Below are 57,275 nucleotides of genomic sequence, written 5' to 3' on the forward strand. Positions count from 1 at the left end.
CAGATGCGGTTCGATGATCTCCCATTCCTGGTCGCTCAGTTCGTGACGGCGCATGGCAATCTCCTTTCAAAGGAGATTGAATCAAATCAACCACCGAACGTGAACCCGGTTATGGGGATGCGACCTAGGCTGCCGTCGACAATATCCCGCAGCGGTAGTTACAGAGGAACCGGCCAGCATGACAGCCATCAGCCGCCGTTCGGCACTTTTCGCCATTGCGGCGTCGGCGCTCGGGCCGATCGGTTCGGCCGCCGCCAGGGCGGGCGACATCGACGATCCCGCAACCGACGTCCTCTCGGTGAGCGACGCTTCCGGCCGCAGCGCGCATTACAGCCGGCAGGACCTCGCCGCGCTGAAGCAGACCCGCTTCGAGACCAAAGCCCCCTGGATCGAGGAGCCGGCGGTCGTCGAAGGGCCGTCGGTCGCCGAGCTGCTGCGCGCCTTCGCCCCCCGCGCCTCCTACGAGGCGATCGCCATCACGGCGCTCGACGACTATCTCGTCAAGGCCGACGTCGCGCAGATCGTCGCCGACGACGCCGTCCTCGCCATCCGCCAGGGCGGGGCCTTCCTGCCGGTGTCGAAGAAGGGTCCGGCCTTTCTGATCTTCCCCTTCGACGACCGGCCCGATCTCGCCGACAAGCCGCATTTCGGCCTGTGCATCTGGCAGATCGCGCGGATCACCCTCTCATGATCCGGCGATGGTGGTCGGCGATCAGAGGCCTCGATCGCTTCACCCGGATCCTTTTGTTCGCCACCTGCGCCCTCGCCGGGATCGCGATCGTCACGAGCATCGAGATCCAGAGCACGCAGAGGGAGATCGCCGACATCTCCAACTACAATCTCTCCTATGTCTATGCGCGCAACCAGGTCGAGATCCTGAGGCTTCGGGCGGCGATCGGCGACGCGATGCTGGAGGGAGGCAACCCTGCCGCGGCAAGGCTGAGATGGGCCATCGTCAAGGGCCGGGTCTCGACGATCCCGGCCGCCTACGGCCCGGTCGCGGTTCCCGAGGCGGCGGCGGCCCGCCGCCATCTGGAAGAGACCCTCGACTCCATCGCGCCGCTGCTCGCCTCGCTCCAGGATCCGGGGACCGGCGCCAGGGCGCTTCGCCGGCTCGACGCGCTGGCCGACGAATTCACCCGCCTGACCGCCCTCACCAACGTCCGCCAGTCGAGCCTCACCGAGCGGGAGCAGGCGCTCCTCGCCGCGACGATGACCTGGCTGAGCGCCAGCATCCTCGCCTTGTGCTGCATCGGGCTGGCGCTTCTCGCCCTGGTGTTTCGCCAGAAGCGGCACCTGAAGGAGATGGCGGCGACCGACGTCCTGACCGGCCTGCCGAACCGGGTGGCGATCAACGCCTGGAGACCGGTGAACGCACGGTCGGTGGCGGTCGCCCTGGCGGTGATCGACGTCGACCGGTTCAAGGAGGTCAACGACACGCTCGGTCATGCGAGCGGCGACGATCTCCTGCGCCGACTGGGAAGCGTCCTGCGCGAAGAGGCGGGCGGAGACGCGCTGGCGGTCCGCCTCGGCGGCGACGAGTTCGTGGTGATCTTCACCGGCGCCGACGCCTGGAAAAGGGTCGAAGGCCGCACCGCAGCGATCGAGGCCGGCTTCCGTACGGCATGCAAAGATACCGAATTCGCCTGGGCGACGCTCAGCATCGGCATGGCCCTCGGCCAGGCGGCGACGCCCGCCGACCTCGAAGCCCTGATAACCCAGGCCGACGGCGCGATGTATGCCGCCAAACGCGGCGGCCGGCAGTCACGCGGCGCCGTGGCCGCGCGAGAGGCGGACGCGGCGAAGGCGCCGCTGGCGCCGGAGATCGATCCGTCCCTCAACGGCGGCGCGCTGGTGCGGCGCACCGGCTGAGGCGCGCCGGGGCCGCGTGTGACGCCCGCTGCTGCCGCGCGGCACGGCGAGTGACGCCTTCCGGCCGGGCGGCGCGCTTCAGGATCAGAACAAAAAGTAGCGCTGGGCCATCGGCAGCACCGTCGCCGGGTCGCAGGTGAGCAGCACGCCGTCGGCGCGCACCTCGTAGGTCTCCGGATGCACCTCGATCGTCGGGGTCGCGGCATTGTGGATCATCGAGGCCTTGGTGATGCCGCCGCGCGTGTTTCTCACCGGCAGGAACGCCTTGTCGCAGCCGAGGGCGCTCCGCAGCCCCTTCGCCATCGCCGCCTCGGAGACGAAGGTGACGCCCGAAACGCCGATCGCCTTGCCGAAGGCGCCGAACATCGGCCGGTAGTGCACCGGCTGCGGCGTCGGAATCGAGGCGTTGGGATCGCCCATGGGCGCGGCGACGATCATGCCGCCGAGGAGCACCATCATCGGCTTGACGCCGAAGAAGGCCGGATCCCACAGGACGAGATCGGCCCGCTTGCCGACCTCGATCGAGCCGATCTCCCGCGACATGCCGTGGGCGATGGCGGGATTGATCGTGTATTTCGCGACGTAGCGCCTCGCCCGGAAGTTGTCGTTGTCGCCCGTCTCTTCCGACAGCCGGCCGCGCTGGCGCTTCATCTTGTCGGCGGTCTGCCAGGTGCGGACGATCACCTCGCCCACCCGGCCCATCGCCTGCGAATCCGAGGCGATGATCGAGAAGGCGCCCATGTCGTGCAGGATGTCCTCCGCCGCGATCGTCTCCTTGCGGATGCGCGATTCGGCGAAGGCGATGTCCTCGGGGATCGAGGCGTCGAGATGGTGGCACACCATGAGCATGTCGAGATGCTCTTCGAGTGTGTTGACCGTGTAGGGCCTTGTCGGGTTGGTCGAGGACGGCAGGACGTTGGAAAGCCCGCAGACCTTGATGATGTCGGGCGCATGGCCGCCGCCGGCGCCTTCCGTGTGGAAGGCATGGATCGTCCGCCCCTTGAAGGCGTCGACGGTGTTCTCGACGAAGCCGCTCTCGTTCAGCGTGTCGGTGTGGATCATCACTTGGACGTCGTGGTCGTCGGCGACCGACAGGCAGTTGTCGATCGCCGCCGGCGTGGTGCCCCAGTCCTCGTGCAGCTTCATCGCACAGGCGCCGCCCTCGACCATCTCGATCAGCGGCGCGGGGAGCGAGGCGTTGCCCTTGCAGGAAAAGCCGAGATTTATCGGAAAGGCGTCTGCGGCCTGGATCATCCGGCCGAGATGCCACGCGCCGGGGGTGCAGGTGGTGGCGAGCGTGCCGTGCGCCGGGCCGGTGCCGCCGCCGAGCATGGTGGTGACGCCGGAATAGAGCGCCTCCTCGATCTGCTGCGGGCAGATGAAATGGATGTGGCTGTCGAAGCCGCCGGCCGTGACGATCTTGCCCTCGCCGGCGATGGCCTCGGTGCCCGGGCCGACGACGATGGTGACGTTCGGCTGGGTATCGGGATTGCCGGCCTTGCCGATCGCCGCGATGCGCCCGTCCCGAAGGCCGATGTCGGCCTTGTAGATGCCGGTATGGTCGAGGATCGTCGCGTTGGTGATCACCGTGTCGACCGCGCCGTCGGCTCTGGAATGCTGCGACTGGCCCATGCCGTCGCGGATCACCTTGCCGCCGCCGAATTTCACCTCCTCGCCATAGGTCGTCAGGTCCTTCTCGACCTCGATGAAGATCTCGGTGTCCGCGAGCCGGACCCTGTCTCCGGTCGTCGGGCCGAACATGGCGGCGTAGGAAGCGCGCGTGATCCTGGCGGGCATGGGCATCTCTCTGGTTCGGGCGGAAAGCCGGCAGGGCGATCATGACGCAGTGCGATGACACGCCGCAAGAGCCGCACCATATGTCGACGTGGAAGAGCCGCTGTCTTCAGGCCGCCGAATGGCCGCTTGAGGCGTGCGGCCGGCGAAAGCGGCGGCTACGGGCGATCAGGAGGACGACGACATGCGGGCTCTCGCCATCCAGGCCGCCATCGCCGCCGCAGCGCTCGGCGCCGTGCCGGCGGTGTCCCAGCCCTTCGACCCGGGCCCGCAGGTCTTCGTGCCCGGCCAGTCGATGGCGGGCGCGCGGATCGGCGGGGCGCCGCCGCGGCCGAACGTCGGCATTCCGAACGCCAAAATTCATGGCGACACCGTCGAGGAGCGGGCCTATGGCCGTCCCTATGACGACAGCTATCTCAGGCCGAAGATCCCAAAGGGAACGCCGGGCATCGAGGAGACCGAAAGGCGGGCGACCGAGGGCAGCGGCCGGCTCGACGACGTCAATGCGGGCAGCTTCGCCCGGGAGGGACCGGCTGCAATCGGATCGAGCGCGGTGACGCGCGGCCGGTCGAAGAAGTCGCACCGGGCGATCATCCGCCGCTGACTCCCAGGGCGCCCTCCCCGCGGCAGACGCAACGGCGCAGCCGTTCCCGCGACAGGCAAAACGCGGTCTGCACTCCGGAAGCCGACGGCCATCCGGGCGCCGATACCCCCTGTGGAAAATCCGGCGTGACGACCCAGATCAATCAGGCGGACCTTTTGTGTCCCACGGCGCCACGGCGCCTTCCGCCATGGAGAATCCTCATGCGTGTTCTTTCCGCCGCGTTGCTCTGCGCCGCCTCGCTCGCCGCCGCGATGCCGGCTGCGGCACAACAGGCCGGGGCGATCGGTGGCGGCGTTCAGACCGGCAACACCGCCTCGCCCAGCGCGACGCAGATGCAGGCGACCGAGGGTGCCTCGACGATCAACAGCACCAATGTCGACGCGCTGGCGAGGTCCGGCAATGTCGGAACGAGCGCGGCGGATTCGCTGGGCGGTTCCAGCGATCCGCTAAACGCGAACTATTCGGCGCAGCTTTCGCCGGGCCCGGTGGCAGCGCCGCGGCTGCCCACCCCGAAGGTCGGCATCGATCTCGATGCGATCCGCCACGGCCTCGCGGCGGCGCCGAGCGCGACGCCGAATTCCGCCGGCGACTGATACCGACTGACATCGGCGGGCGGCGCGCGCGATCAGAGCGCGCCCATCACCTTCGCATTGAAGCCGAAGACCTTGCGGTCGCCGCGCAGCGGCACCAGCGACACTTCGCGGGTCTGTCCCGGCTCGAAGCGGACGGCGGTTCCGGCCGCGATGTCGAGGCGCATGCCCCGCGCCGTCTCGCGGTCGAAGGCGAGAGCCGGATTGGTCTCGGCGAAATGATAGTGGCTGCCCACCTGTATCGGCCGATCACCGGTGTTGCTGACGGTGAGCGTCACGGCGGTCTGCCCCTCGTTCAGGGTCAGTTCGCCGTCTCTGGTGACGATTTCGCCCGGGATCATGCGCGATGTTCCTTCGAGGGGACGGCCGAAGCCGCAGGCAGACGGTCAGTCGCGGTCCGGCGGCGCGATCGGCGCCACCGGAGCGCCGGGGCCGGAGCCGGAGCCGGAGCCGGAGCCGACAGGGCGGCCCCGCCCGGCCTTTCCGTCAGGAGACGAAGAGCGCCAGGCCGGTGGCGACGCCGACGAGCCCGGCGGCCCTGATCGCCACGGGCTGGGCATGGCGCACCGCCACCGAGCCGATCCAGACGCCGGCACCGTGCAGGACGGCCGTCGCCGCGGCGAAGCCGCAGGCATAGGAAAGCGCGCCGGCGGTGCCGAGCTCGGAGCCGTGGGCGTGACCGTGGAAGATGGCGAAGATGCCGACGATCGCCGCGGCACCCATGGCCGGGACCCGGACCGCGAGAGCGACGAGCAGCCCGATGGCGACCACCGAGGCGAGGACCGTCGGCTCGACGAAGGGCAGCGCGACGCCGGCCATGGCAAGGCCGAAGCCGACGAGCATCATCACCACGAAGGCGGCGGGGATGGCGAAACGGGCGGTCCTGCCGAAGGTCGCCGCCCAGACGCCGACGAGGACCATCACCGCGATGTGGTCGAGGCCGGTGAGCGGATGCGAGACGCCGGCGAGCAGCGAGCCGTGCTCGGCCGGATTGAGATGGGCGAAGGCCGGCAGCGGCGTCGCGAGAAGCGCTGCGGCGGCAAGAAGCGTGCGTTTCGGCATGTTGTCCCTCGGATTTCGGTCGACCGGCGCCCCGGATTGGGTCGCGCCCCAGCCGTCGATTGATGGTCGGGCGATCGGCGCTGCCGATCGTCGATGGCAGGACGCGCCGCTGCGGCGGCGCCCTGGCCGGGGATGATGTTGGCGCGGAAGCCGCCTGTCAAAGGCTTTTTCGCAGATGCACAGGCTTCGTTCACCCTCAGCGTCGAAAGCCGCCACGTCTCGGCCTTCCACTCGCCTTTCGGAAGTTTCGGGCATCGCCTCGGGCCGGTCCGGCAACCACTTCCTCACGAATTCGTTCTATTGAACGTGATCTGCCGAAACGGCAGAATTCAAGGGGAAAGCCAAGCGTCGGCGTCTAGGATCGAGGCAGCTTCCCACGACAGGTTGGAGCCATACCATGAGCCGTCGCACCATTCGCGGCCTCATAGCCGTTGCCGTCTTGGCCGTGATCGCCGTCGGTGCGCGCCCCGCCGGGGCGCCGCAACCCCTCATCGTTCGCGTCGTGACCATGGGAGACCATACGGGTCCGGCGTTCTATTCTCTCATCGAACAGGGTTACCGCTTCATCGACGGCAACGCCGCAGCGGATACCGACCGCTTCATGACAGGCGCCGTAAGGGAAGCGTCCGCCGCGACGGCGGCGGCGGCACTCGTGACGGCCGACGCCCGGGGCCGCCCGGCGCGCTGACCCCCCGCTGCCCCGTCGGCCCCTGCACACCTGTCAGAGCGTTGCCTGCAGCTGGTCGAGCCCCTTGCGCGTCGCCTCGACGATCGTGTCGACATGCTCCCGCTCGACGATCAGCGGCGGGCAGAAGGCGAGAGCGTCGCCGATGGCGCGCGAGATGACGCCGTTTTTCTGGATCAGGCCGAAGGCGGCCGCCGCCATCGATCCCGGCGGCTGCATCGCGACCTTGGCGGCCTTGTCGGTGACGAGCTCGACCGCCGCGATCAGGCCGACGCCCCGGACTTCGCCGACCAGCGGATGGTCCTGGAGCGAGCCAAGCGCTTCCTGGAAATAGGGAGCGATCTCGGCGGCATGCTCGACGAGGCGCTTTTCTTCGATGATCGCGAGATTTTCCAGCGCGACGGCCGCCGCGACCGGATGGCCGGAAGCCGTATAGCCGTGGCCGAAGGTGCCGATCTCCGACGACTGTTCGGCGACCGGTGCATAGACCCGCTCGTTGATCAGCAGGGCCGAGATCGGCAGATACGACGAGGACAGCGCCTTCGAGAGGGTCATGATGTCCGGCTCGATGCCGTAGGTCTCGCAGCCGAACATCCGCCCGGTGCGGCCGAAGCCGCAGATCACCTCGTCGGCGACGAGGAGGACGTCGTGCTTCTTCAGGACGGCCTGGATCTTCTGCCAGTAGCCGCGCGGCGGCACGATGACGCCGCCCGCCCCCATCACCGGCTCGCCGATGAAGGCGGCAACGGTGTCGGGGCCCTCGGCCTCGATCAGCGCGTCGAGATCCTCGGCGCAGCGGGTGGCGAAATCCTCCTCGCTCTCGCCCGGCCGGCCCTCGCGCCAGTGGTGCGGACAGGTGGTGTGGAGGACGCCCTCCATCGGCAGGTCGAAGGCGCGATGGTTGTTGGGCAGCCCCGTAAGGCTCGCCGAGGCCAGCGTCACGCCGTGATAGCCCTTGATGCGGCTGATGATCTTCTTCTTGCGCGGCTGGCCGAGCGCGTTCGAGCGATAGCGCACGAGCTTGACCATCGTGTCGTTGGCCTCGGAGCCGGAATTGGTGAAATAGGCCTTCGACATCGGCACCGGCGCCATGGCGACCAGCTTCTCGGCAAGCTCGATCGCCGGGGTGTGCGACTTGTGGGTGAAGGTGTGGTAGAAGTTCAGCTTCTGCATCTGGCGGGCCGCCGCTTCCGCGAGGCGCTTCTCGCCGAAGCCGACGGCCACCGACCAAAGCCCGGCCATCGCCTCGATGTAGCGGTTGCCGTCGGTGTCGGTGACGTGCATCCCCTCGCCGCTCTCGATGACGATCGGGCCGATCTCCTCGTGGCGGCGGGCATTGGTGTAGCTGTGGAGATGATAGGCGACGTCGCGCGCCTCGATCGAGTTCGGATTGAGGGTCATGGCGGACTCCAGGGGAAAACCACCTCCGACCTACAGCATCGGCCCGAAAATCGAAACGGGTTTCGGGCGGCCCCCTCGTCGAGCCCCGGGGTTTCGGTCCGACCGTGCAGCGCCCCTCGCCCTTCGAGGCTCGCTACGCTCGCACCTCAGGATGAGGGGCGACGGAGAGGCCGCTCTCCGTCCTGCCCATGGCAGTTGAGTCAGCCGGCAAAGACGAGCCGACCGTGCAGCGCCCCTCGTCCTCCGAGGCTCGCTGCGCTCGCACCTCAGGATGAGGGGTGTCGGAGAAGCCGCGTCGAATCCCGCCGATCGGTGTGCTTCGGCCGCGCGGGTCGGAGGCAGGTCGCGGCGTCCGGAGTCCCTCATCCTGAGCTGCGCGCCGAGCGCCGCGAGGCAAGTCTCGGACCGCGAGGGACTTCGAACGATCCAGTCCTGCCCGAACCCGAAACGCGGGCCGCCGAAGCGCCCGCCTCCAGAGCATGATCCCGAAAGGTGGGAACCGGTTTTCGGAAGAGATCATACGGAAACGGGACGATGGAGCGCGAGGATGAGCGAAGCTCATGTCATCCCACTCTAAAGACGCCGCAGCGGTCGCCTCACGGCGTCTTCAGCAGCCGCTCCAGATAGTCGCGCTCCTGCTGCGGCGAGAGCTGGTTGCCGAGGCGCTTGCGGATCTCGTCGAGGATGCGGCGGGCGCGCTGGGTGTCGATCTCGTCGGGAACGCCGACGTCCTGCCCGAAGTCCGGCCCCTGGGTGCTGCGCTGACGGCCGAGCGGATCGCGGTTCGACTGGTTCATCTGGCGGCCGCCGAAGCCCTGGCCCATCTGGCCCTGGCCGGGCTGCTGCCCCTGCTGCATCGCCTGTTGCATCTGCTGCATCATGTCCTTGGCGCCGCGGCGCATGGCGTCGAGCGCCTTGCCCTGATGGCCGAAGGCCTCGCCGTCGCGGCCCTTGCCGAGGGAGCCCTCGGCATTGCCCATCTCGCGGCCGGCCTCGCCGAACTCGCCCGACGGCTCCATGCCCATGCCCTCCAGCGCCTTGCGCATGGCGTCGAGTTCCTGCTGCAGCTGCCCCTGCTGCTTCTGCAGATCCTTCATCATCTGCTGCAGCTGTTCGGCGCTCATCTCGCCCGGCTGCTGGCCGCCGCCCTGCTGCGGCTCGCCCTGCTGCGGCTCGCCGTTCTGTCCCTGCTGCTGCTGCTGGTTCCGGCCACCCTGCTGCTGGCGATACATCTGGCGGCCGAGATCGTAGGTCTGGTCGCGCAGCTGCTGCTGGCGCTGCAGCAGCTCGCCGAGCTTGTTCATCTGCTGCTGCATCGGGTTCTGCTGGCCCTGCCCCATCTGCGGCTGGCCGGGACGCATGGCCTGGAGATTGTCCATCATCTGCTGCAGTTCGGACAAGAGCTGCTGGGCCGCGTCCTTGGAGCCGGACTTCGCCAGGTTCTCGATCTGGTCGAGCATCTTCTGCAGGTCCTGCGGCCGGATTTCCTGGAGGTTCTGCGCCTGCATCTGCTCCTGGCTCATCGGCGGCATGTTCTTCATCTGCTCGGCGAGCGCCTGCATGTATTCCTGCATGGCCTCGCGCAGCTCCTGCATGAGCTTGTCGATCTCCTCGTTCGAGGCGCCGTTTTCCAGCGCTTCCGAAAGGCGCTCACGGGCGTCGCGCAGCCGCCGCTCGGCGAGCGACAGGTCGCCGTCCTCGATGCCGAGGGCGATCTGCCACATGAAATCCACCGCCGAGCGCAGCGTGTCGTCGTTTGCGGCGGCGGCAATGCGGGTGCGCACCGCCTTCAGGGCGAGATAGTCCGTCGGGTTCGGGATGAACTCGTCGCCGCGCAGCGTCACCGCGTCGAGCAGTTCGACCACCCGCGGCGCTGCGTTGGCGTCGAGCGCCAGGATCCGGCGCTGCTCGACGACGGCCCTGGCCAGCGGATTGAGGAAACGCCGCTCGGGCAGCGTGATCACCTTGGTCCCGGAGCGGCCGGTCTGTCCGGCCTCGTCCTCGGCGACGAGGGTGAGCGCGACCTTCGCGCCGGCATAGGGGCTTTCGGTCAGGTCGACGCTGGTCTTCGCCTCGGCCTTGTCCTTGCCGCGGCGGGGCAGCGCGAGGCGCATCTCCGGCGCCGGATAGAGCGGCCGCGCCCCCGCCGCACGGTCGCCTTCCAGCACGATCTCGCCGCGGGCCTTGCGCACGCCATAGTCGTCGCCGACCTCGTAGGCGAGCTGCAGCGCGCCGTTCCTCGCCTCTGTGGGCTCGGCCTTGAAGGCGATGGTCGGATCGGCGTCCGGCGTCACGTCGAACCGCCACGCACCGAGGGAGGAAAAGCTCGTCCCGACCGCGAGCAGCCCGCCTTCGGCAAGGGTGTATTCGTAGTCGCGCGGGCCGCCGACGGCGACCTCGGACGCCGGCTTGCCCGGCTCGCCGGAAGCCGCGTTCCCTGAAGCCGGCGATCCGCCCTTCTCCTTGCCTCCGGAGGCTCCCTTGCCGGCCGCGGCCGCGGCAGCCTCGGCCGCCTTCGTCTCGGCGGTCGAGCGGACCGGCACGGCCGCCGCGCCCTCACGGGCCGGCCGGAAGCTGACGTCGACATTTTCGCCGTCGCTGACCCGCAGCGAGAATTTGCTGTTTTCCGGCACGGTGACGGTCTTGGTGTCGGCGGCGGTCAGAAAGATCGGCGCACGGCCGGTATAGGCCGGCGGCGTCACCCAGGCGTCGACCCGCCGCCCGGCCGCCATGGCCGGCTCGGGCCGCAGAAACGCATCGCCGATGCGCCCGCCGCCCGGGCCGAAGGAAAAGGCGAAGGCGGTGACGAGGAGAAGCGCCACGACGGCGCGCAGGCCGATCGGATCGACGCGTTCGCTGCGGGTGGCGGGGCCGCCGCCGGACAGATGCCGGAGCCTTGCCTCCATGCGCCGCTGGTGCTCGCGCCACAGCGCGGCGGCGAAGGGATCGGCGCTCGCCGGCCGCTCGCTCTGGGCGCGCAGCGGCTGATGCTCAAGCCGGCTGGTCGCCTCGATCCGGGCGTCGACTTCCGCCCGCGAGGGCAGCCGCGCGCGGAACTTTCCGACGAACAGCGAGCCGAGGGCCGCGAGCGCGGCAAGGCCGAAGACGGCGAGAATGACGAGGCGCAACACGTCCGGCATCAGCCTGAACAGGCCGAACCAGGCGAGCGTCAGAAAGAGAGCCGCCGTCGCGGCGAGGACGAGCACCGCCGGCCATGAGCGTTCGACGAGGATCGAGGCGTATGTCGCCCGGCGGGTGAGGCCGAGCACCCGGCCCGGCTGCCATGTCCCTGTCGCGTCTTTTTGCGCCATCGCCTCGTCCGCCTTGCCCGTCGATGACGACCCTAGCAGGATTTGAGGCGAAGTGGAGGCGCCTGACGGCACTGTGAAGAGGCTGCCCGGTCAGAGGCTTGGCCGCCCGTGGCAGGCGGCATGGGAGGGAGTGGGAGCGCAGCGAGACGAGGAGGGCTCAGCCCTCGCCGCCAAGCCACTCCGGCAGCCGGTCGAGACCGATCAGTTCGTCGATGGTCTGGCGGGGGCGCACCACGGCGAAGTCGGCGCCCCGGACCAGAACCTCCGCGACCAGCGGCCGGGTGTTGTAGGTCGAGGACTGCACCGCCCCGTAGGCGCCGGCGGAGGCGACCTGGACGAGGTCGCCGGCGGCAACGCGCGGCATCTCGCGTTCCTTGGCGAGGAAGTCGCCGCTCTCGCAGACCGGGCCGACGACGTCGACGGTGAAGCGCTCGTCGCCGACCTCCCCGCGCACCGGCAGGATGTCGTGCCAGGCGTCGTAGAGCGTCGGGCGGATCAGATCGTTCATCCCCGCATCGAGGACGACGAAGGTCTTGCCCTCGGTCTCCTTCACATAGACCACCCGCGAGACCAGGATGCCCGCATTGGCGGCGATCAGCCGGCCGGGCTCGAACACCACCTGGCAGCCGAGATCGCGCACGTGGCGCTTGACGATCTCGGCATAGGCCGGCGGCTCGGGCGGCGGCTGGTTGTCGCGGCGATAGGGCACGCCGAGGCCGCCGCCGACGTCGACATGGCTGATCTCGTGGCCGGTCTCGCGCAGCCGGCGCACCAGCGACGCGAGCCGGTCGAAGGCCCGGTCGAACGGCTCCAGCGCCTCGATCTGGCTGCCGATGTGCATGTCGATGCCGGTGACGGCGATGCCGGGAAGCGCCCGCGCCCGCGCATAGATCGTTTCGGCCTCGCCATAGGGGATGCCGAACTTGTCGGTCTTCTTGCCGGTGGAGATCTTGGCGTGGCCGCCGGCATCGACGTCGGGATTGATCCGGAAGGAGACCCGGGCCTTCGTCCCGGCCAGCGCCGCCCGCGCCGACAGCGCCTCGAGCTCCGGCGCCGATTCGACGTTGAAGCAGAAGATGCCGGCCGCCAGCGCGATGTCGATCTCGGCGACGGTCTTGCCGACGCCGGAGAACATGATCTTCTCGGCCGGAATGCCCGCCCGCAGCGCCCGCACCAGCTCACCGCCGGAGACGACGTCGGCGCCCGCCCCGAGCCGCGCCAGGGTGGCGATGACGCCCTGGTTGGAATTTGCCTTCAGCGCATAGCAGACGAGGGCGTCGATGTCGGAGAAGGCGTTGGCGAAGACCCGGTAATGCCGGGTCAGCGTCGCCGTCGAATAGCAGTAGAACGGCGTGCCGACTTCCGCCGCGATGGTCTCGATCGCCACGTCCTCGGCGAAGAGGCCGCCGTCCCGATAGCCGAAGTGGTTCATGGTTCTCGCAAATTCCGGTGCGCGTCGTCAGTTGAGGAGCGGATCGAGGATGAACGGCCGCGCCGGCACGTCGTTCTTCGACACCTCCGCCGCGCTGATCGAGACGTTGCGGCTCGCCGAGGTCAGCGATTCGGGCCTCAGCAGCTTGGCGGTGTCGCCGCTCCGGCTCTTGTCCTCGCTTCCCGAGACGACCGGCGGCACCGTCTTGGTCGTCGGTCCGACCGGCAGGTTCTTGACGCCGCAGCCGGACAGCAGAGCGGCCGCGAGGATGGCCGTCCAAACGAGCTTCACGGATCGCTGTGTCATTTCGGAATGCCCCCGGCTCCCCGCCAAACCCTGATCGTCGCGACGGTGATAGCGGGTTTGAGGGGCAAAAGCATCCGCCGAAGCGCACGATCTCACTCAGCGGCGAGGCGCTGTCGCCAGTAGGCCACTTGCCGGCGGACGTTTTCCGGCGCGGTGCCGCCGAAGCTGGTGCGGCTCGCGACCGAGGCATCGACGCCGAGGACGGCGTAGACCCCCTCGCCGATGCGCGCATCCAGCGATTTCAGGACGTCGAGCGGCAGGTCCTCGAGACCGAGGCCCGACTTTTCGGCGAGCGACACCGCCCGGCCGGTGACGTGATGGGCCTCGCGGAAGGGCAGGCCGAGCTCGCGCACCAGATAGTCGGCGAGATCGGTGGCGGTCGCATAGCCGTGGCCGGCCGCCTTGCGCATCGCCGTCTCGTTTACGGTCAGGTCGCGCACCATGCCGGTTGCGGCGGCCAGCGCCAGGGCGAGCGAGTCGACCGCGTCGAAGAGCTGCTCCTTGTCCTCCTGCATGTCCTTCGAATAGGTCAGCGGCAGGCCCTTCATCACCGTCAGCAGCGAGATCAGCGCGCCGTTGATTCGCCCTGGCTTCGCCCGGACGAGCTCGGCGGCGTCGGGATTGCGCTTCTGGGGCATGATCGAGGAGCCGGTGGAGAACGCGTCCGACAGCCTGACGAAGCCGAACTGCGGCGTCGACCAGATGACGATCTCCTCGGCGAGGCGGGAAAGATGCGTGGCGCAGATCGCCGCGACCGACAGGAACTCCAGGGCGAAGTCGCGATCCGAGACCGAATCCAGCGAATTGCGCGTCGGCGTCGAAAAGCCCAGCGCCGCCGCGGTCATGTGGCGGTCGATCGGAAAGCCGGTGCCGGCGAGCGCGGCGGCGCCGAGCGGGCACTCGTCGAGACGCGCGAGGGCGTCGCGGCAGCGCGAACGGTCGCGTGCCGCCATCTCGACATAGGCGAGGCAGTGGTGGCCGAAGGTCACCGGCTGAGCGACCTGGAGATGGGTGAAGCCCGGCATGACGGTCTCGGCATGGGCCTCGGCCTTGTCGAGAAGCGCGGCGATGAAGTCGCCGAGCTTCGCCTCGAGCGCGGTGAAGGCGCCCCGCACGTGCATGCGGAAGTCGACCGCCACCTGATCGTTGCGCGAGCGCGCCGTGTGCAGGCGCCCGGCGGCGGGGCCGATCAGTTCGGCGAGCCGCTGCTCGACGTTCATGTGGATGTCCTCGAGCCGTCGCGAGAACGTGAACGTGCCGGCCTCGATCTCGGCCTCGATCTCCGTCAGACCCGCGACGATCCTTTCGGCATCCTCGGCGGTGACGATGCCGCGATGCGCCAGCATCTCGGCATGGGCCTTGGAACCGGCGATGTCCTCGCGATAAAGCCTCTTGTCGAAATCGATCGAGGCGTTGATCTCCTCCATGATCGCGTCGGGGCCGGAGGCGAAGCGCCCGCCCCACATCTCGTTGCTGGTTTTCTGGCTCATCGGATCCGTTGGGCGAAGCTTTGGGAGTAATCGGATATGGCGGCAGACAAGCGCGAGCGTCTCGACAGGCGGGTTCTCGGCATGGCCGGGCTGGCGCTCGTGCTCGGCGTCGCGGCGGGCGTCGGCGTCGTATACGTGAGAGAAAGCGGGTCTGGCAACGCGCTCGCTTCCTCCTGCCCGCGAGACGACGCCTTCAACGCCGCCGTCGACGCCGGGGCGACCGGCGAGGTCGCGGCCGTGCGCGCGCTGGACGAGCCGTTCGACGCCAGGGCGATCAGCTTCGAGGACGGCGACGGGAAGAAGGTCTCGCTCGCGGCGCTGTCGGGCAAGACGCTGCTCGTCAACGTCTGGGCGACGTGGTGCGTGCCCTGCCGCGAGGAGATGCCGGCCCTCGACGCGCTCGAGAAAGAGCGCGGCGGCGACGACTTCGGTGTCGTTCCGATCAATGTCGACATCGGCGATGCGAAAAAGCCGAAGAAGTTCTATGCGGAGACGAAGCTCGCGACCCTGCCGCTCTATCACGACGGCTCGCTCGCGACCTTCAACGACCTGAAGACGAAGGGGCTGACCCTCGGCCTGCCGGTGTCGCTGCTGGTGACCCCGGACGGCTGTGCGCGCGGGGTGATCGCCGGCCCGGCGGAATGGGCAAGCCCGGACGCGGTCAGGTTGATCGACGCGGTGACGAAGGCCGGCGAGACCGGCGCCTGACTTGATGCCGCCGGGCCGTCGGTCGCCGCCGCGGGGCGGCGGATCCGCGGCGGCCGCGGCCCTTTCGTGCACCCCCAATGTTGCTGCTGTCCGGCAGACGGCCTATCTTCTCGCTACAGTCGGAGATTGCGCCATGACCACCACCTTGACGCTCGGCGAGCGGGGCGAAGTGATCCTCGCCAAGGACGTGCTCGATCACCTCGGCGTCAAGCCTGGGGCGACACTTGCGATCGACCTCGACCCCGCCGGGAGGATCAGCATCCGCGCAGCCGAGGGCTCGGCGCCCGGGAACGAAGCGCCGCGCTCCGGGCGCATCGAGGACACGTTCGGGATGTTGAAGCAATATTACGACGGCCCGCCATTGACGATCGACGAGATCAACGAAGCCATTGCCGACGGCTGGGCCGGCAAGCGTTGAACATCATCGCCGACACAAATCTACTCGTGCGGGCGATCATTGCCGACGATCCCGCAGCGGGCGACCGTCGCCCGGACGAAGCTGAATAACTCCCGGGCAACCGCGGTTCCTACTGTCACATTCTGCGAATTTGGCTGGGTGGCGACGAGAACCTACAAGTCGCCCCGTCCCGCTGTCGCCTCGGCGATCCGGTCGCTTCTTGCCGACCCCAAAGTCGTCTGCGACCGCAATGCCGTCGCGGCGGGGCTGGCGATCCTCGATCGCGGCGGCGACTTCGCCGACGGCGTCATCGCCTTCGAAGGCAGGCGGCTCGGCTGCCCGGTCTTCGCGACCTTCGACCGCAAGGCCGCCGCGCTGCTTGCGGCGGAAGGCCATGCGGTGGACCTGCTGACCGCCGCGCCGTGACGCGAAAGCGGGATGAAATGAGCTTCGCTCATCCTCCCGCTCCATCTTCCTGTTTCCGCATGATCTCTTCCGAAAACCGGTTCCCGCCTGTCGGGATCATGCTCTGATACGCGATCCGCTCGATCGGAGCGGGTCTCGTATCAAGCCCGCGCGACGAATGAGCGTCTTTGTTTCCGGCATCACGAAGTGATCTGCCGGAAACCGTATGAGACGCGCCTACCGCGTCGGCACCGGCTCGTCGCCGCGATAGTCGTAGAAGCCGCGCCCGGCCTTGCGGCCGAGCCAGCCGGCCTCGACGTATTTCACCAGGAGCGGGCACGGCCGGTACTTGGAGTCGGCGAGCCCGTCATAGAGCACCTGCATGATCGACAGGCAGGTGTCGAGGCCGATGAAGTCGGCGAGCTGCAGCGGTCCCATCGGATGGTTGGCGCCGAGCTTCATCGCCGTGTCGATGGAGGTCACCGAGCCGACGCCCTCGTAGAGCGTGTAGATCGCCTCGTTGATCATCGGCAGCAGGATGCGGTTGACGATGAAGGCCGGGAAATCCTCCGACACGGTGATCGTCTTGTCGAGCGCGGCGACGAAGGTCCGCGCCGCCTCGAAGGTCTCCTCCTCGGTGGCGATGCCGCGCACCAGCTCGACGAGCTTCATCACCGGCACCGGGTTCATGAAGTGGATGCCCATGAACCGCTCCGGCCGGTCGGTCGCCGCCGCAAGCCGGGTGATCGAGATCGACGAGGTGTTGGTGGCGAGCATCGCGTCCGGCTTCAGGACCGGGCAGATCTCGCGATAGATCTTGCGCTTGACGGTCTCGTCCTCCGTCGCCGCCTCGATGACGAGGTCGCGGTCGCCCATTCCGGCGACGTCCGTCGTCCCGGCGATCCGGGCAAAAGCCGCGGCCTTGTCCGCTTCGGTGATCTTCTCCGAGGCGAGCTGGCGGCCCATCGACTTGTCGATGCGCTGCATCCCCGCGGCGATCCGGTCCTCCGAGAGATCGTAGAGCTTGACGTCGAAGCCCGCGAGCGCCGCGACATGCGCGATCCCCGCCCCCATCTGGCCCGCACCGACGACGCCGACCGTCCTGATCTCAGAGGCCATTTCCGCTCACTCCCATCACTTTTGTTGCGCTGCAGCATAATCGCCGGAAGGGTAGCGATCAAGCGGCGGATGCGGTCAGAGCTTGTCCTTCATCTCCGGCAGGATCTGGAAGAGGTCGCCGACGAGGCCGTAGTCGGCGACCTGGAAGATCGGCGCCTCCTCGTCCTTGTTGATGGCGACGATGACCTTGGAATCCTTCATGCCGGCGAGATGCTGGATCGCGCCCGAGATCCCGGCGGCGATGTAGAGTTCGGGGGCGACGACCTTGCCGGTCTGGCCGACCTGCCAGTCGTTCGGCGCGTAGCCCGCATCGACGGCGGCGCGCGAGGCGCCGACCGCCGCACCCAGCTTGTCGGCGAGCGGCAGGACGTATTCGTCGAACTTCTCCTTGGAGCCGAGCGCCCGCCCCCCGGAGACGATGATCTTCGCGGCGGTCAGCTCCGGCCGGTCGCTTTCGGCGAGCCTCTCCTCGACGAAGCTCGACAGCCCCGGATCGCCCGCCGCCGCCACCTGTTCCGTCGCGGCCGAGCCGCCGCTCTCGGCTGCCTGGAAGGCCGAGGTGCGCACCGTGATGACCTTCTTGGCATCCTTCGACTTCACCGTCTGGACGGCGTTGCCGGCATAGATCGGCCGCTCGAATGTATCGGGCGCGACCACGGCGGTGACGTCGGAGACCTGCATGACGTCGAGCAGCGCGGCGACGCGGGGCGCGACGTTCTTGCCGGTGGTCGTCGCGGCGAAGACGATCGCGTCGTAGCCGCCGGCGAGCTTCACCACGAGATCGGCCAGCGGCTCGGCCAGCTGGTGGGCGTAGGCGGCATCGTCGGCGACGAGCACCTTGGCGACGCCGGAAAGCTTCGCCGCCGCTTCGGCGGCGGCGGAGGCGCCGGAGCCGGCGACGAGGACGTCGACGTCGCCTCCGAGCTTGCTGGCGGCCGACAGCGCCTTGGCGGTCTGCTCGGAAAGCGCCTGGTTGTCGTGTTCGGCGATCAAAAGTGTGGTCATCGGCAATGGTCCAATCGTGGTTCGCCGGCAGATCTTTCGTCAGACCGCGGCGGAAATGGTGACGGCGCGGGCACTCCAGACGGCGCCGATCGCATCCGGGCCTCCTCGCGTCGAAGCGTCGAAGCGTCGAAGCCTCAGAGCACCCCGGCTTCGTTCTTCAGCTTGTCGAGCAGCTCGTCGACGGAGGCCACCTTGACCCCGGCCTGACGGCCCTTCGGCTCCGCGGTCTTGAGGATTTCAAGGCGCGGCGCCACGTCGACGCCGAAATCTCCCGGGCTCTTCTCGTCGATCGGCTTCTTCTTGGCCTTCATGATGTTCGGCAGCGAGGCGTAGCGCGGCTCGTTCAGACGAAGATCGGTGGTGACGATCGCCGGCATCTTCAGATCGACCGTCTGCAGGCCGCCGTCGACCTCCCGCGTCACCTTGGCCCGGCCGTCGGAAAGCTCGACCTTGTTGGCGAAGGTGCCCTGGCTCCAGCCGAGCAGCGCCGCCAGCATCTGGCCGGTCTGGTTGGCGTCGTCGTCGATCGCCTGCTTGCCGAGGATGACGAGGTCCGGGCTCTCGGCCTCGACGACGCCCTTCAGGATCTTGGCGACGGCGAGCGGCTCGGTCGGCTGGTCGGTCTTCACCAGGATGCCGCGGTCGGCGCCCATGGCGAGCGCCGTGCGGAGCGTCTCCTGCGCTTGGCTCGGACCGACGGAGACGGCGACGACCTCGCTCGCCGTCCCGGCCTCCTTCAGGCGGATCGCCTCCTCGACGGCGATTTCGTCGAAGGGGTTCATCGACATCTTCACATTGGCGAGTTCGACGCCCGAACCGTCCGACTTCACGCGGATCTTGACGTTGTAGTCGACCACCCGCTTCACTGCGACGAGAATCTTCATGGGCGGCATGTCTCCTCAATATCGTATCGGCGGCGTTTCGATGCGGCTTCTTGGCGCAAAGAGCGCCGGTTTGGCAAGCGCCGGCGGCCCTTCGGCGCTTCGCAGCGGCTCAGCGGCTGCCGCCCGGCACCCAGAGGACGTCGCCCCTGCCCTCGTCATTGGCGATGCGGGCGGCGACGAAGAGATGGTCTGACAGGCGGTTGACGTAGCGGATCGCCGTCGCGGCGACGGGCTCGCCGGGCTTGGCCATGAGGGCGATCATCAGCCGCTCGGCGCGCCGCGCGACGGTGCGGGCGTGGTGGAGATGCGCCGCGGCCGGCGAACCGGCCGGCAGGACGAAGGACTTCAGCGGTTCGAGCCGGGCATTCATCGCGTCGATCTCGGCCTCGAGCCGTTCGACCTGCGTATCGACGACCTTCAGCGGCTCGAATTCCAGCTTTCTGCCGGTGTCAGGCGTCGCGAGTTCCGCGCCGAGGTCGAACAGCTCGTTCTGGATGCGGGCGAGCATCCGGTCGAGCGCTTCGCCGGCATGCAGCCGGGCAAGGCCGATCACCGCGTTGAGCTCGTCGACCGTGCCGTAGGTCTCGACCCTGAGATCCGCCTTCGACCGCCTTTCGCCGTTGCCGAGCGCCGTCTCGCCGGCATCGCCGGTGCGCGTATAGATCCTGTTGAGCCGAACCACGTCGCTCTCCCTCGATGCGCCGCTTGCCGCGGCATGGATGCCGGTGGTCCGGGTCAGTGCCTGGCGAGAAGCAGGACGCCGACGATGAGAATCACCGCAAGGCCCTGCAGCATGACCCGGGCCCGCATCAGCTTCTGCGACGTGTTGCCCGAACCGCCACGCATCATGTTGACCAGACCGGCGAGAAGAACCCCCGCCGTGACGATCATCACGAGGAGGGCGAGATAGGTCAGAAAACTGGACATGCCGTCCTTTCGGCGTCGAAACTGGGGTGGTCCAAGGATCATATAAGGGCGAGGCCGGATTCTGCGACGCCGGCCCTCGGATGAACCCGCCCGCCGATTCTCACCCCCCGGTGGTGCAGGATACCTCGAGATGGGCCCTCGTGGCCCGATGCAGGCTCAAAGTGAGCCGATCACGGAGCGATCTCCGCGTATCAAGCGACCGTCGGCCGTGATAGGCTGGGCGAAACGGAGGGCCTTATGTCCGCGACGACGAAGCGCAGCATCGATCTGCCGGCGGAGCACGCCGCCTATGTGGACGATCTCGTCGCTTCCGGCGCCTATGCTTCCGAGAGCGACGTCGTCGGGGCGGCACTTCTGGCACTGCGGGACCGCGACATGGCGGTCGAGCATTGGCTCAGAACGGCGGTTGCGCCGGCCTATGACGCGGCCGAGGCAGATCCGGAGCGAGCGATCGGTCTCGACGAGGTCTTCGCCGACCTGCGTGCGCGGCACGCAAATCGCCTGGCGGGGCACGATTGAGACGGCGTGCCGTCGATTTTCACCAGAAGCCCTGCAGGATCTGCGCGATCTCTACGACTTCGTCGCCGACAGGGCCGGCCCTGCGGTCGCCATCCGCTACGTCGAGCGCATCGAAACTTCCTGCCGGGCCATGGCGACGGCCGCCGAACGGGGCCAGAGGCGGGACGACATCCGTCCAGGACTTCGGATCGTCGGTTTCGAACGGCGTGTGATACGGTTTCCGGCAGATCACGTCGTGATGCCGGAAACAACGACGCTCATTCGCCGCGCGGGCTTGATACGAGCCCCCCCTCTGATCGAGCGGATCTCGTATGACGATCGCCTTCAGGGTCTCGGAATCGCAGGTCCTGATCCTGCGCCTGTTCTATGGCGGCCAGGACTGGGCGAAATCGTTCGACTGACCGGTTGGAGAGCAGGGTGATGGGTGGAGCCCGTCTCACCGCGCTTCAGGCGCGCGGCCGCGTCCGCCCCATCGCCGCCGCGACGCCCGCCCCGGCGAGGAGCAGCCCCGCGAGCTGCACGAGGGTCAGCGTCTCGCCGAACAGCAGATAGCCCATCACCGCGGTGACGCCCGGCGTCAGATACATCAGCGAGGCGACCTTCGACACGGCGCCCTCGCGGATGAGGACCATCATCAGGAAGATCGCCCCGATCGACAGGACGACCGTCAGCCAGAACAGCGCGAAGACCACCGCGCCGTTCCACTCGACCCGCATCGTCTCGGTGAGGGCGGCGAGCGCGACGACGGGCACCAGCGCACCGACATACTGGAAGAACGTGCCGGTGCGCACGTCGACCCCGGTGGCAAAGCGCTTCTGCCAGATCGTGCCGAGCGAGATCGCCAGCGCCGAGAGACAGGCCGGCGCGACGTTGACGACGTGATAATCGCCGCCCGCCCCGAGCTTCGGCAGGATGACGAGCGCCACGCCGACGAGCCCGAGAACGAGCCCCACCGCATGGCGCGGACGGATCGACTCGCCGAGCACCGGCGCGGCGACGATGGCGGTGATGATCGGCTGCAGCCCGACGATCAGCGCGACGACGCCGGCATTGAGGCCGTGCCGGACGGCGAAGAACACGCCGCCGAGATAGATGCCGTGGATCAGGCTGCCGGCGACCATCGAATGGAAGGCGAGGCGCGGCCGCGGCCAGGCAGCGCCGGCGACCAGCGCCATCGCGCCGAGGACGAGGAGCGCCAGGCCGAAGCGGATCGACAGGAAGGTGAAGGGCTCGGCATAGGGCATCGCGTAGCGCGCGCCGATGAAGCCGGTCGACCAGAGGAGCACGAAGACGCCGGGAAAGAGGGGAAGAAAGCGCTGCACGACGGGACGGGAACACTCGGGCCGGAGATCGCCGCGGTGGCTTCCCGCCGCGGCCGGGGCCTTCTATAGGCGCCGCCGCGCCGCCTGTCACACGCGGGCAACAGGCCCGCCACGCGCTGACGATTCGTCTTATACGATTACGTTTCCTTGACGCTTTTCGGCGAGTTTATCTCAAATCGTGCCGATACCAAGGGAGACAAACTCAAGTGTTCGCGCGCCTCCGCCGCAAGGAAGCCGATTACGGCCAACAGATCGCCGATCTGGTCTTCAAGCACTCCCCCGATGCCTATTACGTCTTCGAAGACGGCCGGATGACGGAATGCAATCCCGCCACCGAAACCATGCTGCGCGCCAAGCGCGACCAGCTGGTCGGCCGCCGCCCGGAGGAACTGGCGCCGGAGAAGCAGCCCTGCGGCACGGCGTCGGCCGAGAAGTCCCGCCAGATGAGCGAATCGGCCCTGCGCGACGGCATCGTCCGCTTCGAGTGGCAGATGCGGCGGCCGGACGGCTCGACCTTCCCGGGCTTCCTGACGCTGGTGCGTTCGAGCGTCGACGGCCGTCCCGTCATCGTCGCCTTTCTCGTCGACATGACGATCATGGTGGAGATGCGCGAGCAGCAGGAAAAGGCCCGCCAGGCCGAGGAAGCCGCGGCGAAGCGGCAGTCCGGCGCCTTCGACCTTCTCGCCCGGGGCCTCGCCAAGGTCGCCTCCGGCGATCTGGCGGTCCGCGTCGGCCCGCAGATGCCCGCCGGCTTCGAAGGCATCGGCAGGGACTTCGACGCCGCCGTCGGGTCGCTTGGCACGGCGATGCGGGAGGTCACCGATTCGGTCCGCGCCGTCGCCGCGACGTCGAACGAGATCGCGGCGACGGCCGACGACCTGTCCCGGCGCACCGAGCAGCAGGCGGCCACGCTGGAAGAGACCGTCGCCGCGCTGAACGAGATCTCGACCGCCGTCAACGCCACCGCGAAGAACGCCAATTCGGCCGAGAGAATCGCCACGACCGCCCGCGAGAAGGCCGAGCGCGGCGGCAACGTCGTCGCCTCGGCGATCGAGGCGATGAACCGGATCGAGGCGTCGTCGAACCAGATCTCGCAGATCATCGGCGTCATCGACGAGATCGCCTTCCAGACCAACCTCCTGGCGCTGAATGCCGGCGTCGAGGCCGCCCGGGCGGGCGAAGCCGGCAAGGGTTTCGCCGTGGTCGCCCAGGAAGTGCGGGCGCTGGCCCAGCGTTCGGCCGAGGCCGCCAAGGAGATCAAGGCGCTGATCTCGACCTCGTCCGAGCAGGTGGAAAACGGCGTCGAACTGGTGACGGCTTCGGGCAAGAGCCTCGAGGAGATCGTCGCCGAGGTGTCGCTGATGTCCGAGACGATCAACCAGATCGCCGGCTCGGCCGGCCAGCAGGCGACGAGCCTCAACGAGCTCTCCTCGGCGGCCGACGCGATGGACAAGGCGACCCAGCAGAACGCCGCGATCGTCGAGGAAGCGACGGCCTCGGCCCGGACGCTTGCCGGCGAAGCCGACCGTCTGGACGAGATCGTGCAGAAGTTCCAGGTCGAGCGCGCGCCGGCACGCGGCGCAGGGGTCCAGCGCCTCGCCGCCTGACGGCGGCCGGGCGCCTCCCCATCGAGCCGGGCGTTTCTCGGCGATCGATTAAGATCGTCGTTCTTGCGGAAGCGTGGACGTAAGGAGTTTCGATACACGATCGCCGGGACTGTCCACCCGGGAGAGACCGTGATTTCCATCGAAGCCCTGCGACCGGTCGCGGCACGGCAGAACGCCGCTGCGACCGACCAGCCTCGAAGCCGGGGCGAGCCCCTCGGCGTCGATGCGGCCGCCGGTGCGGCAGCGGGAACGGCGGGCTCCCGGAACGGCCTGGCGGGGAACATGTCGCTCGCGAACCGGGCCGGTCCGACGGGGCCTTCGACCAACGCCGCCGACCGCGCCGCCACCGCCGGTGCCGCCCTCATCTTCGTCGCCGAAGACCGGCGTGCCCTCCTTGCCGGCTCGCTGCGTTCGCCCGCCATCAACGACGCCTTCATCGACGACGCGAAGGCCAAAGCGGAGGAACGCGCCACGGCCCTCCGCTTCACCCGCAGCATGCGCAGCCTCGCCGGCCTCGCGGCGGAAAACGCGCTCGCCGTCCGGGAGGGTCAGGAGCGCCCCGACGCCGTCGCCTCTACCGGCGGAAAGGCCGGCGAGGTCGCCCTCGCCCGCGCCGCCTATGGCGAGGCGACGTGACGGCGAAAGGCGCGCCGCGCCGGCCCGATCTTCTGCCTCAGGCGGCCTTCTTCTCGGCCTCGTCGACGAAGCGGGCGAGATTTGTCGCCACCGTCGCGGCGCCGTTGAGGCGCTTTTCCGGGGTTGGCCAATCGCGGATGAGGACGATCGACTGGTCGGGGCGGATCTTCGCCGAGGCGCCCTGCTCGCCGATGTAACGCACCAGCGCCGCCGGATTGGCGAAGTTCTTCTCGCGGAAGGAGATGACGACGCCCTTCGGCCCGGCGTCGAGCTTCTCGATGTTGGCCTTGCGGCAGAGCGCCTTGATGTAGACGACCTTCAGCAGATGCTCGACCTCGGTCGGCAGCGGGCCGAAGCGGTCGATCAGCTCGGCGCCGAAGCCGTCGATCTCGCGCGCATCGGTCAGGTCGGCAAGCCGGCGATAGAGCGTCATCCTCAGCTGCAGGTCGGGGACGTAGGTCTCGGGGATCATCACCGCCGTGCCGAGGGTGATCTGCGGCGACCACTGGCCGCTGGTCTCCGGCTCGGTGCCCTTCATTTCCGCCACCGCCTCTTCCAGCATCTGCTGGTAGAGCTCGAAGCCGACCTCCTTGATGTGGCCGGACTGCTCGTCGCCGAGGAGATTGCCGGCGCCGCGCTGGTCGAGGTCGTGGGAGGCGAGCTGGAAGCCGGCGCCGAGCGTGTCGAGCGACTGCAGCACCTTCAGCCTCAGATCGGCGCCCTTGGTCGGCGTCTTGTTGGCCGGCAGGGTCAACAGCGCATAGGCCCGCTGCTTCGAGCGCCCGACCCGGCCGCGGATCTGGTAGAGCTGGGCGAGGCCGAACATGTCGGCGCGATGGACGACGAGGGTGTTCGCCGTCGGGATGTCGAGGCCGGATTCGACGATCGTCGTCGCGAGCAGCACGTCGTACTGCCCCTCGTAAAAGGCGTTCATGATGTCGTCGAGCTCGCCCGCCGCCATCTGGCCGTGGGCGACGGCGACCTTCAGCTCCGGCACGTGGGCGTCGAGGAACTCCTTCACCGAGGAAAGGTCGGAGACCCGCGGACAGACGTAGAAGCTCTGGCCGCCGCGATAGCGCTCGCGCAGCAGCGTCTCGCGCACCACCATGGCGTCGAAGGGCGAGACGAAGGTGCGGACCGCCATGCGGTCGACCGGCGGCGTGGTGATCAGCGACAGTTCGCGCACGCCCGTGAGCGCCAGTTGCAGCGTGCGCGGGATCGGCGTGGCGGACAGGGTGAGCACGTGGACGTCCGACTTCAGCTCCTTCAGCCGCTCCTTGTGCTTGACGCCGAAATGCTGCTCCTCGTCGACGATGAGCAGGCCGAGCTGTTTGAAGCTGACATTCTTGCCGAGCAGCGCATGGGTGCCGACCACGATGTCGAGCGTGCCGTCGGCGATCCCCTTCTTGACGCCCGCGAGCTCCTTCGACGTGACGAGGCGCGACGCCTGGCCGACCTGGATCGGCAGGCCGCGGAAGCGCTCGGCAAAGGTCTTGTAGTGCTGGCGGGCGAGCAGCGTCGTCGGCACGACGACGGCGACCTGCAGCCCGTTCATCGCCGCGACGAAGGCGGCCCGCAGCGCCACTTCCGTCTTGCCGAAGCCGACGTCGCCGCAGACGAGGCGATCCATCGGCTTGCCGACGGCGAGATCGTCGGTGACGGCGTCGATGGCGCCGAGCTGATCCTCCGTCTCCTCATAGGGAAAGCGCGCGGCGAATTCGTCCCAGAGGCCGTCCGGCGGAACCAGCTTCGGCGCCCCGCGCATCTCGCGCTCGGCGGCGATCTTGATCAGCCCGGCCGCCATGTCGAGCAGCTTCTTCTTCAGCTTGGCCTTGCGGGCCTGCCAGGCGCCGCCGCCGAGCCGGTCGAGCGCCGCCTCGGTCCCCTCGCCGCCATAGCGCGAGAGGAGCTCGATGTTCTCGACCGGCAGGAACAGCCGGTCGTCGCCGTGATAGCGCAGTTCCAGGCAGTCGTGCGGCGCCCCCGCCGCCTCGATGGTCTTCAGCCCGACGAAGCGGCCGATGCCGTGATCGACATGGACAACGATGTCGCCCTCGTTGAGGCCGGAGACCTCCGAGATGAAGTCGGAATTCTTGCGCCGCTTGCGGCCGCGCCGCACCAGCCGGTCGCCGAGGATGTCCTGCTCGGCGACGACGATGAGATCGTCGGTTTCGAAGCCCGCCTCGATCCCGAGGACGGCCGTGACGACGAAGTTCTTCGGCGCCTCGCGCACCTGCTTCAGGTTCTCGACCGGCTTGACGTTGCCGAGGCCGTGCTCCTCGAGCACCTGCGTCAGCCGCTCGCGCGAGCCCTCGCTCCAGCCCGCGAGAAGCACCCGTCCGCCTTCGGCGCGGCGCCTGGCGATGTGTTCGACGGCGACGGAAAAGACGTTGACGCCCTCGGCGGTGCGCTCGCCGGAAAAATTCCGGCCGCGTTTGTAGTCGAGATTGAACGCCTGGCGGCCGATGACGTCCGACACGCCATAGGCCGAGAGCCGCACCGGCTCGGCGATCGCCAGCGCGCCGGCGAGTTCGTCGTCGCCGAGATAGAGCGCGTCCGGCTCGACCGGATGGTAGGGAACGCCACCCTCGCCGAAGGATTCGGTGCCGCCGCGCTTGCGTGCCTGATAGTGATCGTCGATCAGCGTCCGCCGCTCGGCCACCGCCTCCATCGTCAGATGGTCGAGGACGAAGGCAAAGCCCCGGCAGTGGTCGAAGAGCGTGTCGAGCCGTTCGTAGAACAGCGGCAGCCAGTGCTCCATGCCGGAAAAACGTCTGCCTTCGGAGATCGATTCGTAGAGCGCATCGCCGCGCTGGGCAGCGCCGAAGCGCTTGATGTAGTTCGAGCGGAAGCGGCTGATCGTCTCGTCGGTGAGCGTCACTTCCGAGACCGGCGACAATTCGAAGCGCTTCAGCTGCCTGGTCGTGCGCTGGCTCGCCGGATCGAAGGCCCGCACCGTCTCCAGCGTGTCGCCGAAGAAGTCGAGCCTGACCGGCTCCTCCGCCCCCGGCGCGAAGACGTCGAGGATGCCGCCCCTCACGGCATATTCGCCGCGCTCGCGCACCGTCGCCACCCGCTCGAAGCCGCCCCTCGTCAGCGCCGTGACGATCTTCTCCATCGCCATGCGGCCGCCCGCGCCGACGGCGATCGCCTCCTCCGAGAGAACCTTTGCCGGCGGCATCTTCTGGATCAGCGCGTTCGCCGTCGTCAGGATCACCGCCCGGTGCGGCGCCTCGCGCAGCGCGGCGAGCGAGGCCATCGCCGCAAGCCTCCGGGCGGCGGCATCGGCGGAGGGGCCGACGCGGTCGTAGGGAAGGCAGTCCCAGGCCGGCAGGGTCAGAACCGGAAGGTCCGGCGCGACGAATTTCAGCGCTTCCTCGACCTCCGGCAGCCGGTTGCCGTCGCGCATGACGAAGACCAGCGGCCGCTTCTTGGCGCGGTGGCGGGCGACGTCGGCGAGGACGAAGGCCTCGGCCCCGTCGACGACGCCGCCGATGTCGAGGGCGCCGTCCCTTTCGAGGGCCTTCTTCAGGGGCTCGGGCAGGCTCACCTGGCAGTCTCCGCAGCACTTGCCGCACCTGCCGGCTTCCAGCCGCCGACATGGAATTCGCGGATCTGCCGGAACACCGCCGTGTCGAAATTCTGAGGCGTTTCGGCCTCGCCGGTCAGCCAGGCGAAGATGTCGCGATCCGGCGCCTCCATCAGCTGCTCGAAATCGGCAAGGTCGGCGTCGCTCATCTCGGCGATCCTCGCATCGGCGAACTGGCCGAGCACGAGATCCATCTCCCTTATCCCGCGGTGCCAGGAGCGGAACAGCGCCTTGCGGCGACGGATGTCGAGATCGCGCGACGAGCGCTCAATGCCTGTCATGGGAAACCTGTGATCTGGAATGCCCCGCATATAGAGACGAACCTCGCGGCTGTCAGCCTCGCGAGCGCTTGAGGAAGGCAGGGCGCGCTTCTTCCGGGAACGAGCCCGACGAGCGGAGCTCGGTTCACGGCGATGAGCCGCAGCGATCCACCGGCGTGTCTTCAACCGGCATCGAACCGCAATCCATTCCAAGTTTCCGAAGCGATGGGCAGTACATGCAACGGATCGCACACATGGGGCCGTGCCACCGGCTCCGTCCGACGATGGCGCTTCGGGCGAGCCCTCGCAGCCGGGGCCGGCGCTCGCCCCGCGACGGCGCCCGCCGGCTTGCAATGACGGCCCGTTGCGGTCAAATCCGCCCCATGCGCCCCTCCCTCCTCGACCCCCTCTTTGCCGCAGTCACCACCCTCGACGGCGTCGGGCCGAAGCTCGCCGGCCTGCTGCAGACGCTGCTGGTGCGCCCCGGCGAGACGCTGCGTATCCGCGACCTGATCTTTCACCTGCCCACCGGCCTGATCGACCGACGCAAGCGCGCCGAGATCGCCACCGCCCCGGAAGGCGCGATCGTCACGCTCACCGTCCGGATCGACCGCCACCAGCCGCCCGGCCGGGCGCAGAAGTCGGCGCCCTACCGGGTCTTCGCCTTCGACGAGACTGGCGAGATCGCGCTCACCTATTTTCGCGCCCAGGCGGGCTGGATGGAAAAGCTGCTTCCCGTCGGCGAGACGATGCTCGTCTCGGGCAAGGTCGAGTGGTTCAACGGCCGGCCGTCCATGGTCCATCCGGATTTTACCGCGCCGCTCGCCGAGGCCGAGACCATGAGCCTCGTCGAGCCGGTCTATCCGATGACCGCCGGGCTCTCCCCCAAGGTGCTGCGCAAGGCGATCGGCCAGGCGCTGGAGCGAATGCCGGCCTTTGCCGAATGGATCGACGCCTCGGTGATGCAGCGCCAGAGCTTCCCGGCCTTCCCTGATGCCCTGCGCCGCCTGCACGATCCGGCCGACCAGATCGACATTGCACCGGAAAGCGCCGCCTTTCGCCGCATCGCCTATGACGAATATCTGGCGAGCCAGCTCGCCCTCGCTCTGTCGCGGCAGAACCAGAAGGCGGTGCCCGGGCGGGCGATGCGCGACGCGGCCGGCCGGCTGGCGAGGGTCAAGGCGGCACTCCCTTTCGCGCTCACCGCCGGCCAGGAGCAGGCCTTCGCCGAGATCGCCGCCGACATGGCAAGTCCCGAACGCATGCTGCGGCTGCTGCAGGGCGACGTCGGCGCCGGCAAGACCGTCGTCGCGCTGATGGCGATGGCGGTGGCGGCCGGCTCAAGCTGCCAGTCGGCGCTGCTTAGCCCCACCGAGATCCTCGCCCGCCAGCATTTTGCCGGCCTCTCGAAGCTTGCCGACGCGGCGGGCCTCACCATGACCCTCCTCACCGGCCGCGACAACGGCAAGGCGCGTGCCGCCAAGCTCGAGGCCATTGCAAACGGCGAGACCGACATCGTCGTCGGCACCCACGCGCTGTTTCAGGAGGACGTCGAATATGGCGATCTCGGCCTCGTCATCGTCGACGAGCAGCACCGCTTCGGCGTCCATCAGCGGCTGTCGCTGACGAGAAAGGGCCGCGGCGCCGACCTTCTGGTGATGACCGCGACGCCGATCCCGCGCACCCTCGTCCTCTCCGCCTTCGGCGACATGGAGGTCTCGCGGCTCGCCGAAAAACCGAGAGGGCGAAAGCCCATCGCCACCGTGGCGCTCCCCACCGACCGCATTGCGGAGGTGATCGAGCGCATCGGCAACGCCATTGCGGCGGGGAGCCGGGTCTACTGGGTCTGCCCGCTGGTCGAGGAGAGCGACAAGAGCGACCTGATGGCCGCCGAGGAGCGCGGCCGCCAGCTCGCCGAGGTCTTCGGCCCGGAGACCGTCGGCGTCGTCCACGGCCGGATGAACGCCGAGGAGAAGGACGCCGTCATGGGCGCCTTCAAGCGCGGCGAGAAGCACCTCGTCGTCGCCACCACCGTCATCGAGGTCGGCGTCGACGTGCCGGAGGCGACGATCATCGTCATCGAACACGCCGAGCGCTTCGGCCTCTCCCAGCTCCACCAATTGAGAGGCCGCGTCGGCCGCGGCGACAAGGCGTCGGCCTGCGTCCTCCTCTATCGCGGCCCCCTGGGCGAAACCGCAGCCGCCCGCCTGAAAGTCATGCGCGAAACCGAAGACGGCTTCCGCATCGCCGAGGAAGACCTGAAACTCAGGGGCGAAGGCGACCTCCTCGGCACTCAGCAGTCCGGCATGCCGTTCTTCCGCATCGCGAGGACCGAGCACCACGCCGACCTGATGGAGATCGCCCGCGACGACGCGCGGCTGGTGCTGGCGACCGACCCGGAATTGAAGGGCGAACGCGGCGAGGCGCTCAGAGCGCTGCTCTATCTGTTCGGCAAGGACGAGGCGGTCAGGTTGCTGCGGTCGGGGTGAGATGGTCGATCACGCCCCCCTCTTCCCCCGCAATCGCTCCGCCATCCCCTCCGGATCATCATAAACGAGATCGATCATCGTCAGCCCCAACGCGTCAGGCTTCGTTCGGTGCTGCTCCCAGTTGCGGAGCGTCGCGGTCGGAATCTGAAGGAGCGCGGCGAAGTCGGCTTGGCTAGCGGTGAGCCGAGCGCGCGTCGCCTTCAGCTTGGCGGCATAATCCAGCGGCTCGGCGGGAAAGTCGCTCCAGTCCGGGTTGTCGTCCTCAATGTCATCCATAGCGCTTCACCTCGCGTTCGTTCGCCTTGCGGACAGAGATCAGGCGGGTGACGTCGTCCCGTACCGTGTACCCGTACCGTGTAGACGCAGGCGTAGAGCCGGCCTTCGACCCGCCCGAAGCATACGAAACGGTCCTCGCCATAGTCGCGCCGCGTGTCGAGGAACTCCGACCTCCGGCCTGCCAGAACCTTCGCTCCGAACGACAGCGGCAGACCGTGCTTTTCCCGGTTCGCCCGATCCTTGCCCGAGTCGAAGGAAACATCCATAGCCGTTTTTACGCTGACAGCGCATCCCTCTCAAGCACTGAAGCGACGCACCTGTCTCGCCGTGGGCGGCGAAAACGAAAGGGACCGGCACGCTCTCATCAGCCGGCTTCGGCGGCGTCCTGTTGCTCGCTTCTTGGCGCGATGGGGACGTCCGTGATCAGCCGCGGCGGCGACGCCCGGCCGATCTCCCCCCTTGCGGGGGAGATGCCCGGCAGGGCAGAGGGGGGTCCGCGGCGCGTCATCCTCGCCGGACAGAACGATCGCAAGCGCGACGCCCGTAACGCACCGAAGGGACATCGCCCATGCCCGACCTTGCCACCGTCGTCGCCGAGATCGCCGCGGAAATGGCCGCGCGGGAGGATCGCGGCACGGTCGCGACCTACATCCCCGAGCTCGGCCGGGTGGACCCGGACCAGTTCGCCATCGCGGTGGCGCTCGCCGACGGATCGGTCGTCGAGGGTGGCGCCTGCGAGACCTTCTTCTCCATCCAGAGCGTCTCGAAGGTGTTCACGCTGACGCTCGCTCTCGGCCTCGCAGGCGACAGGCTGTGGAACCGGGTCGGGCGCGAGCCGTCGGGCTCACGGTTCAACTCGATCGTCCAGCTCGAGCAGGAGCGCGGCATCCCGCGCAATCCCTTCATCAATGCCGGGGCGATCGCCGTCACCGACACCATCCTCTCCGGCCACCAGCCGAAGGAGGCACTGGGCGAGATCCTGCGTTTCCTGCAGTTCGTGGCGAATGACGACGCGGTCTTCATCGACCGGCAGGTGGCGGCGTCGGAGGAGCGGACCGGCTTCAACAACCGCGCGCTCGCCAATTTCATGAAGGGCTTCGGCGTCCTCGACCATCCGGTGGAACACGTGCTCGGCGTCTATTTCCACCACTGCGCCATCGCCATGACCGCCCGCCAGCTCGCCCGCGCCGGCAGCTTCCTCGCCCATCAGGGCAGGAATCCGGCCACCGGCCATCGGGTGGTGACGGCCGAGCGGGCGCGACGGATCAACGCCGTCATGCTCACCTGCGGCCACTATGACGGCTCCGGCGAATTCGCCTATCGGGTGGGCCTGCCGGGCAAGAGCGGCGTCGGCGGCGCGATCCTCGCCATCGTTCCCGGCAAGGCCTCGGTGGCGGTGTGGTCGCCGGGCCTCGACGCCTCCGGCAACTCGCATCTCGGGCGCATCGCACTGGAGAGGTTGACCGCCCGCATGGGCTGGTCGGTGTTCGGGGCCTCAGTGGCCGGAGACCCGCCCTGATTGCCGGCCTCGAGCGGAACGTCCCTGCCTGACGTCTCGACCTACTCGAAACTGCGGCCGTTCCAGCGGACGGTTCCGCCGCCTCCGCCATGAGCGCTGAGATAGATGGAAGGGATGCGGCCGGAGCGAACTTCCACGTTCGCACCCAGCATCTCGTGAACCTTCACAAGCAGGTCTCCGCGGCGGATGTAGAACAGCACCGTACAAACCTGCATGCCGCAGGCGAGGCTTCGATAATGCTTTTCGCACCTGATCGCGCCATGCGAGATGATCAGATCCGCGCGCCCGTCGCCGTTCAGGTCGCGTTCGATGACGCCCACCGGATCGATCGAACCGCGCCCGGTTTCGCAAGCTCCCGCAATCTCCTCATTCACAAGCCATTGCGCGGCTTTGGAACGGGCCGAGGCTTCCCTTGCGGCGAAGGTGCAACCCAAAGCGAGAATGGCGAGGAACAGCATTCGAAACATTCGACAGCACCCGAAAATCGACGAAAGACTGTCAGAGCATAACCTTGAATTGTATCGACGTCACTATCGCCTCTTAAATCTGGGTCGCCGTCGTCCCTCACGCCGCCGGCTCGATCTCCCGTTCGCGGCTCTGGCGTGCGGCGACGATCTTCGCCGCCTCGTCGATCGAGATCCGCGCCGCCGGATCGTCCGGCGTGACGAGGCCGGAGGAGACGACGAGCTTCAGCGCGTTCTCGATGCTCATGTCGAGGATCCTGAGGTCGGAGCGCGGCACGAAGAGCAGGAAGCCGGAGGTCGGGTTCGGCGCCGGCGGCAGGAAGACGGCGATCATCTCGTCGGATTCGTCGGCGAGAACCTTGGCGATCTCTCCCCGCGCATCGGTTGCGACGAGAACGACGCACCAGACGCCCTTGCGCGGATATTCCATCAGTGCGGCGGTCTTGAACGACGTCGAGCGGTCGGCGAGCACGGTTTCGAAGATCTGCTTCAGCGCCATGTAGACGGTCCTGACCAGCGGCGTGCGCGACAACAGCCGCTCGCCCCAGCCGATCACCGTCCGGCCGATGATGTTGGCGGTCAGAAAGCCGATCAGCGTGATCAGGATCAGCGCGACGACGAGGCCGAAGCCCGGAATCGCGAAGGGGAGGTAGGAGTCCGGCCAGTAGCGGGCCGGGATGTAGGGCTTCACCCAGGAATCGACCCAGCCCATGAAGGACCAGGTGATCCAGGCGGTGATCGCCAGCGGCGCACAGACGATGAAGCCCGTGAGGAAGTAGTTTCTGAGCCGCATCATGCTCTGATCGTCACCCTTCGGCCCGCCGCCGCAGGAAAGCGACCGTCGCGCCACGCATCAACCCGTCCGGCAGAATCATCGTTCCCCGCCGGGGCGAATGCAAGCCGACTTTCGCAGCCGCAGCATGGCGGCGGCGCTGCCTATTCCACGGTGACGGATTTCGCCAGGTTGCGCGGCTGGTCGACGTCGGTGCCCATCTGGATCGCCGTGTGGTAGGCGAGGAGCTGCAGCGGGATGGCGTAGACGATCGGCGTCAGGATTTCCGGCATTTCCGGCAGGACGATCACTTCGGCGAGATCGACGATGCCGCTCGCCGCGCCCCTGGCGTCGGTGAAGAGGATGATCTCGCCGCCGCGCGCCGCCACTTCCTGGACGTTGGAGGCGGTCTTTTCGAAGCTGCGATCGTGCGGCGCGACGACGACCACCGGCATCGTCTCGTCGATCAGCGCGATCGGCCCGTGCTTCAGCTCGCCCGCGGCGTAGCCCTCGGCGTGGATGTAGCTGATCTCCTTGAGCTTCAGCGCCCCCTCCATGGCCAGCGGGAAGGAGAAGCCGCGGCCGAGGAAGAGCGCGTGCTTCTTCGTCGCCATCGTGCGCGACAGCGCCTCGATCGCCCCTTCCAGCCGGATCGCCTCGTTGGCGAGGCGCGGCGCCTCGGCGAGGATGCGGGTGAGCTCCGTCTCGCGCTCCGGCGCGATGACGCCGCGGTCGACGCCGGCCCGGATCGCCAGCGCCGCCAGCGCCATCAGCTGGCAGGTGAAGGCCTTGGTCGAGGCGACGCCGATCTCCGGCCCCGCCAGCGTCGGGAAGACGAGATCGGCCTCGCGGGCAATGGTCGATTCCTCGACATTGACGATGGCGGCGGTCGTCAGCCCCTCGCCCTTGGCATAGCGCAATGATGCGAGCGTGTCGGCGGTCTCGCCCGACTGGGAGACGAAGAGCGCCAGGTCGACGTCGGCAAGCGGGCTCTCGCGGTAGCGGAACTCCGAGGCGACGTCGAGGTCGCAGGGGATGCGGGCGTAGCGCTCGAAGAAGTAGCGCCCGACCAGCGCCGCATAGTAGCCGGTGCCGCAGGCCGACAGCGCGATGCGCCGCACCTTGGAAAAGTCGATCCCCTGGCCCTTGGGCAGCCGCGTCCGGCCGGTGGTGAAGTCGACGAAGGCGCCGAGCGTGTGGGAGAGGACCTCCGGCTGCTCGTAGATCTCCTTCTGCATGAAATGGCGGTAGTTGCCCTTGTCGACGTAGAAGGCCTTGCCGCCGGAACGCTTGACGGGGCGCGTCACCTCGGCGCCGTGATCGTCGAAGATGGTGATGCGGCCGTGTTCGAGGACGGCCACGTCGCCCTCTTCGAGATAGCGGACGGTGTCGGTGAAGGGCGACAGCGCGATGCCGTCGGAGCCGAGGAACATCTCGCCTTCGCCTTCGCCGACGGCGAGCGGGCTGCCGCGGCGCGCTCCGATCAGGAGTTCCTCGTCGCCGTCGAACAGGAAGGCGAGCGAGAACGCGCCTTCGAGCCGCGCCAGAACCGCCTGCACGGCCTCTTTCGGCGGCAGGCCGCGCTCCAGCTCGCGGGTCACGAGATGGGCGACGGTCTCGGTGTCGGTCTGGCTCTCGAAGCTCGTCCCCTCGGCCTCGAGCTCGGCCTTCAGTTCGCGGTAGTTTTCGATGATGCCGTTGTGGACGATCGCCAGCCGCTTCGTCGCGTGCGGATGGGCGTTGGAGATGGTCGGAGCGCCGTGGGTCGCCCAGCGCGTGTGGCCGATGCCGATCGTGCCTTCGAGCGGCCGCTCGGCGACGAGCTTCGCGAGGTTCGACAGCTTGCCCTCGGCGCGGCGGCGGCTCAGCCGGCCGTTCTCCAGCGTCGCGATGCCGGCGGAATCATAGCCGCGATATTCGAGGCGCTTCAGGGCGCCGACGAGCCGATCGGCGACCGGTTGACGACTGATGATGCCGACGATGCCGCACATTGTGGCTGACCCCCTCGTTCTGGCCGCCCGCCGGGGCCGGCCCCTGGAGCGGGACGAGACGAGCTGCGCTCGTCATCCTGCTCTCTCGTCTCGTGTGCGCATGATCCTTTCCGAAAGCCGGTTCCGACGTTTCGGGATCATGCCGTTGCGTCGCTCCGGACCGGCCGGCAGGCAAGGCTGGCAACGCCGATGCGGCGATGTGAATTATGGCTTATCCGAAATTCTCGCCGATCCGGAATAACGATTGGTGACCCGACGTTACGATCGTGACGGGGGCCCGCGGCGCGCGCCCTGCCGCGGCTCGCGGCTCTGCTCCGGCTTCTCCGCCTTCTCCGTCCTCGCGGACTTCGTCTCGCCGGGCGCCCTTGCCGCCCTGGCCGGCTTGGCCGCCTTGGCACTCTTGGCGGTGTCGGCGGCGCCGGCCTTGGCGGCGCGGTTGCGCTCGATGATCTGGCGGCCGCGGTCCTCCTTGGTGACCTGGCGTTCCCGGGCGATCGCCAGGGCGCCCGCCGGCACGTCGTCGGTGATGACGCTTCCGGTCCCGACATAGGCGCCGTCGCCGATCGTGACCGGGGCGACGAGGGACGTGTCGGATCCGATGAAGGCACCGGCGCCGATGACGGTGCGGTGCTTGCGCGAGCCGTCGTAGTTGCAGGTGATGGTGCCGGCGCCGACATTGGTCGCGGCGCCGATCTCAGCGTCGCCGATATAGCTCAGATGGCTGACCTTGGCGCCTTCCCCGAGGCTGGCATTCTTCACCTCGCAGAAATTGCCGACCTTCGAGCCTTCGAGAAGCTCCGTTCCCTCGCGCAGCCGCGCGAACGGGCCGACCGACACCCCCGGCGCGATCGTCGCCCCGGCGATGTGGGAGAAGGCATGGATCACCGCGCCTTCGCCGACTGCGACGCCGGGGCCGAAGACGACGTTGGGCTCGACGACGACGTCGCGCGACAGCCGGGTGTCATGGGAGAAGGTCACCGTTTCGGGCGCGATCAGCGTCACCCCCTCCTCGATCATGGCGCGGCGGCGGCGCCGCTCCTGCCAGGTCGCCTCGACGGCGGCGAGTTCGGCGCGGTTGTTGACGCCCGCCACCTCGAAGGCCTCGGCCTCGATCGCCCTGACCTTCAGCCCGGCGCGCCGCGCGATCTCGATCGCGTCGGTGAGATAGTATTCGCCCTTGGCGTTGGCGTTGCCGATCTCGCCGAGGACGGCGAGGGCGGTGTCTCCGGCGAGCGCCATGACGCCGGCATTGCAGAAGTCGATGGCCTTTTCCGCCTCGCTGGCGTCCTTGTCCTCGCGGATTGCCAGAAGCTCGCCGTCGCGCTCGATCAGCCGGCCGTAGCCGCTCGGATTCTGCGGCCTAAAGCCGATGACGCAGATGGCGTTGCCGGCGATCAGCGAGGCGCGCGCCCGGGCGAGCGTTTCGGGCCGGATCAGCGGTGTGTCGGCGAAGAGGACAAGCACGTCGTCGGCCCCGGCCTCGATCGCCGCCCGCGCCGCCAGGACGGCGTGAGCCGTGCCGAGCCGCTCCTCCTGGACGTAGTGGCCCGTATCGTCCCGGTCCCTGCGCACGGCCTCGACCACCGCCTCGCCGTCCTTGCCGGAGACGACGGCGATCGTGTCGGAACCGGCGGCTGCCGCCGCCGCGACGACGTGGCGGACCATGGCGAGCCCCGCCACCTCGTGCAGCACCTTGGAACGGGCGGACTTCATCCGCGTGCCTTCGCCAGCGGCGAGGATGATGGACAGGCAGCGTCTCGCCATCAAGGACCTTTCGAACACTTCAGCGTCGATTGACGGCGGCGCTTAGCATGGAATCCGGCGAAAACGCGAGCAAAGCCGCGCGATATGGTTTCAGCCGATCGCCTGCAGCGCCGGAAAGGTCTCGAGCAGCCAGAACGAGATCTGCTGCATGCCGCCGGTGAGGAACAGGAAGCCGGTGACGACGAGGAGGCCGCCCATGGCCTTCTCGACCATGCCGAGATGCCGTCTGAAGCCCATCATCCAGCGGAAGAAGACGCCGGAAAAGGCGGCGGCGAGGATGAAGGGGATGCCGAGGCCCGCCGAATAGAAGGCGAGCATGGTCGCGCCCTCGCCGACGGTTCCCCTGGCGCCGGCGAGCCCGAGGATCGCGCCGAGGACCGGGCCGATGCAGGGCGTCCAGCCGAAGGCGAAGGCAAGGCCCATCAGATAGGCGCCGACGAGGCTCTTCGGCCGGTCCGGGGCGGCAAAGCGCGCCTCGCGGGAGAGCAGCGACAGGCGGAAGACGCCGAGGAAATTCAGCCCCATGACGATGATCGCGATGCCGGCGACGAAGCCCAGCCAGTCGAGGTTCTGCCTGAGCAGCTGGCCGATCGAACTCGCGCCGGCGCCGAGCGCGACGAACACCGTCGAGAAACCGAGGACGAAGGTGACGGAGGAGCCGATGAGGCGGGTGAAGCCGGTCGAGCCGACCGCCGGGCCGGTCTTCAGGTCGTCCGCCGAGACGCCGGCCATGTAGCAGAGATAGGGCGGCACCAGCGGCAGCACGCAGGGTGACAGGAAGGACAGCGCCCCGCCGAGAACCGCCGTCGGATAGGATAGATCTGCTCCCAAGACTCGTCACCTTCTTCCGATGGTCCTGCCGGTCAACGCCGCGCGCCATCCGTTCCGCCGAGGTTGCGGACGACGCGGCAAGGATTGCGCACCGTACCCCCCTCTGCCCTGCCGGGCATCTCCCCCTCACGGGGGGAGATCGACCCTCGTTCGAGCGTTTCAGCCCTTCCGTCCGCGACGGTGAGGGGCGGAACCTCCGGCTCGTCGACATTGCTCGGAGCCGCCATGACCGCTTCGGATCTCCCCCCTTGCGGGGGAGATGCCCGGCAGGGCAGAGGGGGGTCACAGGCCCCGCCCCTCCTCTTCGCCCGCCACCCGGGCCACGTTACACCACGACTGCACCCCCGCGACCCTCGATCCGCGAGGGCCGCCATCCTCAGCCGAGGCTCGCCAGCGCCGCGGCAAGCTTCTCGGCCTCGAGCCGGTAGCCCTCGCGCTTTTCGCGCTCCTGCTCGACGATCTCCGCCGGCGCATTGGCGACGAAGCGCTCGTTCATGAGCTTCTTGTCGATGCGGGCGACCTCGTCCTCGGCCTTCTTCTTCGCCTTGGCGAGGCGCGCGCGCTCGGCCTCGACGTCGATCATGCCGGCGAGCGGCAGGGCGAAACTCGCGCCGGCGACGATCACCTGCGCCGACTGGGCGGGCGCCGCCGTGCCGGTGGAGACCGAGGCGAGACGGGCGAGACGGCGGAGATGCAGGTCGTGGCGCTCGAGGCGCGCCGCGGTCTCCGGATCCGGCGAGACCGCGACGAGCGAGGCCTCGGCACCCTGCGGCACGTTCATCTGCGCCCGCACCGAGCGGATCTCCGAGACCAGCTCGACCAGCCAGTTGACGTCGCTCGCAGCCTCGGAATCGGTGAAGTCCAGCGTCGGCCAGGCGGTGTGGCAGAGCAGGCGTTCGCGGCCGCCCTCCCCGGCCGTCACCTGCCAGAGCTCCTCCGTCACGAAGGGCATGAAGGGGTGCAGCAGCGCGAAGACCTGGTCGAGCACGAAGCCGGTGACGTGGCGCACCTCGGCGGCGGCGTCCGCATCGGCGCCGGACAGCGTCGGCTTCGACAGTTCGACATACCAGTCGCAGAAGAGGTTCCAGACGAAGCGGTAGATCGCGCTCGCCGCGTCGTTGAAGCGGTAGCCGGCCAGCGCCTCGTCGGTCTCGGCGACGGTGCGCGAGAGTTCGGTGACGATCCAGCGGTTGAGCGGCAGCGTCAGGCTGTGCGGGCTGAGCGGCGCGCCGTGGACGGCGCCGTTCATGCCGGCAAAGCGCGTCGCGTTCCACAGCTTGGTGCCGAAGTTGCGGTAGCCGGCGATCCGCTGCGGGTCGAGCTTCACGTCGCGCCCCTGCGCGGCCATGATGGCGAGGGTGAAGCGCAGGGCGTCGGCGCCGTATTCGTCGATGAGCTCGAGCGGGTCGATGACGTTGCCCTTCGACTTCGACATCTTGGCCCCGTCCTTGTCGCGCACGAGCGCATGGACATAGACCGTCCCGAAGGGCTCCTTTTCCATGAATTCGAGGCCCATCATCATCATCCGGGCGACCCAGAAGAAGATGATGTCGAAGCCGGTGACGAGCACCGACGTCGGATAGTAGGTGGCGAGTTCCTTCGTCTCGTCGGGCCAGCCGAGCGTCGAGAAAGGCCACAGCGCCGAGGAGAACCAAGTATCAAGGACGTCCTCGTCGCGCCTCAGGAACCCGTCGCGCCTGTCCGGATCCGCAGCCATCGCGCGGGCTTCCTCGTCGGTGATCGTCTCGTTGGTGACGTAGTGGGCGAGCGCGGCTGCGACCGCCTCCTCCTCGCTCTTTTCGACGAAGATCGAGCCGTCCGGGCCGTACCAGGCCGGGATGCGGTGGCCCCACCAGAGCTGGCGCGAGACGCACCAGGGCTCGATGTTCTCCATCCACTGGTAGTAGGTCTTCGACCAGGCCTCGGGCACGAACTTCGTCCGCCCCTCGCGCACGGCGGCGATCGCCGGCTCCGCCAGCGTCTTGGCGTCGGCGAACCACTGGTCGGTGAGCATCGGCTCGATGACCACCCCCGACCGGTCGCCGAAGGGCTGCATGATCTTCTTGTCCTCGACCGTGATCATCAGGCCTTCGGCGTCGATCTCGGCAACCACCTTCTGGCGCGCGGCGAACCGGTCGAGGCCGCGGAACTCGTCCGGCACGAGGTTGATCTCGTCGACGGTTCCGGCCTCCGGCGTCTCGCCGGATCGGACGATCGCGGCGGCGCGGGCCGCCGCCTCGGCATAGGTCTCGCCGTCGGCGCGCATCGCGCCCTTCTCGTCCATCAGCCGGTAGCAGGGAATGCCGTTGCGCCGCGCCACAGAATAGTCGTTGAAGTCGTGGGCGCCGGTGATCTTCACCGCGCCCGAGCCGAAATTCATGTCCGGATATTCGTCGGTGACGATCGGAATCAGCCGCCGGTGCTCTTTCGGGCCGACGGGGATCTCGCAGAGCTTGCCGACGATCGGCCGGTAGCGCTCGTCGTCCGGATGGACCGCAACCGCGCCGTCGCCGAGCATCGTCTCCGGGCGCGTCGTCGCGATCGAGATGTAGTCGCGCGTCTCGCGCAGGATCTCGTTTCCGTCCGCGTCCTTCTCGACATAGTCATAGGCCTCGCCGCCGGCGAGCGGATATTTGAAGTGCCACATGTGGCCGTCGACTTCGCGGTTCTCGACCTCGAGGTCGGAGATCGCGGTCTCGAACTTCGGATCCCAGTTGACGAGCCGCTTGTCCTTGTAGATCAGGCTCTTGCGGTAGAGCTCGACGAAGACGTGGAGGACGGCCCTGGAGAGGCCCTCGTCCATGGTGAAGCGCTCGCGCGACCAGTCGCAGGAGGCGCCGAGACGGCGGAGCTGGCCGAGGATCGTGCCGCCCGATTCCGCCTTCCACTGCCAGACCTTGTCGATGAAGGCTTCGCGGCCGAGCTCGCGCCGGGTGACGTTCGCCCCCGACGCCGCCATCTGCCGTTCGACGACCATCTGCGTGGCGATGCCGGCATGGTCGAGGCCGGGCTGCCAGAGGACGTTGCGCCCGCGCATGCGCATGACCCGGACGAGAATGTCCTGGAGCGTGTCGTTGAGCGCGTGGCCCATGTGCAGCGAACCGGTGACGTTCGGCGGCGGGATGACGATCGAATAGGGCTCCGCCCCCTCCTTCGCCCCGGCGCCGGCCGCAAAGGCGCCGGCGTCCTCCCATCGGGCGGCGATGCGCGGCTCGATGGCGGCCGCGTCGTAGGTCTTGTCGATCATCGAATGTCCAGAAAGCGTTGTCCTCGCGTCGCTTCGGGCTAGAGCATCGGTGTTGCGCCTGTCAACGCGAAGCGGGGCGCCACACCGCAAGGTGAGCGCCCCGCCCCGAAGCTGAAGAATTCCGTTCTCGCCGCGCTCAGCGCTTGCCGCCGCGGGCGATGCGCTCGATCTCCTCGCGCACGAGGCTTTCCACCAGCCGCGGCAGGTTCTCGTCCAGCCACTCCTGCAGCATCGGCCGGAGCACCTCGCGGACGATGGAATCGGTGTCGCGCAGATGTTCGTCGCGGATCGCCGCCGCGAGATCGGAGAAGGAGGCCGCGACCCGCTCGCCGGCATCGCGCGAGACGAGAGCGTGGGCGACGCGGATGCCCTCGTCGAGCGGCGCTGCGGCAACGTGCTCGGCGTGTTCGGCGTGCGCAGGCGCGGCGGCGGCCGGGGCGAAATGTCCTTGCGTCTCGGCCTCGTCCTCGGCTTCGTCCTGCCATGCCTCGGCGGTTTCCGCCTGCATCTCGCCCGCAGCCGGCTGCGCTTCGCCGTTGACCGCGCCCCGCAACAGCTCGTCGGCGAAACCCGTCTCGTCGAACTCGTCGACGAACATCTCGGCGACGGCCTCGACGTAGCGGTCGTTGGCGGCGATCGCCTGCGGCCATTCCGGCATAGCGTCGGCGCCGCCGGGCGCCGGGCGCCGGATCGCCCGCGGCGCGTTGGCCGAGACGCGCGAGGCATCCGACATCGGCAAGGCCGCGCGGGCCTCGTCGTTGAAAGCCTGTTCGCCGGCAGAAAGCAGCTTTTCGGCGCGCAGCCGGGCTTCGGCGATCTCGTCCCCTGCCGGCGCCGGCTCGTGGCCGGGCATTGCCGCGACGTCGGCGGCCCGTCCGGAGACGGCCGCGCCGCTGCCGCTCGTCGGTCGCTCCGGCGCATGGGCGACGGACTTGACCGCCGAGGCCTGACGCGCCAGGCGCTCGTCCCCGGTTTCGATGATCCGGCGGATCGAAGCCAGGATCTCGTCCATCGATTGATCTCGGGCCGGCAGCGCGTTGCTCATGAAAGGCTCCCGCAGGGTTGGCGTCGATCGTTTGGTAACTCCCGAATCATGCGCGAAGCCTATGTCGTTCATCGCCCGAGGTGAATCCCCGCAGGGCCGGCCGCAACCCGGTTTCACCAGCTTTCCGCGCGATCCGCCGCGGTCGGCCGGCCGCCGCCGCCTCGGCCCGCCCTTGTCGAGCGGGCACTCGTGACCGAAAACGGCCGCAACCTCGCATTCTTCCGGAAGGACGTCGCCTTGACGCATACCGACAGGCCGGCCGCGGCCGAACCCGATCCGCGCCGCTGGATCATTCTCGCAGTGCTGCTCCTCGCCGGCTTCATGAATCTCATCGACGTCACCATCGTCAACGTCGCGATCCCCAGCCTTCGCGAGGATCTCGGCGCGGCGAGCTCCGAGATCGAGTGGGTGGTCGCGGGCTACATCATCGCCTTCGCGCTCGGCCTCCTGCCCTTCGGCCGGCTCGGCGACGTCGTCGGCCGCAAGCGGATGTTCCTCCTCGGCGTCGCCGGCTTCACGCTCGGCTCGGCCTTCTGCGGCGTCAGCCCGACGACGGAGACGCTGATCGCCGCCCGGCTCTTCCAGGGACTGACGGCGGCGATGATGATGCCGCAGGTCCTCGCCCTCGTGCAGGTGACCTTCCCGCCGAAGGAGCGGGGCTTTGCCTTCTCCTTCTTCGGCGTCACCGCCGGCATCGCCTCGGTCGCAGGCCCGCTCGCCGGCGGAGCGCTGATCTCGGCCGACTTCTACCACCTCGCCTGGCGGCCGATCTTCCTGGTGAACCTGCCGATCGGCATCTTCGCGGTGCTCGCCGGCTGGCGGCTGATCCCCGACGTCGCGCCCGGCCGGCGCGAGCCGGTCGACGTCGTCGGCGTGCTCTTCGCCGCCGCCACGGTCTTTGCGATCATCATTCCGCTGGTCGAGGGACGCGAATTCGGCTGGCCGCTCTGGTGCTTCGCGTCGATGGCCGCCTCGGTCGGCTTCGCCACCGCCTTCGTGTTCTGGGAACGGCACCGGGAGCGGCAGCGGGCGACGCAGCTCTTGCCGATCAGCCTCATCCGCAACCGCCATTTCCTGCTCGGCCTCGCCATGACGGCGAGCCTCTTTGCCGGCATTCCCGGCTTCTTCTTCGTCATCGCGGTGTTTCTGCAGGTCGGCTACGGCTATTCGCCGCTCGAATCCGGCCTGGCGACCGTCCCCTTCCCGATCGGCGTGTTCATCGCCTCGCTGATCGCCGGCCGCTTCGGATCGCGCTTCGCCAAGGCCCGGCTGATCGCCGGGCCGCTGGTGCTCGCGGCGGGCATGGCGGGCCTCTCCGTCGTCGTCTCCGGGGTGACGGACGAGATCGGCCACTGGAGCATCTTCGGCCCGCTGCTCTTCTGCGGCCTCGGCATGGGGACGACCGTCGCGCCGCTCTTCGCGACCATCCTGACGGTCGTCGAGACCCGCGACGCCGGCTCGGGATCCGGCGCGCTGCAGTCCTTCCAGCAGGTCGGCGCGGCACTCGGCGTCGCGGTGAACGGCGAGATCTTCTTCGGAACGGTCGGCAGGGCGGCGAGCGGCGCGACCGCCTATCGCGACGCCTTCGGTGCCTCGATCTGGTACGAGGTGGCGATCTTCCTCGTCCTCGCCCTGCTGTCGAGCCGGCTGCGGACAGGCATCCGCCACGGCGGAGAGGCGGGCGAAGGCCGTGCCCCGGCCGAGCCGGCGCCCGAGGTCTGACGGCCGCAGTTTCCACCGTCCGGGCCGCGCGCTCGGGCCCGGGCGGTCAGACCCAAAAAGGTCAGGCGAACCTAACGACGCAGGGCGGCCCGGCTCAGCGGCCGTCGGGCGTGCGCAGGCCGAACCATTTGTCCTCGACCTCGATATAGTGGTCGTTCGGCTCATATTTGGTCGCCGCGAGCTTCAGGTGGTCGAGGGTGAGCAGCCCGACCGAGGACATCAGCGTGTAGGCGGCGACCACCTCGTCGCGCTCCGAGCCGACGAGCAGGATCTGCGCCGAGATCAGGTCGGCCTGCGAATCGAGCACGTCGAGGGTCGTGCGCTGGCCGACGTTGCGCTCCTCGATCACGCCCTGCAGGGCAAGGCGGGCGGCCCGGACCTGCGCCTGATAGCCGGTGATGTTCGCCTTGGCGGCCTCGAGCTGCGCCCAGGAAGAGGCGACGGCGGCGCGCACCTCGTCGCGCGTCGAATCGACCTCGATCCGGCGCTGGCCGAGCGTCTCCTTGTACTGGCGGACCAGCGAGCTCGCCGCGCCGCCCTGATAGATCGGGATGGTGATCTGGGCGCCGACCGTCGCCGAGACCTCGTTCGAGGTCTGGACGTCCACGCCGGGCAGGCTCGACGGGTTCGGGTCCGTGTCGCTCGCCGCATAGCTGTTGGTGACGTTGCCCGACAGGCTGACCTGCGGCAGCAGCGCGCCTTCCGCCGACTTCACCTGGTAGGCCGCCGCATCGACCGAGGCGAGGGTCGCGAGGATCGCCGGATGCTGACGCTGCGCCAGCGAATAGGCGTTGGCGACCGAGCGCGGCAGCAGCCGGAGCGGCGCGCTGGCCGGCGACAGCTTGGTCGGCGCGTCGCCGACGTCCTGGAAATAGGACGCCTCGCTCGAGGCGACGGCGGACAGCGCGCTGTTGAGCAGCGCCGTCGCCAGCGCCTGCTGCGACTCGGCCTGGGCGACGTCGGTGCGGGTGCCCTCGCCGACCTCGAAGCGGGCCCGCGCCGCCCGGACCTGCTCGCTGAGGAAGTTGAGGTTCTGGCGCCTCAGATCGGCGATCTGCCGGTCGCGGATGACGTTCATGTAGTCCGTGACGGCGCTGAGCAGCGTGTTCTGCGTCGTGTTGACCAGGTTGAACTGCGACGCCTTCACCTGCGCCTTGGCGGAGCGGATGTTGTTGGGGGTCTGGAAGCCGTCGAAGATCGTCTGGTTGATCTGAATGCCGGCACTCCACGCATAGGTGGTGTTCTTCACGCTGGGAATGCCGTCGCCGTAGGTCGTCCGGCTCTTCGTCGCGCTCAGATTGCCGACGCCCGAGACCGTCGGGCGCAGGCCGGCCTTCGCCTGGGGCACACTCTCGTCGGTGGCACGGAGCTGGGCCCGCGCCGCATTGAGGTCCTGGTTGTTGGAATAGGCCTTGGCGAGGGCCCCGGACAAGGTTTCCGCGCTAACGGGGAGGCTGGCTCCGACCATCGCGGATGCCGAGAGGAGGGCGAGGAGGGAAAACTTCTTCAGCACCAATCGATACTCCGGGCTGGAACGCGATCCGGTCCGGCGAGGTCATCGTAAGCGCGATGTCCCGATTTCGAACCGCCTGCCCGAAGCTAATAGCCGAAGCGATGAACGAACCGGTCTCACTTTGACGCAACAGGGCCGCTTTTCATGCGACCGGGACAAATCTGCAACGCACCCTAACAATGTTTAGAAAACGAATTCCAGCTTGCGGCGGAAGCTCGGCAGAGGCTTGACCGCGCAGTTGAAGGCGAAGCGCTCGGACACCACGCCCTCGGCGTCCTTCACGTAGAGCATAGCATCGGCGGAATTGCCGACGCCGCGCACGACGACCATCCGGCCGCCGTTCTTCAACTGCGCGAAATAGGTGTCCGGCAGCGTCTCGACCGATCCTTCGAAGAAGATGACGTCGTAGGGCGCCTCGGCCGGGCAGCCCTCCACCAGGGCGTTCTCGACGACGGCGCAGGTGACGTAGTCGAGCCTGGCGAGATTATCGGTCGCGGCTGCGGCGAGTTCCGGATTCTCCTCCAGCGCCACGACGGAACTCGCCAGATGCGAGATGATCGCCGACGAGTAGCCGGTGTTGCAGCCGACGTCGAGGACGACGTCGTCCCTGTCGATGGCCGCGAGCTGCAGCAGCTTGGCGAGGGGCGACGGCTCCATCACGTAGCGACCGTCGCCGAGCGGCACGTCGTCGTCGATATAGGCGAGCGAGCGGCGCGAAGCCGGGAGGAACTCCTCGCGCTTGACCTCCAGGAACGCCCTCAGGATCTGGTGACTGGTGACGTCCGTCGTCCTGATCTGATTGTCGACCATCCTGATGCGGGCCGCCTCGAAATCCATCGCCGAATTCCTGTTCTCGTCGCGTCGCTCGCGCCTGTCGCGCGCCCGTTCCATGGTCGCGAGGCGCAGGAGGCGCAAGCGCGCCAGCCTCGACCGCGCCGCCGGAAAGCTCGCAGGCCGGCTGCCGGGCGCGACGAAACGGGGCGGCCGTCGCCAGCCGCCCCGAACGCATGATACGCGATCCGCTCGATGAGAGCGGGGCTCGTATCGAGCCCGCGCGGCGAATGAGCGTCTTTGTTTCCGGCTTCACGAAGTGATCTGCCGGAAACCGCATGAGTTCAAAAATCCTGCCGGACGCTCAGGTCGCCGGCTGCGGGCGCGGATGGCGCCGCGCCTCGCCGGCGAGCCGCTCCTCGGCCGCGTGGTCGATGTCGAGATCGTGGTCGGTCTCGATCCCGGCGTTCGGATCATCGAAGACCGCCTGGTCGAACTCGCCCTCCATCTTGGCGACGATGGTCGAGACCACCGCGTCGCCGGTGATGTTCACCGCCGTGCGGATCATGTCCATCAGCCGGTCGACTCCGAGGATCAGCGCGATGCCCTCGATCGGCAGGCCGACCTGGTTGAGCACCATTGTCAGCATCACCAGGCCGACGCCCGGCACGCCGGCGGTACCGATCGAGGCGAGAACGGCCATGGCGATCACCGTCAGATAGCCGGAGATGCCGAGCTCGATGCCGTAGACATTGGCGAGGAAGACGGTGGCGACGCCCTGCATGATCGCCGTGCCGTCCATGTTGATCGTCGCCCCGAAGGGAATCGTGAAGGAGGCGACGGAGTTCTTCACGCCGATGCGCTCGGTCACGCATTGCAGGGTGACCGGGATGGTGGCGTTGGAGCTCGCGGTCGAGAAGGCGAAGATCTGGGCCGGCCGCATCTTTCGCATGAAGGTGAAGGGGTTGAGCCCCGACAGAAGCTTCAGGAGGATCATCAGCGTGACGAAGAGATGCAGGAACAGCGCTCCGACCAGCGTGCCGACATAGGCCATCACCGGCACGAACAGATCGATGCCCTGTTCGGCGAAGGTCTTGGCGATCAGGCAGAAGACGCCATAGGGGGCGGCGGCCATGACGATGGAGACGATCTTCATCATCACCTCGTTCATGTATTCGCAGGCGCGGATGAACGGCGCCGACTGGTCACCCAGCATCACCACGGCGACGCCGAGCAGCACCGTGTAGAAGATGATCTGCAGCATCTCGCCCGCGGCGAAGGCCTGGATCGGGTTGGTGGGAACGATGTTGGCGAAGACCTCCCAGACCGACGGCGCCTCCTTGGCGGTGACGCTGCCGGCCTCGACACCCTGCATCTCGAAGCCCTGTCCCGGGCCGACGATCTGAGCAATCAGGATGGCGATGGCGATCGCCACCGCCGTGGTGAAGATGTAGAGGCCGAAAGATTTGCCGCCGACCCGGCCGAGCAGCCGGATATCGCCGATGCCGGCGACGCCGCAGATCAGCGAGAAGAACACCAGCGGCACGACCAGCAGCTTCAAGGCGTTGACGAACATCGTGCCGATCATGGCGAAGAAGCCGCCGACGACGTAGTCGTTCAGGAAGGCCACGTCAGCCGTGTTGATTGCCGCGCCGACGACGACGCCGGCGAGCATTCCGATCAAAATCTTCATGGTAAGGGACATGCGGGATTCCTTTCCGCGACGAGCGTACCGGCCGTCCGCCGAGCTCAGAAAATCGCAACGAGACGTCGACGCCTCGAAAGAAAGAACCCATCCACGTCAGAGACGAGCGCGAAGAGTTGCCTCGCTGCACAAACGAAAGGCATGCATTTTGATTGAGCTATCGTGCTAGGCTTTTGATTAGTCGTCAACTCTCTTTACGATCTGCGAGACTATCCACAGGCAGCCGCAGCGATGCCGCAAGACGTCCGGCAAGAGAGCAGAGATCGCATTCACCAAGGATCGGGCGAAGCCATGGCCGCGAGAGCGCGGGGCTCTCCCGGCCGAAATGCGCGCTTCAGGGCAGGCGAGCGACAGCGTGGACGGCCGCCGCGTCAATCTGCCGCGACGGTTCGATGTCCAACTTAAAGCGCCGGTGTCAGGCCGCCTCGGCCTTCTTCGCCCGGGCCTTCTGGATCAGCGCCTCCTGGCGCTGCATGCGGGCGATCTCGGCCGACGTCCCGCGGGTCTCCGAGTAGAGGGCGAGGTTCAACTCGTCCGCATCGGGCGGGGTGATGGCGAGGTCGCGATACTCCCCGGCGGCCGGATCGGCCCAGATCCGGTCGGCCATCCGCTTCATCCGCACGTAGTCCCTGAACATCAGGACGATCGCCCGCGCCTCCGAGAAGGCGTAGCGCGGATAGAAGATCAGCGGATTTTCCGGCTTCATGCCGTGGCGGCGGTCGCGCCGCGACTTGACCCGCAGATAGCCGCCTTCCAGCGGATGGACGCCGTAGATCATGTGATAGTTGCGATAGCCGAGGATGCGGAACAGCAGCATCATCTTGCGGACGGATCCGGTCGCCCGCATCCGCTTCATGATCGTCGCGATGTGATCCCACGAATAGAAGCGGCCCCAGACCTCCTCATAGACCTTGTCCCATTCGGCGTCCGACATCTTCTCGTGATGGGTGACGCGGTGGTTGAGGTCGTATTTGTTGAGGTCCGGGTCCATCCAGACGCCCTTCTTCGACAGGGTCTGGTGGTCTTCGCTGCCCGGCAGCGGCGTCAGGTTGGTGAAATAGATGAGGTCGATCGGCAGCTCGCGCTTGATCACGTCGACGTCGTGCAGGATCGATTCCCGCGTGTCGTTCGGAAAGCCGATGATGTAGCCGACGGTGATCATCACCGAGCGCTGCTTCCACTCCAGAAACATCTCGCGATATTCGACGATCTTGTTTTGGTTCTTCTTCACCGCCATGAGGTTGTCGGGATTGATGTTCTCCATCCCGACGAAGACCTGGTCGACGCCGGCGCGCACCGCCTTGTCGATGAAGCCGGGGATCTTGTGGCAGCGCGTGTCCACCTGGATCTGCATGCGGATCTTGATGCCGTGCTTTTCCCGCAACAGGATCAGCCGGTCGAAGAAGGCCTCCCAGTTGCGGTTGCGGGCGAGATTGTCGTCGGTGACGAAGAACAGGTCGACGCCGATCGCCCAGTTGGCGCGCACGATCTTCTCCAAATCGTCGGCGGACCGGAACCGGCTGACCCGCCCCTGCACGTTGATGATGGTGCAGAAGGAGCACTGGAAGGGGCAGCCGCGGCCGATGTCGAAGCTCGAATAGAGGCCGAAGGTCTTCTCGACCTGCGCACGGTCGAGGAACGGGATTTCCGATCCCTCGAGGTTCGGAAGGTCGGCCCCGTGCCGGTAGTAGGGCTGCAGCCTGCCGGCATGGGCGTCGCGCAGCACCTGGTCGAAGCGGCCGCCCTCGGCCTCGCCGACGAACATCGAGATGCCCATGCGGCTGGCTTCCTCGATCTCCGGCGGAATGCCGTCCAGCATCGCCAGCGATCCGGCGACGTGGAAACCGCCGAGACAGACGGGCACGCCGGCGGCGAGGAACGGCCGCGCGAGATCGACGGCGCGGGGAAACTGGTTCGACTGGACGCCGACGAGGGCGAGCATGCCCCGGCCGCCGTCGGCAGCGATCATCTCGATGATCTTCTTCGGCCGGATGCGGGTATTCGTCTCGTCGATCGTGTGGATGACCACCTCGGTATCGCCGAGCACCTTTCGCCGGATACAGTCCTTCGCAATACCGTTGAGGCACGCGAGCGAATTGGCCGGGATGGTGGAACGCCTCCACTGCAGCGGATAGCCGTCGTCGTCGTAATGCGTCGGTTTGACGAATACGATGTGGAACTTTTCCCCCTCGGCCATCTGCCCTCCCCACTGGTCGCGAGTCAAAACACTTCCGTCGATCTTTCGCGTCTGCGAAGATCATGTTGAAAGTTGGGAGATTATGCAAGCGCGGGCAGAATTCTTCGCGGCATCGGCCGGGGATGACGGCAGATCTACCCGGACCTGCCCCGCTGTCCCGTCGCGTTCATCGCGGCCGGTCGAGGAAGATCCTGATTCCGTTCTCTGACCTGACTGTCAGGCGCGAGACCGGTTCGGGCTCGTGGCCGGCGACGGGGCGGATCTCGAAGCGGCGCAGGATCTCGGCGAGCACCAGCGTCGCCTCCTGCATGGCGAAGGCCGCACCGACGCAGACCCGCGCGCCCATCGAGAACGGCATGTAGGCGCAGCGCTGCGCCTCGCGCGTCTCGGGCCTGGTGAAGCGGTCGGGCTGGAAGTCGTTGGCGTCCTGCCAGTAGCCGGTGTGGCGATGCATCAGCCAGATCGGCACGACCACCGGCGAGCCGCAGGGAACCTCCTGGTCGCCCAGCCGCTCGGGCTTTTCGGTGTCGCGGGAGAGATAGGCGATCGGCGGATAGAGGCGCAGCACCTCGCGGAACACGTCGCGGGTCTTTTCGAGCCGCTTCATGTCGGAAAATTCCGGCTGACGGTCGCCGAGGACCGCCCGCGCCTCCGCCCGCATCTCGACCTGCGTGTCCAGCCGGTGCGCCAGGCAGTAGAGCGCCCAGGCAAGTCCCGCCGCCGAGGTCTCGTGGCCGGCGAGGAACAGCATGGCGATCTGGTCGAGCAGTTCCTCGCCCTCGAACTTCGTCCGGGTGACGGGGTCTTCGGCGGTCATCAGCACGGAGAGGATGTCGTTGGTCGGCACCGGCCTGCCCTCGCGCACCGCCTTCAGCCGGCGCTGCAGAGGGCCGTTCAGGACGTCGCGGATCTCCCGCGCCATCCTGCGGGCCCGCCGGTTCGACCACAGCCAGTGGATCGGCACGCCGACGAGGCCGATCATCCCCTGTGCGAAGGCGATCGCCTGGAAGGCGTCGAAGGCCGAAAAGATCCGCCGCGCGTCGTCGCTCGACATCGGCTCGGAAAAGATCGTGCGGAAGATGACGTCGCCGGCGAAATGCGTCATCTCGGCGTCGATGGCGATCTCGCGGCCGGTGCCGGCGTCGGCCGAGAGGCGGGCGATCGAGGCATCGGCGGCGTCGCGCATGAGGCCGAAGACGTTCCTCACGCCGGCATTGTCGAAGGCCTGGTCGACGATGCGCCGGTGCCTTTCCCACGCCTCGCCGTTCGAAACGAAGATGGAATAGCCGGAGAGCTTGCGCATCATCCGCTCCATCATCTCGCCTTTCGGAAACTCCCTGTAGCGCTTGACGAGGATCTCGCGGATCACCTCCGGATCGCGGACGTTGTAGAGCTCCCTGCGGCGCACGAAGGGCAGCTTCGGGATGGCATGCCGGCTGACGCCGACGAAGTCGTAGCTGCCTTTCAGGAACAGTCCGAGGCTCGACCGCAGATGCCCGCGGATGCGCTCCAGCGGGTGCGTCGGGTGGGCCTCCTGCGCCTTCGGCAGGACGGGGGAGAACTTTTCGCCGCGGTCGTTCATGGCTGAAGAATGCTCGTCTCGATCGGGCACGGACGGGTGACGAGTTCGAAATAGTCGAAGCCGTGGCCGCGCTCTGAGGGTTTGAGATACTGGAAGTGGAAGTCGAGCGGCCGCATGCGGATGCGGCGGAAGGTTTCCGGCTCGAGGATGTCGTGGAAGTCCGGCTCGCGCGAGATCACGCGGCTCTGGCGGCCCGAAAGGTCGATCCCCTCGATCAGCGGGATGCGGCAGCTCGAGCCCGGATCGGAGCCGGAGGTGACGTCGAGCAGCCGCACCCGCTCGCTGGTGGCGAGCGCCGAAAGGTCGCGGCGGAAGGCCGCGTCGCCGCCGAGCAGCGTATAGAGCGGCACCGTGTGTCCGAGAGTCAGGAGCACGATCCTCGGCGCGTTCTCCGCCGCCCGTGCCTCCCCGGGAAGCAGGTCGAGGAGCCGCGCCGCCGCACGCACCAGCCAGACCGCACCCAGGCTGTGGCCGACGACGAGGATTTCGTCCGCCTCGCCGCTCTCCCACACGGCGAGCATGCGCCTTGCAAATTCTTCCGCCCTCTCCCCGGAGCGTTCGAACCGTCCGTCCGCCATGCCGCGAAGATAGCCGAGAAAGCGGGTGACCCACCAGATGTTGAGCCAGGCGCGCAGGCGATTCCATCCGGCCGCGACGCCGAGAACGACGGCGAGCGCGGCGAAAAGGCCGGCAAAGGCCGCGACGAAGCCCGTCGCGCCGAGGAAAGTGGCGGCCGCCGCCGCACCGGCGCCGGCGAGCGTGGCGGTCAGCGCCCCGAAAACCAGCGTTGCGAGAATCAATGCGGGCGTCATCAGGATCGCGACGAACAACGCCCAGGCCGGCCGGTAGAAGCGCTTCAGGATGCCGCGCCTGAAGGTCGTCCAGGCAAAGCGGAAGGCTTCGCCGGCAAGCCGGAGCTGGCGGCGGGGAAACCAGTAGCGGCCGACGATGTCGGTCCAGTCGAGCATCTCGTAGCGGGTCTCGACCAGCGGACCGTCGGGCGCCGCATGCGACGTCACGGTCCAGGCGCCGTGCGCCAGCGCCTCCGCGTCGGTCCCGGCGATCACGATCGCGCGTCCCCAGCGGCGCGAGGCAGGCCGAAGGCCGTCGCGGAAATGGCCGTAATAGACCGGCGTGCCGCGGGGGTCGAAGCCGTGGATGTAGAAGACGTGGCGGCGAAAATCCGGGCCCGCCGCCGCCCTCTTCGTCGCATCCGGCGTCTCGTTCATGTCGGGCGTTCCCCTCGGCGCCGGGACGGCAGTACCCCTCAAGCAAGGATGAGGGGCCTCGCCCGCCGTCCCGCTCTCTCTTTTCTCATTTCCGCATGATCTCTTCCGAAAACCGGTTCCCACTTTTCGGGATCATGCGCGAGGCGCGCTGGCGCGCCCTCCCCGCGGACAGGACAAGCAGAAGACCCGGCCGCAGTTCAAGCCGCAATTTCCCGGACATTGCCGCGTGGAGCCGGCGATGCCCGGCATCGCGACGCGCCAGACGAAACGGCGACGGGCGGCGCTCACTCGCCCGGCTGTTCACCCTCCCCTGCGGCCCCCGCCCCGGCAGCCGTGCGCTCTTCGGCGGCCCTTTGGCGCGCGGCGCGCCGGCGCCGATAGGTGCGGCGGAGCGCCCGTCCCCGCACCCGCAGCCAGAAGCCGAGATCCTCGACGTCTTCGACCCGATCCTCGTAGATCTCCGCCAGCGCTTCGCGAAACTGCCGGTAGCCGAAGCGCGCCTCGCCCTCGATGTGCCGGGTCAGCGCCATCCAGGCCGGCGAGACCAGCAGGGTGATCGCCGTGACCGCCAGAGCAAGACGATAGACGTCGCCGCCGATCGCGCGCGAGGCATAGGCCGCCGCCGCCAGGACGAAGGAGAATTCGCCGATCTGCGCCATCGACAGGCCGGCCTCGACGGCGGTCTTGTGCGGCAGTCCGGCGAGGCGGATGAACAGGACGTTGAAGATCGTCTTGACGAGGACGACGAAGACCGCCGCCACGGCGACGAGTTCGACATTCTCGACGATGTAGTCGAGATCGATGAGGAGACCGATCGACAGGAAAAACACCACGAGGAGAATCGACTGGATCGGTTCGACGACGTGGATCACCGGCGAGCGCAGCGTCGAGGCACCGACGACGAGGCCGGCGATGAAGGCGCCGTAGGCGGGTGAGAGGCCGATCCAGCCGGAGACCGAGGCGGCGGCGAAACAGAAGGCGAGCGATCCGAGGGCGAGGATCTCGACCTTGTCCTCGACAGCCGCCGCGAAGGACGGCTTCAGCTTCGGCCGCCGGCCGAGATACCACAGAAGGCCGGCGAGCACCGCCACGGCCACCATGATCTTCAGGCAGAGGCTGAACCATGCGACCTCGCCGCTGCCGCCGAGCGAGGTCGCGACGAGCAGCATCGGCACCACCGCGAGATCCTGGGCGATGAGCACGCCGACGGCGATCCGCCCGGGCTCGGACCTCAGCTCGCCGATGTCCTCGAGCATCTTCATCGCGACCACGGTCGACGACAGCGCGATGATGAAGCCGAGGATGATCGCCTCGGCATAGGTGGCGTCGGAGATGAGCTTCAGCCCGAAGGTGATCGCCATGGCGGCGGCGAGCTGGCCGCCGGCGATGAGCAAAGCCGGTTTCAGCGTCGCGACGAAGGCTTTCAGCGAGAGTTCCATGCCGATGAAGAACAGCAGCATGAGCACGCCCATCTCGGCGAGCAGCGTGACGTTCTCGTCGGCGGTCGACACGAAGCCGAGGCCGGACGGGCCGAGCAGGACGCCGGCGAGGATGAAGCCGACGAGCGGCGGCTGCTTCAGCCGCATCAGGCCGAGGCCCGCCAGCACCGCGACGAGGATGACGAAGGCGATGACGGTCAGGTCGACGGGGGCCCCGCCGGCGGTCTCTTCCATGGGCGTCTCCAGCCGAATCGCGTCAGGGGGCGGTTGTAGCAGAACGAGCATGCGGGCGATCGCCCGATGCCTTCAACCGCCGCCGCGATCGGACCGGCCTTGCCGCAAGAACGCCGGTCAGTTGGCCCGCCATCGAGAAGGTCGCGGAACGGAATGGGACGGCCGCCGGAGGATTTGTCGGAGCGCGGCTCTTTCGATCAAGGAACCGCCCACCCATATCGCGTGTTGACCCGTCGCGGCCAGAACGGCGACGAGACCACGGGAGACGTCTTCAAGATGAGCGCGACTTTTGCCCATGCCGGTGCTTTCCACGAGGCGGATCATCTTCGCCGGCTGCGGCGCGTCGCGAGGGTCGCCCGGCTGATGGACACGGCGATCCGCATTCCCGGCACCGGGATCAGCTTCGGCGGCGATTCGATCGTCGGCCTGGTTCCCGGCGTCGGCGACGCCGCCACCGCGATGGTCTCGCTGTGGATCGTCAACGAGGCGAGACGCCTCGGTTTGCCCGCCCACAAGCTCGCCCGGATGCTGGCCAATGTCGGCATCGACACGTTCGGCGGCGCGATCCCGCTCGTCGGCGACGTCTTCGACTTCTTCTTCAAGTCGAACCGCAAGAATCTCGCGATCATCCTCGACCACTTCGGCGAGGACGGCCTGATCGACGACCGGGGCGACGTGCGGCCGATGAAGGACATCACCCCGAAACGGTGACGCGCCGCGGCAGGGCGGCGGCTCGGCCGAAGGACCGACCGAGGCGGATCAATCCGCCATCGTCTCGAGGCTGGCGTAGCCCTCGGCCGCCTCGCCCTCGTCGAAGGGCGTCGCCACCGTCACGAAGGTGTCCGGGTAGAAGCCGTTGAAGCGGGTCCTCAGCGACAGGGAATAGGCGCCGATGTGGCCGATCTCGATCCAGTCGCCGGTGTCGACGGTCTCGGGCAGCCAGAACGGCCGCGACAGGATGTCGACCGAATCGCAGGTCGCGCCGCAGACCTTGAACGCGCCGATCTTTTCCGGGTCGCCGTTGCGGCTGTTGCGGGCGGGGTCGGGGATGAAGCGCGCCGGCAGGGTGATCTTGCCGGTCCACGAATCCGACAATGACGCCCAGATGCCGTCGTTGATGTAGAGCCGGCGGCCCTTCCTCAGAAGCACCCGGACGATGAGCGAGAAGGCCCTGGCGACGACGACCCGGCCGGGCTCGGCGACCAGCGGCAGGTCGGAAAAGCCCCATTCGCCGAGATCGGCCTTCAGCCGCTCCATGATGTCGGCAAAGCCCGGCATCTCCTTCTTCCTGCGGCGCGGATCGTGGCCGTATTCGGCCGGGAACCCGCCGCCGACGTCGAGGCCGGCGAGCGGCACGTCGGCGCGGTTGCGCACCCAGTCGGCCGAGGCGAGCGCCCGCTCGTAGGTGTCGGGATCCTCGATCTGCGAGCCGACATGGAAGCACAGGCCGACCTTGAAGCCGATCTTGTGGCAACGCTGCAGCAACTCGACCGCATGGGCGGGCGCGGCACCGAACTTCTTCGACAATTCGTAGGCGGCGTGGCCCTTGGTCTGGATGCGGACGAAGAGGGTGACGGTGCCCGGATCGATGTCGAGCGCCCGCACGATCCTGAGGATCTTCGCCACCTCGTCCTCGTGGTCGAGCGAGAGGGTGCGGATACCATAGGTCTCGAGCGCGAGACGGATGTCCGACTGCGCCTTCACCGGATGCATGTAGAGCATCTCGGCCCCTGGCATCGCCGCCCGGACGGCGGCGAACTCGCCGGGCGAGGCGACGTCGAAGGTCGCAATCCCCGCTTTTGCCAGCGTCTCGAGCACCATCGGCTCGCCGTTCGTCTTGACGGCATAGGCCGTCTTGCCCGGAAACGCCGTCACGAAGGACCGCGCGTCGGCGGTCAGGACGTCTGGCCGGAAGCAATAGACCGGCGCATCCGGGCGCAGGGTCAGGGCGGCGTCCTTCGCCGTGGCAAAGCTCTGCAAGCGCTCGTCTCCGAGATGGTGCGGGCGGGAACATGGGGCATCCGGCGCGAAGGTCGAACCCTGCCGGGCATGTCCGGCCGGGCTGGACCGTGTCGGTCCGGCAGGCTCAAGGCCGCGCCTGCTTGCGGCGTGCGGGTCCCGATGCTCTAACGGCCGGGGCCTTGAGCCGGTCCGCCCGCCAAACCGAGGGAATACCCGACCATGCCCGACCGCCACGACGTGCCCGCACCGAGACTTGCGACGATCGTCGCGGCCGTCGCTCAGGGGCGATCGAACCCGGCGGCCGAGATTGCCGCCGCCCGCGCGCGCGTTGCGGCCGGCGACGCGGCGATCGGGGCCTTCCTGCGGCTCGCCCCGGAGGAGAGCCTTGCGGCCGCCGGAGCCGCGACGGGCCCGCTCGCCGGCGTCGCCGTCGGCGTCAAGGACATCTACGATACGCGGGACATGGCGACCGAACACGGTTCGCCGGTCTATCGCGACCATCGGCCGGTGGCGGACGCCTCGCTGGTCTCGATGGCACGGCTCGCGGGCGCCGCGATCCTCGGCAAGACGACGACGACCGAATTTGCGAGCCTCGATC

The 57,275-nt window shown here is 68.1% G+C and carries 49 protein-coding genes and 1 pseudogene (1 of these 50 running past the window's edge); 17 read left to right on the top strand and 33 right to left on the bottom strand.

Translation table 11 applies throughout. The features are described 5' to 3' along the window. Positions 1-178 precede the first annotated feature (178 nt). Complete coding sequence (locus tag J1C47_RS18590) at positions 179-691, top strand: putative pterin-binding protein (RefSeq protein ID WP_207352291.1); 513 nt, start codon at positions 179-181, stop codon at positions 689-691. Beyond that, complete coding sequence (locus J1C47_RS18595; RefSeq protein WP_207352292.1) at positions 688-1,872, top strand: GGDEF domain-containing protein; 1,185 nt, start codon at positions 688-690, stop codon at positions 1,870-1,872. The genes J1C47_RS18590 and J1C47_RS18595 overlap by 4 nt, the downstream gene beginning before the upstream one ends. A gap of 84 nt (positions 1,873-1,956) precedes the next feature. On the opposite strand, the gene ureC is transcribed toward J1C47_RS18595, so the two are convergent. Further along, positions 1,957-3,669, bottom strand: a complete 1,713-nt coding sequence (ureC, locus tag J1C47_RS18600) for an urease subunit alpha (RefSeq protein WP_207352293.1) — start codon at positions 3,667-3,669, stop codon at positions 1,957-1,959. Between the two features lie 181 nt (positions 3,670-3,850). Here ureC and J1C47_RS18605 point away from each other — a divergent pair, with 181 nt between their 5' ends. Together J1C47_RS18605 and J1C47_RS18610 are read left to right on the top strand one after the other, a co-directional pair. Further along, on the top strand, positions 3,851-4,270 hold the full coding sequence (locus J1C47_RS18605) for a hypothetical protein (protein ID WP_207352294.1): 420 nt from the start codon (positions 3,851-3,853) through the stop codon (positions 4,268-4,270). 200 nt (positions 4,271-4,470) lie between these two features. After that, the gene (locus tag J1C47_RS18610) at positions 4,471-4,863 is read left to right on the top strand and encodes a hypothetical protein (protein ID WP_207352295.1); all 393 of its coding nucleotides are present in this window, start codon (positions 4,471-4,473) and stop codon (positions 4,861-4,863) included. 32 nt (positions 4,864-4,895) lie between these two features. On the opposite strand, the gene J1C47_RS18615 is transcribed toward J1C47_RS18610, so the two are convergent. Both J1C47_RS18615 and J1C47_RS18620 read right to left on the bottom strand, forming a co-directional pair. After that, positions 4,896-5,201: an urease subunit beta gene (locus tag J1C47_RS18615; RefSeq protein WP_207352296.1), complete on the bottom strand. Its 306-nt coding sequence runs from the start codon at positions 5,199-5,201 to the stop codon at positions 4,896-4,898. 145 nt (positions 5,202-5,346) lie between these two features. Next, positions 5,347-5,922 carry a HupE/UreJ family protein gene (locus J1C47_RS18620; RefSeq protein ID WP_207352297.1) on the bottom strand — a complete coding sequence of 192 codons (576 nt, stop codon included), beginning with the start codon at positions 5,920-5,922 and terminating at the stop codon, positions 5,347-5,349. A 397-nt stretch (positions 5,923-6,319) separates the two neighbouring features. On the opposite strand from J1C47_RS18620, the gene J1C47_RS18625 reads away from it, so the two are divergent. After that, on the top strand, positions 6,320-6,610 hold the full coding sequence (locus J1C47_RS18625; protein WP_207352298.1) for a hypothetical protein: 291 nt from the start codon (positions 6,320-6,322) through the stop codon (positions 6,608-6,610). Between the two features lie 33 nt (positions 6,611-6,643). Here J1C47_RS18625 and J1C47_RS18630 read toward each other — a convergent pair whose 3' ends face one another. The 5 genes from J1C47_RS18630 to argH all read right to left on the bottom strand — a co-directional run bounded on the left by J1C47_RS18630 (position 6,644) and on the right by argH (position 14,547). Beyond that, entirely contained in the window at positions 6,644-8,008 is a 1,365-nt protein-coding gene (locus J1C47_RS18630; protein ID WP_207352299.1) for an aspartate aminotransferase family protein, read from the bottom strand. Between the two features lie 596 nt (positions 8,009-8,604). Continuing rightward, entirely contained in the window at positions 8,605-11,319 is a 2,715-nt protein-coding gene (locus J1C47_RS18635; protein ID WP_207352300.1) for a TIGR02302 family protein, read from the bottom strand. A gap of 157 nt (positions 11,320-11,476) precedes the next feature. Further along, on the bottom strand, positions 11,477-12,751 hold the full coding sequence (gene lysA / locus J1C47_RS18640) for a diaminopimelate decarboxylase (RefSeq protein ID WP_207352301.1): 1,275 nt from the start codon (positions 12,749-12,751) through the stop codon (positions 11,477-11,479). 27 nt (positions 12,752-12,778) lie between these two features. After that, complete coding sequence (locus J1C47_RS18645; protein ID WP_207352302.1) at positions 12,779-13,057, bottom strand: hypothetical protein; 279 nt, start codon at positions 13,055-13,057, stop codon at positions 12,779-12,781. Between the two features lie 92 nt (positions 13,058-13,149). Then, positions 13,150-14,547 (bottom strand): argininosuccinate lyase, encoded by a 1,398-nt coding sequence (gene argH / locus J1C47_RS18650; RefSeq protein WP_207352303.1) that lies wholly within the window; start codon positions 14,545-14,547, stop codon positions 13,150-13,152. A gap of 36 nt (positions 14,548-14,583) precedes the next feature. Between argH and tlpA the strand changes: the two genes are divergently transcribed. From tlpA to J1C47_RS18665, 3 genes are all read left to right on the top strand, one after another. Beyond that, positions 14,584-15,255 (top strand): thiol:disulfide interchange protein TlpA, encoded by a 672-nt coding sequence (tlpA, locus tag J1C47_RS18655; RefSeq protein ID WP_207352304.1) that lies wholly within the window; start codon positions 14,584-14,586, stop codon positions 15,253-15,255. A gap of 133 nt (positions 15,256-15,388) precedes the next feature. Continuing rightward, positions 15,389-15,673 (top strand): AbrB/MazE/SpoVT family DNA-binding domain-containing protein, encoded by a 285-nt coding sequence (locus J1C47_RS18660; protein WP_207352305.1) that lies wholly within the window; start codon positions 15,389-15,391, stop codon positions 15,671-15,673. A gap of 39 nt (positions 15,674-15,712) precedes the next feature. After that, positions 15,713-16,078 carry a PIN domain-containing protein gene (locus J1C47_RS18665; protein ID WP_342592017.1) on the top strand — a complete coding sequence of 122 codons (366 nt, stop codon included), beginning with the start codon at positions 15,713-15,715 and terminating at the stop codon, positions 16,076-16,078. Between the two features lie 216 nt (positions 16,079-16,294). Here the strand turns inward: J1C47_RS18665 and J1C47_RS18670 are convergent, their stop codons facing one another. The 5 genes from J1C47_RS18670 to J1C47_RS18690 form a co-directional block, all read right to left on the bottom strand. Continuing rightward, entirely contained in the window at positions 16,295-17,176 is an 882-nt protein-coding gene (locus J1C47_RS18670) for a 3-hydroxybutyryl-CoA dehydrogenase (RefSeq protein WP_207352306.1), read from the bottom strand. A 75-nt stretch (positions 17,177-17,251) separates the two neighbouring features. Continuing rightward, complete coding sequence (locus J1C47_RS18675; RefSeq protein WP_207352307.1) at positions 17,252-18,181, bottom strand: electron transfer flavoprotein subunit alpha/FixB family protein; 930 nt, start codon at positions 18,179-18,181, stop codon at positions 17,252-17,254. Positions 18,182-18,315: 134 nt separating this feature from the next. Then, positions 18,316-19,065: an electron transfer flavoprotein subunit beta/FixA family protein gene (locus tag J1C47_RS18680; RefSeq protein WP_207352308.1), complete on the bottom strand. Its 750-nt coding sequence runs from the start codon at positions 19,063-19,065 to the stop codon at positions 18,316-18,318. Between the two features lie 109 nt (positions 19,066-19,174). Then, positions 19,175-19,747, bottom strand: coding sequence for a cob(I)yrinic acid a,c-diamide adenosyltransferase (locus J1C47_RS18685; protein WP_207352309.1), 573 nt, complete (start codon positions 19,745-19,747; stop codon positions 19,175-19,177). A gap of 53 nt (positions 19,748-19,800) precedes the next feature. Further along, positions 19,801-19,992: a twin transmembrane helix small protein gene (locus J1C47_RS18690; RefSeq protein WP_207352310.1), complete on the bottom strand. Its 192-nt coding sequence runs from the start codon at positions 19,990-19,992 to the stop codon at positions 19,801-19,803. Between the two features lie 237 nt (positions 19,993-20,229). Between J1C47_RS18690 and J1C47_RS18695 the strand changes: the two genes are divergently transcribed. Together J1C47_RS18695 and J1C47_RS23830 are read left to right on the top strand one after the other, a co-directional pair. Continuing rightward, the gene (locus tag J1C47_RS18695; protein ID WP_207352311.1) at positions 20,230-20,511 is read left to right on the top strand and encodes a ribbon-helix-helix domain-containing protein; all 282 of its coding nucleotides are present in this window, start codon (positions 20,230-20,232) and stop codon (positions 20,509-20,511) included. Further along, positions 20,411-20,692 (top strand): annotated as a pseudogene (locus J1C47_RS23830) (type II toxin-antitoxin system RelE/ParE family toxin); the annotation flags it as partial. The gene J1C47_RS18695 and the pseudogene J1C47_RS23830, both read left to right, overlap by 101 nt. Before the next feature lie 265 nt (positions 20,693-20,957). Here J1C47_RS23830 and J1C47_RS18705 read toward each other — a convergent pair. Further along, on the bottom strand, positions 20,958-21,833 hold the full coding sequence (locus J1C47_RS18705) for a DMT family transporter (RefSeq protein WP_342592018.1): 876 nt from the start codon (positions 21,831-21,833) through the stop codon (positions 20,958-20,960). Between the two features lie 206 nt (positions 21,834-22,039). On the opposite strand from J1C47_RS18705, the gene J1C47_RS18710 reads away from it, so the two are divergent. Both J1C47_RS18710 and J1C47_RS18715 read left to right on the top strand, forming a co-directional pair. Then, positions 22,040-23,440, top strand: coding sequence for a methyl-accepting chemotaxis protein (locus tag J1C47_RS18710; protein ID WP_207352313.1), 1,401 nt, complete (start codon positions 22,040-22,042; stop codon positions 23,438-23,440). 129 nt (positions 23,441-23,569) lie between these two features. Continuing rightward, entirely contained in the window at positions 23,570-24,076 is a 507-nt protein-coding gene (locus tag J1C47_RS18715) for a hypothetical protein (RefSeq protein WP_207352314.1), read from the top strand. A gap of 37 nt (positions 24,077-24,113) precedes the next feature. On the opposite strand, the gene mfd is transcribed toward J1C47_RS18715, so the two are convergent. Next, on the bottom strand, positions 24,114-27,620 hold the full coding sequence (mfd, locus tag J1C47_RS18720) for a transcription-repair coupling factor (RefSeq protein WP_210382371.1): 3,507 nt from the start codon (positions 27,618-27,620) through the stop codon (positions 24,114-24,116). A 2-nt stretch (positions 27,621-27,622) separates the two neighbouring features. Beyond that, on the bottom strand, positions 27,623-27,946 hold the full coding sequence (locus J1C47_RS18725; RefSeq protein ID WP_207352316.1) for an FAD assembly factor SdhE: 324 nt from the start codon (positions 27,944-27,946) through the stop codon (positions 27,623-27,625). Between the two features lie 362 nt (positions 27,947-28,308). On the opposite strand from J1C47_RS18725, the gene recG reads away from it, so the two are divergent. After that, on the top strand, positions 28,309-30,414 hold the full coding sequence (gene recG, locus J1C47_RS18730) for an ATP-dependent DNA helicase RecG (protein ID WP_207352317.1): 2,106 nt from the start codon (positions 28,309-28,311) through the stop codon (positions 30,412-30,414). 9 nt (positions 30,415-30,423) lie between these two features. Here the strand turns inward: recG and J1C47_RS18735 are convergent, their stop codons facing one another. Then, positions 30,424-30,690, bottom strand: coding sequence for a helix-turn-helix domain-containing protein (locus J1C47_RS18735; protein WP_207352354.1), 267 nt, complete (start codon positions 30,688-30,690; stop codon positions 30,424-30,426). After that, a complete protein-coding gene (locus tag J1C47_RS24240) occupies positions 30,615-30,956 on the bottom strand; it encodes a BrnT family toxin (protein ID WP_207352318.1) in 342 nt (113 codons plus the stop codon). The genes J1C47_RS18735 and J1C47_RS24240 overlap by 76 nt, the downstream gene beginning before the upstream one ends. Before the next feature lie 302 nt (positions 30,957-31,258). Here J1C47_RS24240 and J1C47_RS18745 point away from each other — a divergent pair, with 302 nt between their 5' ends. Continuing rightward, complete coding sequence (locus tag J1C47_RS18745; protein ID WP_207352319.1) at positions 31,259-32,209, top strand: glutaminase; 951 nt, start codon at positions 31,259-31,261, stop codon at positions 32,207-32,209. 41 nt (positions 32,210-32,250) lie between these two features. On the opposite strand, the gene J1C47_RS18750 is transcribed toward J1C47_RS18745, so the two are convergent. The 7 genes from J1C47_RS18750 to J1C47_RS18780 form a co-directional block, all read right to left on the bottom strand. After that, entirely contained in the window at positions 32,251-32,667 is a 417-nt protein-coding gene (locus J1C47_RS18750) for a hypothetical protein (protein ID WP_207352320.1), read from the bottom strand. A 106-nt stretch (positions 32,668-32,773) separates the two neighbouring features. Continuing rightward, positions 32,774-33,469: a DUF502 domain-containing protein gene (locus tag J1C47_RS18755; protein WP_207352321.1), complete on the bottom strand. Its 696-nt coding sequence runs from the start codon at positions 33,467-33,469 to the stop codon at positions 32,774-32,776. Between the two features lie 140 nt (positions 33,470-33,609). Continuing rightward, the gene (gene glmS, locus J1C47_RS18760; protein ID WP_207352322.1) at positions 33,610-35,436 is read right to left on the bottom strand and encodes a glutamine--fructose-6-phosphate transaminase (isomerizing); all 1,827 of its coding nucleotides are present in this window, start codon (positions 35,434-35,436) and stop codon (positions 33,610-33,612) included. Between the two features lie 258 nt (positions 35,437-35,694). Beyond that, complete coding sequence (gene glmU, locus J1C47_RS18765; RefSeq protein ID WP_425354578.1) at positions 35,695-37,200, bottom strand: bifunctional UDP-N-acetylglucosamine diphosphorylase/glucosamine-1-phosphate N-acetyltransferase GlmU; 1,506 nt, start codon at positions 37,198-37,200, stop codon at positions 35,695-35,697. Positions 37,201-37,290: 90 nt separating this feature from the next. Then, the gene (locus J1C47_RS18770; RefSeq protein WP_207352324.1) at positions 37,291-38,031 is read right to left on the bottom strand and encodes a cytochrome c biogenesis CcdA family protein; all 741 of its coding nucleotides are present in this window, start codon (positions 38,029-38,031) and stop codon (positions 37,291-37,293) included. A 376-nt stretch (positions 38,032-38,407) separates the two neighbouring features. Beyond that, on the bottom strand, positions 38,408-41,278 hold the full coding sequence (locus J1C47_RS18775) for a valine--tRNA ligase (RefSeq protein WP_207352325.1): 2,871 nt from the start codon (positions 41,276-41,278) through the stop codon (positions 38,408-38,410). Between the two features lie 136 nt (positions 41,279-41,414). Beyond that, entirely contained in the window at positions 41,415-42,323 is a 909-nt protein-coding gene (locus J1C47_RS18780; protein WP_207352326.1) for a PopZ family protein, read from the bottom strand. 237 nt (positions 42,324-42,560) lie between these two features. Here J1C47_RS18780 and J1C47_RS18785 point away from each other — a divergent pair, with 237 nt between their 5' ends. Continuing rightward, the gene (locus tag J1C47_RS18785) at positions 42,561-44,045 is read left to right on the top strand and encodes an MFS transporter (RefSeq protein ID WP_245396665.1); all 1,485 of its coding nucleotides are present in this window, start codon (positions 42,561-42,563) and stop codon (positions 44,043-44,045) included. Between the two features lie 94 nt (positions 44,046-44,139). On the opposite strand, the gene J1C47_RS18790 is transcribed toward J1C47_RS18785, so the two are convergent. The 7 genes from J1C47_RS18790 to J1C47_RS18820 form a co-directional block, all read right to left on the bottom strand. Beyond that, on the bottom strand, positions 44,140-45,513 hold the full coding sequence (locus J1C47_RS18790; protein ID WP_207352349.1) for a TolC family outer membrane protein: 1,374 nt from the start codon (positions 45,511-45,513) through the stop codon (positions 44,140-44,142). A gap of 228 nt (positions 45,514-45,741) precedes the next feature. After that, a complete protein-coding gene (locus tag J1C47_RS18795) occupies positions 45,742-46,395 on the bottom strand; it encodes a protein-L-isoaspartate O-methyltransferase family protein (RefSeq protein WP_207352350.1) in 654 nt (217 codons plus the stop codon). A 298-nt stretch (positions 46,396-46,693) separates the two neighbouring features. Beyond that, the gene (locus tag J1C47_RS18800) at positions 46,694-48,034 is read right to left on the bottom strand and encodes a dicarboxylate/amino acid:cation symporter (RefSeq protein ID WP_207352327.1); all 1,341 of its coding nucleotides are present in this window, start codon (positions 48,032-48,034) and stop codon (positions 46,694-46,696) included. A 415-nt stretch (positions 48,035-48,449) separates the two neighbouring features. Beyond that, positions 48,450-50,231, bottom strand: coding sequence for a B12-binding domain-containing radical SAM protein (locus J1C47_RS18805; RefSeq protein ID WP_207352328.1), 1,782 nt, complete (start codon positions 50,229-50,231; stop codon positions 48,450-48,452). A gap of 166 nt (positions 50,232-50,397) precedes the next feature. Beyond that, a complete protein-coding gene (locus tag J1C47_RS18810; RefSeq protein WP_207352329.1) occupies positions 50,398-51,813 on the bottom strand; it encodes a cytochrome P450 in 1,416 nt (471 codons plus the stop codon). Continuing rightward, a complete protein-coding gene (locus J1C47_RS18815) occupies positions 51,810-53,042 on the bottom strand; it encodes a hypothetical protein (RefSeq protein WP_207352330.1) in 1,233 nt (410 codons plus the stop codon). Before J1C47_RS18815 ends, J1C47_RS18810 begins: the two co-directional genes overlap by 4 nt. Before the next feature lie 284 nt (positions 53,043-53,326). After that, positions 53,327-54,715: a cation:proton antiporter gene (locus tag J1C47_RS18820; RefSeq protein WP_245396666.1), complete on the bottom strand. Its 1,389-nt coding sequence runs from the start codon at positions 54,713-54,715 to the stop codon at positions 53,327-53,329. Between the two features lie 276 nt (positions 54,716-54,991). Between J1C47_RS18820 and J1C47_RS18825 the strand changes: the two genes are divergently transcribed. After that, positions 54,992-55,426, top strand: a complete 435-nt coding sequence (locus J1C47_RS18825) for a DUF4112 domain-containing protein (protein ID WP_207352332.1) — start codon at positions 54,992-54,994, stop codon at positions 55,424-55,426. A 48-nt stretch (positions 55,427-55,474) separates the two neighbouring features. Here the strand turns inward: J1C47_RS18825 and J1C47_RS18830 are convergent, their stop codons facing one another. Further along, on the bottom strand, positions 55,475-56,695 hold the full coding sequence (locus tag J1C47_RS18830; RefSeq protein WP_207352333.1) for an alanine racemase: 1,221 nt from the start codon (positions 56,693-56,695) through the stop codon (positions 55,475-55,477). Positions 56,696-56,896: 201 nt separating this feature from the next. Here J1C47_RS18830 and J1C47_RS18835 point away from each other — a divergent pair, with 201 nt between their 5' ends. Next, positions 56,897-57,275, top strand: partial view of an amidase gene (locus J1C47_RS18835; RefSeq protein WP_207352334.1) — the 5' end (the start) only. The gene runs 923 nt beyond the window's last position; the window shows 379 of its 1,302 coding nt (coding positions 1-379); it begins with the start codon at positions 56,897-56,899; its stop codon lies beyond the right edge, outside the window.

The sequence above is a fragment of the Jiella sonneratiae genome (assembly GCF_017353515.1).
Classification (GTDB): Bacteria; Pseudomonadota; Alphaproteobacteria; order Rhizobiales; family Rhizobiaceae; genus Jiella; species Jiella sonneratiae.

Bases quoted from the DNA above. Each gene is read 5' to 3' on its own strand.
- J1C47_RS18775 (WP_207352325.1), bottom strand. From the start codon at position 41,278: ATGATCGACAAGACCTACGACGCGGCCGCCATCGAGCCGCGCATCGCC.
- J1C47_RS18780 (WP_207352326.1), bottom strand. From the start codon at position 42,323: ATGAGCAACGCGCTGCCGGCCCGAGATCAATCGATGGACGAGATCCTG.
- J1C47_RS18755 (WP_207352321.1), bottom strand. From the start codon at position 33,469: ATGATGCGGCTCAGAAACTACTTCCTCACGGGCTTCATCGTCTGTGCG.
- J1C47_RS18690 (WP_207352310.1), bottom strand. From the start codon at position 19,992: ATGTCCAGTTTTCTGACCTATCTCGCCCTCCTCGTGATGATCGTCACG.
- J1C47_RS18620 (WP_207352297.1), bottom strand. From the start codon at position 5,922: ATGCCGAAACGCACGCTTCTTGCCGCCGCAGCGCTTCTCGCGACGCCG.
- J1C47_RS18790 (WP_207352349.1), bottom strand. From the start codon at position 45,513: ATGGTCGGAGCCAGCCTCCCCGTTAGCGCGGAAACCTTGTCCGGGGCC.
- J1C47_RS18605 (WP_207352294.1), top strand. From the start codon at position 3,851: ATGCGGGCTCTCGCCATCCAGGCCGCCATCGCCGCCGCAGCGCTCGGC.
- J1C47_RS18825 (WP_207352332.1), top strand. From the start codon at position 54,992: ATGAGCGCGACTTTTGCCCATGCCGGTGCTTTCCACGAGGCGGATCAT.
- J1C47_RS18645 (WP_207352302.1), bottom strand. From the start codon at position 13,057: ATGACACAGCGATCCGTGAAGCTCGTTTGGACGGCCATCCTCGCGGCC.
- J1C47_RS18745 (WP_207352319.1), top strand. From the start codon at position 31,259: ATGCCCGACCTTGCCACCGTCGTCGCCGAGATCGCCGCGGAAATGGCC.
- J1C47_RS18615 (WP_207352296.1), bottom strand. From the start codon at position 5,201: ATGATCCCGGGCGAAATCGTCACCAGAGACGGCGAACTGACCCTGAAC.
- J1C47_RS18815 (WP_207352330.1), bottom strand. From the start codon at position 53,042: ATGAACGAGACGCCGGATGCGACGAAGAGGGCGGCGGCGGGCCCGGAT.
- J1C47_RS18725 (WP_207352316.1), bottom strand. From the start codon at position 27,946: ATGACAGGCATTGAGCGCTCGTCGCGCGATCTCGACATCCGTCGCCGC.
- J1C47_RS18660 (WP_207352305.1), top strand. From the start codon at position 15,389: ATGACCACCACCTTGACGCTCGGCGAGCGGGGCGAAGTGATCCTCGCC.
- J1C47_RS18680 (WP_207352308.1), bottom strand. From the start codon at position 19,065: ATGAAGATTCTCGTCGCAGTGAAGCGGGTGGTCGACTACAACGTCAAG.
- J1C47_RS18630 (WP_207352299.1), bottom strand. From the start codon at position 8,008: ATGACCCTCAATCCGAACTCGATCGAGGCGCGCGACGTCGCCTATCAT.
- J1C47_RS18590 (WP_207352291.1), top strand. From the start codon at position 179: ATGACAGCCATCAGCCGCCGTTCGGCACTTTTCGCCATTGCGGCGTCG.
- J1C47_RS24240 (WP_207352318.1), bottom strand. From the start codon at position 30,956: ATGGATGTTTCCTTCGACTCGGGCAAGGATCGGGCGAACCGGGAAAAG.
- glmU (WP_425354578.1), bottom strand. From the start codon at position 37,200: ATGGCGAGACGCTGCCTGTCCATCATCCTCGCCGCTGGCGAAGGCACG.
- J1C47_RS18610 (WP_207352295.1), top strand. From the start codon at position 4,471: ATGCGTGTTCTTTCCGCCGCGTTGCTCTGCGCCGCCTCGCTCGCCGCC.
- J1C47_RS18735 (WP_207352354.1), bottom strand. From the start codon at position 30,690: ATGGATGACATTGAGGACGACAACCCGGACTGGAGCGACTTTCCCGCC.
- argH (WP_207352303.1), bottom strand. From the start codon at position 14,547: ATGAGCCAGAAAACCAGCAACGAGATGTGGGGCGGGCGCTTCGCCTCC.
- J1C47_RS18750 (WP_207352320.1), bottom strand. From the start codon at position 32,667: ATGCTGTTCCTCGCCATTCTCGCTTTGGGTTGCACCTTCGCCGCAAGG.
- J1C47_RS18800 (WP_207352327.1), bottom strand. From the start codon at position 48,034: ATGTCCCTTACCATGAAGATTTTGATCGGAATGCTCGCCGGCGTCGTC.
- J1C47_RS18670 (WP_207352306.1), bottom strand. From the start codon at position 17,176: ATGGCCTCTGAGATCAGGACGGTCGGCGTCGTCGGTGCGGGCCAGATG.
- lysA (WP_207352301.1), bottom strand. From the start codon at position 12,751: ATGAACCACTTCGGCTATCGGGACGGCGGCCTCTTCGCCGAGGACGTG.
- J1C47_RS18595 (WP_207352292.1), top strand. From the start codon at position 688: ATGATCCGGCGATGGTGGTCGGCGATCAGAGGCCTCGATCGCTTCACC.
- J1C47_RS18820 (WP_245396666.1), bottom strand. From the start codon at position 54,715: ATGGAAGAGACCGCCGGCGGGGCCCCCGTCGACCTGACCGTCATCGCC.
- recG (WP_207352317.1), top strand. From the start codon at position 28,309: ATGCGCCCCTCCCTCCTCGACCCCCTCTTTGCCGCAGTCACCACCCTC.
- J1C47_RS18635 (WP_207352300.1), bottom strand. From the start codon at position 11,319: ATGGCGCAAAAAGACGCGACAGGGACATGGCAGCCGGGCCGGGTGCTC.
- J1C47_RS18795 (WP_207352350.1), bottom strand. From the start codon at position 46,395: ATGGATTTCGAGGCGGCCCGCATCAGGATGGTCGACAATCAGATCAGG.
- ureC (WP_207352293.1), bottom strand. From the start codon at position 3,669: ATGCCCGCCAGGATCACGCGCGCTTCCTACGCCGCCATGTTCGGCCCG.
- glmS (WP_207352322.1), bottom strand. From the start codon at position 35,436: ATGTGCGGCATCGTCGGCATCATCAGTCGTCAACCGGTCGCCGATCGG.
- J1C47_RS18625 (WP_207352298.1), top strand. From the start codon at position 6,320: ATGAGCCGTCGCACCATTCGCGGCCTCATAGCCGTTGCCGTCTTGGCC.
- J1C47_RS18810 (WP_207352329.1), bottom strand. From the start codon at position 51,813: ATGAACGACCGCGGCGAAAAGTTCTCCCCCGTCCTGCCGAAGGCGCAG.
- tlpA (WP_207352304.1), top strand. From the start codon at position 14,584: ATGGCGGCAGACAAGCGCGAGCGTCTCGACAGGCGGGTTCTCGGCATG.
- J1C47_RS18695 (WP_207352311.1), top strand. From the start codon at position 20,230: ATGTCCGCGACGACGAAGCGCAGCATCGATCTGCCGGCGGAGCACGCC.
- J1C47_RS18805 (WP_207352328.1), bottom strand. From the start codon at position 50,231: ATGGCCGAGGGGGAAAAGTTCCACATCGTATTCGTCAAACCGACGCAT.
- J1C47_RS18675 (WP_207352307.1), bottom strand. From the start codon at position 18,181: ATGACCACACTTTTGATCGCCGAACACGACAACCAGGCGCTTTCCGAG.